The sequence below is a fragment of the Cupriavidus sp. L7L genome (assembly GCF_004353535.1).
GTDB lineage: Bacteria > Pseudomonadota > Gammaproteobacteria > Burkholderiales > Burkholderiaceae > Cupriavidus > Cupriavidus oxalaticus_A.
This window is the reverse complement of sequence record NZ_SMNY01000006.1, coordinates 57,434-113,881: the sequence shown is the minus strand read 5'-3', so window position 1 is coordinate 113,881 and position 56,448 is coordinate 57,434. Positions and strand designations below refer to the sequence as shown.

General features: G+C 67.9%; 52 protein-coding genes (2 of these 52 only partly in view). 25 read left to right on the top strand and 27 right to left on the bottom strand.

The window, feature by feature from the left end; all coding sequences use genetic code 11:
- The 4 genes from E1J61_RS06185 to E1J61_RS06170 form a co-directional block, all read right to left on the bottom strand.
- Positions 1-106, bottom strand: the 5' portion of a protein-coding gene (locus E1J61_RS06185; RefSeq protein WP_133093247.1) for a DUF2474 domain-containing protein. 23 nt of this gene lie to the left of the window's left edge; only the first 106 of its 129 coding nucleotides appear in the window; its start codon is at positions 104-106; the stop codon falls past the left edge of the window.
- A complete protein-coding gene (cydB, locus tag E1J61_RS06180; protein ID WP_133093246.1) occupies positions 106-1,113 on the bottom strand; it encodes a cytochrome d ubiquinol oxidase subunit II in 1,008 nt (335 codons plus the stop codon). The genes E1J61_RS06185 and cydB overlap by 1 nt, the downstream gene beginning before the upstream one ends.
- Positions 1,114-1,117: 4 nt before the next feature.
- Entirely contained in the window at positions 1,118-2,551 is a 1,434-nt protein-coding gene (locus E1J61_RS06175; protein WP_133093245.1) for a cytochrome ubiquinol oxidase subunit I, read from the bottom strand.
- 335 nt (positions 2,552-2,886) lie between these two features.
- Complete coding sequence (locus tag E1J61_RS06170; protein WP_133093244.1) at positions 2,887-3,822, bottom strand: LysR substrate-binding domain-containing protein; 936 nt, start codon at positions 3,820-3,822, stop codon at positions 2,887-2,889.
- Between the two features lie 143 nt (positions 3,823-3,965).
- Between E1J61_RS06170 and E1J61_RS06165 the strand changes: the two genes are divergently transcribed.
- The 10 genes from E1J61_RS06165 to alaC all read left to right on the top strand — a co-directional run bounded on the left by E1J61_RS06165 (position 3,966) and on the right by alaC (position 15,343).
- Positions 3,966-4,982 (top strand): tripartite tricarboxylate transporter substrate binding protein, encoded by a 1,017-nt coding sequence (locus E1J61_RS06165; RefSeq protein WP_133093243.1) that lies wholly within the window; start codon positions 3,966-3,968, stop codon positions 4,980-4,982.
- Positions 4,983-5,023: 41 nt separating this feature from the next.
- A complete protein-coding gene (locus E1J61_RS06160; RefSeq protein WP_133093242.1) occupies positions 5,024-6,547 on the top strand; it encodes a UxaA family hydrolase in 1,524 nt (507 codons plus the stop codon).
- Between the two features lie 35 nt (positions 6,548-6,582).
- Positions 6,583-8,058, top strand: coding sequence for an NAD-dependent succinate-semialdehyde dehydrogenase (locus tag E1J61_RS06155; RefSeq protein WP_133093241.1), 1,476 nt, complete (start codon positions 6,583-6,585; stop codon positions 8,056-8,058).
- Positions 8,059-8,095: 37 nt separating this feature from the next.
- Entirely contained in the window at positions 8,096-8,914 is an 819-nt protein-coding gene (gene hpaI, locus E1J61_RS06150; protein WP_133093240.1) for a 4-hydroxy-2-oxoheptanedioate aldolase, read from the top strand.
- A gap of 60 nt (positions 8,915-8,974) precedes the next feature.
- Complete coding sequence (locus tag E1J61_RS06145) at positions 8,975-10,372, top strand: FAD-binding oxidoreductase (RefSeq protein WP_133093336.1); 1,398 nt, start codon at positions 8,975-8,977, stop codon at positions 10,370-10,372.
- A 179-nt stretch (positions 10,373-10,551) separates the two neighbouring features.
- Positions 10,552-11,631 carry an MBL fold metallo-hydrolase gene (locus E1J61_RS06140; protein ID WP_133093239.1) on the top strand — a complete coding sequence of 360 codons (1,080 nt, stop codon included), beginning with the start codon at positions 10,552-10,554 and terminating at the stop codon, positions 11,629-11,631.
- 301 nt (positions 11,632-11,932) lie between these two features.
- Positions 11,933-12,631, top strand: coding sequence for a PadR family transcriptional regulator (locus E1J61_RS06135; protein ID WP_133093238.1), 699 nt, complete (start codon positions 11,933-11,935; stop codon positions 12,629-12,631).
- A 78-nt stretch (positions 12,632-12,709) separates the two neighbouring features.
- The gene (locus E1J61_RS06130) at positions 12,710-13,537 is read left to right on the top strand and encodes a siderophore-interacting protein (RefSeq protein ID WP_243736799.1); all 828 of its coding nucleotides are present in this window, start codon (positions 12,710-12,712) and stop codon (positions 13,535-13,537) included.
- A gap of 78 nt (positions 13,538-13,615) precedes the next feature.
- Entirely contained in the window at positions 13,616-14,008 is a 393-nt protein-coding gene (locus E1J61_RS06125; protein WP_133093236.1) for a hypothetical protein, read from the top strand.
- A 123-nt stretch (positions 14,009-14,131) separates the two neighbouring features.
- Positions 14,132-15,343, top strand: coding sequence for an alanine transaminase (gene alaC / locus E1J61_RS06120; RefSeq protein WP_133093235.1), 1,212 nt, complete (start codon positions 14,132-14,134; stop codon positions 15,341-15,343).
- 52 nt (positions 15,344-15,395) lie between these two features.
- Here alaC and E1J61_RS06115 read toward each other — a convergent pair whose 3' ends face one another.
- From E1J61_RS06115 to E1J61_RS06095, 5 genes are all read right to left on the bottom strand, one after another.
- Complete coding sequence (locus tag E1J61_RS06115; RefSeq protein WP_133093234.1) at positions 15,396-16,541, bottom strand: enoyl-CoA hydratase/isomerase family protein; 1,146 nt, start codon at positions 16,539-16,541, stop codon at positions 15,396-15,398.
- Positions 16,542-16,549: 8 nt separating this feature from the next.
- Positions 16,550-17,320, bottom strand: coding sequence for an enoyl-CoA hydratase (locus E1J61_RS06110; protein WP_133093233.1), 771 nt, complete (start codon positions 17,318-17,320; stop codon positions 16,550-16,552).
- Positions 17,317-18,222 carry a 3-hydroxyisobutyrate dehydrogenase gene (mmsB, locus tag E1J61_RS06105; protein ID WP_133093232.1) on the bottom strand — a complete coding sequence of 302 codons (906 nt, stop codon included), beginning with the start codon at positions 18,220-18,222 and terminating at the stop codon, positions 17,317-17,319. Before mmsB ends, E1J61_RS06110 begins: the two co-directional genes overlap by 4 nt.
- Positions 18,223-18,326: 104 nt before the next feature.
- Positions 18,327-19,850 (bottom strand): CoA-acylating methylmalonate-semialdehyde dehydrogenase, encoded by a 1,524-nt coding sequence (locus E1J61_RS06100; protein WP_133093231.1) that lies wholly within the window; start codon positions 19,848-19,850, stop codon positions 18,327-18,329.
- A gap of 42 nt (positions 19,851-19,892) precedes the next feature.
- On the bottom strand, positions 19,893-21,026 hold the full coding sequence (locus E1J61_RS06095; RefSeq protein WP_133093230.1) for an acyl-CoA dehydrogenase family protein: 1,134 nt from the start codon (positions 21,024-21,026) through the stop codon (positions 19,893-19,895).
- Between the two features lie 180 nt (positions 21,027-21,206).
- On the opposite strand from E1J61_RS06095, the gene E1J61_RS06090 reads away from it, so the two are divergent.
- Positions 21,207-22,223, top strand: a complete 1,017-nt coding sequence (locus E1J61_RS06090) for an AraC family transcriptional regulator (RefSeq protein WP_133093335.1) — start codon at positions 21,207-21,209, stop codon at positions 22,221-22,223.
- A 26-nt stretch (positions 22,224-22,249) separates the two neighbouring features.
- On the opposite strand, the gene E1J61_RS06085 is transcribed toward E1J61_RS06090, so the two are convergent.
- The 10 genes from E1J61_RS06085 to E1J61_RS06045 all read right to left on the bottom strand — a co-directional run bounded on the left by E1J61_RS06085 (position 22,250) and on the right by E1J61_RS06045 (position 32,859).
- Positions 22,250-23,467 carry a GGDEF domain-containing protein gene (locus E1J61_RS06085; RefSeq protein ID WP_133093229.1) on the bottom strand — a complete coding sequence of 406 codons (1,218 nt, stop codon included), beginning with the start codon at positions 23,465-23,467 and terminating at the stop codon, positions 22,250-22,252.
- A 162-nt stretch (positions 23,468-23,629) separates the two neighbouring features.
- The gene (locus tag E1J61_RS37340; protein ID WP_165971434.1) at positions 23,630-23,767 is read right to left on the bottom strand and encodes a hypothetical protein; all 138 of its coding nucleotides are present in this window, start codon (positions 23,765-23,767) and stop codon (positions 23,630-23,632) included.
- Between the two features lie 126 nt (positions 23,768-23,893).
- Positions 23,894-24,736 (bottom strand): S-formylglutathione hydrolase, encoded by an 843-nt coding sequence (fghA, locus tag E1J61_RS06080; protein ID WP_165971437.1) that lies wholly within the window; start codon positions 24,734-24,736, stop codon positions 23,894-23,896.
- Positions 24,737-24,758: 22 nt separating this feature from the next.
- Entirely contained in the window at positions 24,759-25,865 is a 1,107-nt protein-coding gene (locus tag E1J61_RS06075) for an S-(hydroxymethyl)glutathione dehydrogenase/class III alcohol dehydrogenase (protein ID WP_063240278.1), read from the bottom strand.
- Positions 25,866-26,000: 135 nt separating this feature from the next.
- Positions 26,001-27,365, bottom strand: a complete 1,365-nt coding sequence (locus E1J61_RS06070; RefSeq protein WP_133093227.1) for an NTP/NDP exchange transporter — start codon at positions 27,363-27,365, stop codon at positions 26,001-26,003.
- A 15-nt stretch (positions 27,366-27,380) separates the two neighbouring features.
- Positions 27,381-28,301, bottom strand: coding sequence for an aldo/keto reductase (locus tag E1J61_RS06065; protein ID WP_133093226.1), 921 nt, complete (start codon positions 28,299-28,301; stop codon positions 27,381-27,383).
- A gap of 153 nt (positions 28,302-28,454) precedes the next feature.
- Positions 28,455-29,816 (bottom strand): GntP family permease, encoded by a 1,362-nt coding sequence (locus tag E1J61_RS06060; RefSeq protein WP_133093225.1) that lies wholly within the window; start codon positions 29,814-29,816, stop codon positions 28,455-28,457.
- A gap of 229 nt (positions 29,817-30,045) precedes the next feature.
- Positions 30,046-30,438, bottom strand: a complete 393-nt coding sequence (locus tag E1J61_RS06055) for a RidA family protein (protein ID WP_063240271.1) — start codon at positions 30,436-30,438, stop codon at positions 30,046-30,048.
- Between the two features lie 58 nt (positions 30,439-30,496).
- Positions 30,497-31,951 (bottom strand): amidohydrolase family protein, encoded by a 1,455-nt coding sequence (locus E1J61_RS06050; RefSeq protein WP_133093224.1) that lies wholly within the window; start codon positions 31,949-31,951, stop codon positions 30,497-30,499.
- A gap of 2 nt (positions 31,952-31,953) precedes the next feature.
- Positions 31,954-32,859, bottom strand: coding sequence for a MurR/RpiR family transcriptional regulator (locus E1J61_RS06045; RefSeq protein WP_133093223.1), 906 nt, complete (start codon positions 32,857-32,859; stop codon positions 31,954-31,956).
- Between the two features lie 210 nt (positions 32,860-33,069).
- Between E1J61_RS06045 and E1J61_RS06040 the strand changes: the two genes are divergently transcribed.
- From E1J61_RS06040 to E1J61_RS06030, 3 genes are all read left to right on the top strand, one after another.
- Positions 33,070-34,338: an amino acid deaminase gene (locus E1J61_RS06040; protein WP_133093222.1), complete on the top strand. Its 1,269-nt coding sequence runs from the start codon at positions 33,070-33,072 to the stop codon at positions 34,336-34,338.
- A 13-nt stretch (positions 34,339-34,351) separates the two neighbouring features.
- On the top strand, positions 34,352-35,290 hold the full coding sequence (locus E1J61_RS06035) for a sugar kinase (RefSeq protein WP_133093221.1): 939 nt from the start codon (positions 34,352-34,354) through the stop codon (positions 35,288-35,290).
- A gap of 64 nt (positions 35,291-35,354) precedes the next feature.
- Positions 35,355-35,999, top strand: coding sequence for a bifunctional 4-hydroxy-2-oxoglutarate aldolase/2-dehydro-3-deoxy-phosphogluconate aldolase (locus E1J61_RS06030; RefSeq protein WP_133093220.1), 645 nt, complete (start codon positions 35,355-35,357; stop codon positions 35,997-35,999).
- A 90-nt stretch (positions 36,000-36,089) separates the two neighbouring features.
- Here the strand turns inward: E1J61_RS06030 and E1J61_RS06025 are convergent, their stop codons facing one another.
- From E1J61_RS06025 to E1J61_RS06015, 3 genes are all read right to left on the bottom strand, one after another.
- Positions 36,090-36,221, bottom strand: a complete 132-nt coding sequence (locus E1J61_RS06025; RefSeq protein ID WP_010814145.1) for an entericidin A/B family lipoprotein — start codon at positions 36,219-36,221, stop codon at positions 36,090-36,092.
- Positions 36,222-36,377: 156 nt separating this feature from the next.
- Complete coding sequence (locus E1J61_RS06020; protein ID WP_133093219.1) at positions 36,378-37,721, bottom strand: GGDEF domain-containing protein; 1,344 nt, start codon at positions 37,719-37,721, stop codon at positions 36,378-36,380.
- A gap of 280 nt (positions 37,722-38,001) precedes the next feature.
- Positions 38,002-39,318, bottom strand: coding sequence for a hemolysin family protein (locus tag E1J61_RS06015; RefSeq protein ID WP_133093218.1), 1,317 nt, complete (start codon positions 39,316-39,318; stop codon positions 38,002-38,004).
- 183 nt (positions 39,319-39,501) lie between these two features.
- Between E1J61_RS06015 and E1J61_RS06010 the strand changes: the two genes are divergently transcribed.
- The gene (locus tag E1J61_RS06010; RefSeq protein ID WP_133093217.1) at positions 39,502-40,425 is read left to right on the top strand and encodes a helix-turn-helix domain-containing protein; all 924 of its coding nucleotides are present in this window, start codon (positions 39,502-39,504) and stop codon (positions 40,423-40,425) included.
- On the opposite strand, the gene E1J61_RS06005 is transcribed toward E1J61_RS06010, so the two are convergent.
- Positions 40,400-40,948 (bottom strand): acyloxyacyl hydrolase, encoded by a 549-nt coding sequence (locus E1J61_RS06005; protein WP_240745788.1) that lies wholly within the window; start codon positions 40,946-40,948, stop codon positions 40,400-40,402. The two genes, E1J61_RS06010 and E1J61_RS06005, sit on opposite strands and share 26 nt — an antisense overlap.
- A 367-nt stretch (positions 40,949-41,315) precedes the next feature.
- On the opposite strand from E1J61_RS06005, the gene E1J61_RS06000 reads away from it, so the two are divergent.
- From E1J61_RS06000 to E1J61_RS05990, 3 genes are all read left to right on the top strand, one after another.
- The gene (locus tag E1J61_RS06000; RefSeq protein ID WP_133093215.1) at positions 41,316-41,879 is read left to right on the top strand and encodes a surface-adhesin E family protein; all 564 of its coding nucleotides are present in this window, start codon (positions 41,316-41,318) and stop codon (positions 41,877-41,879) included.
- Positions 41,880-42,048: 169 nt separating this feature from the next.
- Entirely contained in the window at positions 42,049-42,282 is a 234-nt protein-coding gene (locus E1J61_RS05995) for a hypothetical protein (protein WP_133093214.1), read from the top strand.
- Between the two features lie 351 nt (positions 42,283-42,633).
- Positions 42,634-44,355 (top strand): mechanosensitive ion channel family protein, encoded by a 1,722-nt coding sequence (locus tag E1J61_RS05990; protein ID WP_133093213.1) that lies wholly within the window; start codon positions 42,634-42,636, stop codon positions 44,353-44,355.
- A gap of 36 nt (positions 44,356-44,391) precedes the next feature.
- On the opposite strand, the gene E1J61_RS05985 is transcribed toward E1J61_RS05990, so the two are convergent.
- Positions 44,392-44,826 carry an RT0821/Lpp0805 family surface protein gene (locus E1J61_RS05985; RefSeq protein ID WP_133093212.1) on the bottom strand — a complete coding sequence of 145 codons (435 nt, stop codon included), beginning with the start codon at positions 44,824-44,826 and terminating at the stop codon, positions 44,392-44,394.
- 272 nt (positions 44,827-45,098) lie between these two features.
- Between E1J61_RS05985 and E1J61_RS05980 the strand changes: the two genes are divergently transcribed.
- The 3 genes from E1J61_RS05980 (at position 45,099) to mdoH (ending at position 50,052) form a co-directional block, all read left to right on the top strand.
- Positions 45,099-45,464: a hypothetical protein gene (locus tag E1J61_RS05980; RefSeq protein WP_133093211.1), complete on the top strand. Its 366-nt coding sequence runs from the start codon at positions 45,099-45,101 to the stop codon at positions 45,462-45,464.
- 401 nt (positions 45,465-45,865) lie between these two features.
- Entirely contained in the window at positions 45,866-47,461 is a 1,596-nt protein-coding gene (locus E1J61_RS05975) for a glucan biosynthesis protein G (RefSeq protein ID WP_133093210.1), read from the top strand.
- Positions 47,434-50,052 carry a glucans biosynthesis glucosyltransferase MdoH gene (gene mdoH, locus E1J61_RS05970; RefSeq protein ID WP_133093209.1) on the top strand — a complete coding sequence of 873 codons (2,619 nt, stop codon included), beginning with the start codon at positions 47,434-47,436 and terminating at the stop codon, positions 50,050-50,052. The genes E1J61_RS05975 and mdoH overlap by 28 nt, the downstream gene beginning before the upstream one ends.
- Positions 50,053-50,204: 152 nt before the next feature.
- On the opposite strand, the gene E1J61_RS05965 is transcribed toward mdoH, so the two are convergent.
- Positions 50,205-50,801, bottom strand: coding sequence for a hypothetical protein (locus tag E1J61_RS05965; protein ID WP_165971433.1), 597 nt, complete (start codon positions 50,799-50,801; stop codon positions 50,205-50,207).
- 395 nt (positions 50,802-51,196) lie between these two features.
- Between E1J61_RS05965 and E1J61_RS05960 the strand changes: the two genes are divergently transcribed.
- Positions 51,197-52,414, top strand: coding sequence for a Bcr/CflA family multidrug efflux MFS transporter (locus tag E1J61_RS05960; RefSeq protein WP_133093208.1), 1,218 nt, complete (start codon positions 51,197-51,199; stop codon positions 52,412-52,414).
- A 4-nt stretch (positions 52,415-52,418) separates the two neighbouring features.
- On the opposite strand, the gene E1J61_RS05955 is transcribed toward E1J61_RS05960, so the two are convergent.
- Entirely contained in the window at positions 52,419-53,261 is an 843-nt protein-coding gene (locus E1J61_RS05955; protein WP_133093207.1) for a mechanosensitive ion channel family protein, read from the bottom strand.
- A 172-nt stretch (positions 53,262-53,433) separates the two neighbouring features.
- Positions 53,434-54,636, bottom strand: coding sequence for an ammonium transporter (locus tag E1J61_RS05950; protein WP_133093206.1), 1,203 nt, complete (start codon positions 54,634-54,636; stop codon positions 53,434-53,436).
- Between the two features lie 493 nt (positions 54,637-55,129).
- On the opposite strand from E1J61_RS05950, the gene E1J61_RS05945 reads away from it, so the two are divergent.
- The 3 genes from E1J61_RS05945 to E1J61_RS05935 form a co-directional block, all read left to right on the top strand.
- A complete protein-coding gene (locus E1J61_RS05945; RefSeq protein ID WP_029047409.1) occupies positions 55,130-55,411 on the top strand; it encodes an HU family DNA-binding protein in 282 nt (93 codons plus the stop codon).
- 181 nt (positions 55,412-55,592) lie between these two features.
- On the top strand, positions 55,593-56,078 hold the full coding sequence (locus E1J61_RS05940) for an acyl-CoA thioesterase (protein ID WP_133093205.1): 486 nt from the start codon (positions 55,593-55,595) through the stop codon (positions 56,076-56,078).
- A 16-nt stretch (positions 56,079-56,094) separates the two neighbouring features.
- Positions 56,095-56,448, top strand: the 5' portion of a protein-coding gene (locus E1J61_RS05935) for a CreA family protein (protein ID WP_371702962.1). It continues 123 nt past the right edge of the window; 354 of the gene's 477 nt are visible here — the first part of the coding sequence; its start codon is at positions 56,095-56,097; its stop codon lies beyond the right edge, outside the window.

Here is a 56,448-nt window from a genome sequence, read left to right as displayed (position 1 = left end):
GCATGATGATGCGCAGCACCCAGGCGGCCACCCCCAGCGCCGCCACGCTCGCCAGCCAGATCAGCGCCAGCCAGCCCAGCCGGCGCAGCCACAACGGCGCGGCCATCAGTGATAGCCCTCGCCGTGGCGGACCTTGCCGCGGAACACGTAGTACGCCCACACCGTGTACATCAGGATGAAGGGGATGATGAACAGCGCCCCGACCAGCGCAAAGCCCTGGCTCTGCGGCGGCCCGGCAGCGTCCCAGATCGAGATCCCGGGCGGGATGATATTGGGCCAGACGCTGATCGCCAGGCCGCTGTAGCCCAGGAACACCAGCCCCAGCGCGTACAGGAACGGCGCCATGTTCGGCTCGCGGCGCAGCGCGCGCATCAGCATCAGCATGCACAGCGCCACCAGGATCGGCACCGGCGAGAACCAGAACAGGTTCGGCAGGCTGAACCAGCGCTCGGCGATTTCCGGGTGCGTCAGCGGCGTCCACAGGCTGATCACCGCGATCACCGCCAGCAGCAGCCACGCCAGCGCCCCGGCCAGCCTGATCATGCGCTGCTGCAGGTCGCCCTCTGTCTTCATGATCAGCCAGGTGCTGCCCAGCACCGTGTACGCCACCACCAGCCCGACGCCGCAGAACAGCGGGAAGGGCGCCAGCCAGTCCAGCGGGCCGCCGGCAAAGCGATGGCCTTCCATCCTGATGCCGTCGATGTAGGCGCCCAGCGCCACGCCCTGGAAGAAGCTGGCGGTGGCGGAGCCCAGGATAAAGGATGCGTCCCAGACCGGGCGTTCGCGGTCGTTGGCCTTGAAGCGGAACTCAAACGCCACGCCGCGGAAGATCAGGCCCAGCAGCATCAGCATCAGCGGCAGGTAGAGCGCGCTCAGCACGACCGAGTACGCCAGCGGGAACGCCGCCAGCAGCCCGGCGCCGCCCAGCACCAGCCAGGTTTCATTGCCGTCCCAGACCGGCGCCACCGTGTTCATCATCACGTCGCGGTCATGGCGGTCGGGAACGAACGGAAAGAGCATGCCGATGCCCAGGTCAAAGCCGTCCATCACCACATACATCATCACGCCGAAGAAGATGATGACGATCCAGAGAAGGGAGAGATCGATGCCCATGGTGTCAGCTCCGGGTGCGCACGGCGGGGTTGGGGGCAAGGACTTCGTCGTCGTCCACGGCGGAGAGCGGGCGGGCCGGCGTATGCTCGCGTCCCGGGCCGCCTTCCGGCCTTGGCGCTTCCATCACCGGCCCCTTGCGCACCAGCCGCATCATGTAGGCGATGCCGACGCCGAACACGAAGAAGTACGCGATCACGAAGATCCCCAGCGTCAGCGCCAGTTCGGGCACGCCGTGCGGCGAGACCGCGTCGGCGGTGCGCTGCAGCCCGTAGACCACCCACGGCTGGCGGCCCACCTCGGTGGTGTACCAGCCGGCCAGGATCGCAATCACGCCGGCCGGCCCCATCCATAGCGCCATATGCAGGAAGGCGCGGGCGCGGTACAGCCGTTCGCCCCGGCGCAGCAGCAGGCTCCAGGCGCCCAGCGCGATCATCAGCAGCCCCAGGCCCACCATCACGCGGAAAGACCAGAACAGGATGGTCGAGTTGGGCCGGTCCTCCGGGGCGAATTCCTTCAGTCCCTGGATCTGCCCATCCCAGGTGTGCGTGAGGATCAGGCTGCCCAGGCGCGGCACTTCGACCGCGAAGCGGGTTTCCTCGCGCTGCATGTCGGGCCAGCCGAACAGCAGCAGCGGCAGCCCTTCGTTGCCGTGGTTTTCCCAGTGGCCTTCGAGCGCGGCGATCTTGGCGGGCTGGTGCTTGAGCGTGTTCAGGCCATGCAGGTCGCCGATCACGGCCTGGATCGGCGCGACGATCAGCAGCATCCACATCGCCATCGACAGCATCTTGCGGATGGCCTGGTTGTCGCGGCCGCGCAGCAGGTGCCACGCCGCCGAGGCGCCGACGAACAGCGCCGTGGCCAGGAACGCCGCCACGCTCATATGCAGCAGGCGATAGGGGAAGGACGGGTTGAAGATGACCGCGAACCAGTCGGTGGGGACCACGCGGCCGTCGATGATCTCGAAGCCGGCCGGCGTCTGCATCCAGCTGTTCGACGCCAGGATCCACGTGGCGGAAATCAGCGTGCCCAGCGCCACCATCACGGTGGCAAAGAAATGCAGCCCGGGCCCGACGCGGTTCCAGCCGAACAGCATCACGCCGAGGAAGCCGGCCTCCAGGAAGAAGGCGGTCAGCACTTCATAGATCAGCAACGGCCCGGTGATGCTGCCGGCGAACTCGGAGAAGAAGCTCCAGTTGGTGCCGAACTGGTAAGCCATCACCAGCCCGGAGACGACTCCCATGCCGAAGTTGACGGCGAAGATCTTGGACCAGAAGTGGTAGAGGTCGCGGTAATGCGGGCGCTTGGTGCGCAGCCAGCAGCCTTCCAGCACCGCCAGGTAGGCAGCCAGGCCGATGGTGATCGCGGGAAAGATGATGTGGAAAGAAACGGTAAAGGCAAACTGGATGCGGGCGAGGTCAAGCGCGGTCAAACCAAACATAGTTGTTCTCCGTGGCGCTGGCCTGGCGCACGCCTGCGGACGGCGCGGCGCTGCGGGGGGCAGGCCGGCCAGTCGGCGGGGGCGCGCCGGGGGCGCGGGCCGTAGGCGCGTGCGGTAAGCGTAGTGTACGCCGCGTGCAGCGCGATGGGCAGCATGCCGGGCGAGTGACATTTCGCCGCAGTGGGCGGCGCGGGCACAACCCTGGGCCGACTGCCGGAGATCATCCTACCGATCGGTCCTCAGGAATAACAGCATCACCTCCACGAAAAAATACCGTATCAGTTTTGCGCGGTGCAGCAGGTGCCACTGCGGGTGCCGGCGCTGCTGGCGCGGGGCTAGGCCACTTCCGCGGCGGCCTGGCGCAGGCAGGCGAGCATCTGTTCCGCGCTGAGCGACGGCGCGCGTTCGCGCAGCGTGATGATGCCGACCGGCGGCAGTTCCACCGGCACATCGATCGACAGCACCTGCAGCCTGCCTTCAGCCTGCATGGCCCGCGCCACCGATTGCGCCATGAACCCGGCCGCGCCGCGCTGGCCGACGAAGGTCGCCAGCGCCAGGTAGGACGACGTCTCGATCACGTCCTGCGGCGGATGCAGCCCGTAGCGGTAGAACGCCTGCTCGATCTTCACCCGCAGCGATGCCCACGGCGGCGGCAGCACGCACGGCATCGCGGCCAGGTCGGCCCAGCCGGGGCGGGTCTTGCGCGCGAGCTTGTGGCCGCGCCTGACCACCACCACCATCGGCTCTTCGTACAAGGCCTCGGTCACCAGGTCGGGCGCCGCATAGCCTGGCTCCAGCCGGCCGACGATCAGGTCCAGTTCGCGCAGCCGCAGCTTGGGCAGCAGGTGCGTCAGGTCGCCTTCCTCCACCAGCACGGTGGCACGCGATTGGCGGTCCTTGAGCAGCCCCACCGCGCGCGCCAACAGCACAGGCAGGGCGGCGCCCATCGAGCCCACCAGCACGCGCCCCGACGCGCCGCTCTGCACCGCCGCGATCTCGTCGCGGGTCTGCTCGTACTGCGCCAGCACCGAGCGCGCGAAGCGCACCAGCGACTCGCCGGCGGGCGTGGGCTCGGTGCCGCGCGTCGAGCGCGTAAACAGCGTCAGCCCCAGCATCTTCTCGACTTCGGTCAGCACCCGCGACACCGCGGGCTGGCTCACCGACAGGAATTCCGCGGTGCGCCCGAGATGGCGGAATTCATCCAGCGCCACCAGCAATTGCAGATGGCGCAGCTTGATATTGGAGCGCAGCGCGCGATCGATTTTGACCATGGCCGCAGTCTACCTAACGAAAACGTTATGAAGCAATGCTGGTTTTTGATTGGATTGTTATGTACGGCGGCGACAGAATGCCTGGCATGACGACGCCGGGCCCGCACCGGTCGCCCATAATCAAAACACGGAGACACCCGCAAATGACCCAAGGACTCCCCATCGACCTGAAGCGCCGCAACCTGCTCATCGGCGCCGCCGCCGGCGTTGCTGCCGGTGCTGCCGGCGTGCTGCTGCCGGGCTCGCGCGCGCTGGCCTCCGCGTATCCAGAGCGTCCGATCACCTTTATCTGCCCGTGGCCGGTCGGCGGCACGGCAGACCAGTCGATGCGCGCGCTGTGCCAGGTGGCCGGCGGCATCCTCAAGCAATCGATCGTGGTGGAAAACCGCGCCGGCGCTTCCGGCATGATCGGCACCAAGGCGCTGGCGCGCGCCACGCCGGACGGGTACACCATTGGCCAGATCCCGATTTCGGTCACGCGCTTTGCCCAGCTCGGCATGCTGCAGCTGGACCCGCGCACCGAGCTGACCTACCTGGCGCGAACGTCGGGCCAGACCTTCGGAATCGCGGTGCCGACCAATTCGCGCTACAAGACGCTGCAGGACGTGGTCGCGGCGGCCAAGGCGAACCCGGGCACGGTCACCTATGCGCACGCTGGCATCGGCGGCGCGACTCATGTCGGCATGGAGCAGTTTGCGCTGGCCGCAGGCGTGCAGTTCAATGCGGTCGCCTACAAGGGCGGTGCCGCCGCGCTGCAGGACGTGCTGGCGGGCCAGGTGGAGCTACTGGCCGATTCCAGCTCGTGGGCGCCACATGTGGAAGCCGGCAAGCTGCGCCTGCTGGCGACCTGGGGCGAGCAGCGCGCATCGCGCTTCAAGGACACACCCACGCTGAAGGAACTCGGCTACAACGTGGTGGTGGAAGCGCCCAACGGCATCGGCGCGCCCAAGGGCCTGCCGCCCGCCATCGAAAAGACGCTGCGCGATGCGTTCCGCGCCGCGGTGGCGAGCAATGAATTCAAGCAGGTCGCAGCGCGGCTGGATGCGCCGCTGATGTACCTGGACGGTCCCGACTACAAGAAGTACGTGGCCAGCGTCTATGCGCAGGAAACCGAGCTGATCAAGCGCCTCAAGCTCAAGGAACTGCTGCAGCAAAGCTGAGCGCAGTTGCACCACCAGCCGTCCAACACAGCGAATCCCAAGTGAAGCCCAATCCCGTCATCCGCCTGCACGCCAACGACAACGTGCTGGTCGCCCGGCATGAACTGTCGCTGGGCCAGCAGCTTGTCGATCCCGCAGTGCGCGTGCGCGCGCAGGTGCCGGCCGGCCACAAGATCGCAGTGTGTGCCATTGCCGCCGGCACGCCGGTGCGCAAGTTCGACACCGTGATCGGCGTGGCCGCGCGCGATATCGTGCCCGGCGAGCACGTGCATTCGCACAACCTGACGCTGGTCGATTTCTACCGCGACCCCGCGTTCTGCCAGGACGTGCGGCCGATCGACTACGTGCCCGAGGCGCAGCGCGCCACGTTCAACGGCTTCGTGCGCGCCGATGGCCGCGTGGGCACGCGCAATTTCATCGGCATCCTGTCGTCGGTCAATTGCTCGTCGACGGTGATCCGGCAGATCGCCGCGCATTTCACGCCGGAACGGCTGGCGGCGTATCCCAATGTCGATGGCGTGGTCGCGTTTGCGCAGACCAGCGGCTGCGGCATGTCATCGCCGAGCGAGCATTTCGATGTGCTGCGGCGCACGCTGGCGGGCTATGCGCGCCATCCCAACCTGGCTGGCGTGCTGATCGTCGGGCTGGGCTGCGAGCGCAACCAGGTCACATCGCTGGTTGAATCGCAGGGCCTTGAGCCCGGACCCGCGGTGCACACGCTGGTGATGCAGGACACCGGCGGCACGCGCGCCACCATCGCGGCGGGCATCCGCGCGGTCGAGGCCATGCTGCCCGCAGCCAATGCCGCGGTGCGCCAGCCGGTGCCGGCCAGCCATCTCAAAATCGGCCTGGAGTGCGGCGGCTCGGACGGCTTCTCGGGTATCAGCGCCAACCCGGCGCTGGGCGCGGCCATGGACCTGCTGGTGCGCCATGGCGGCACCGCCATCCTGTCGGAAACGCCGGAGATCCACGGCGTCGAATTCATGCTGACGCGCCGCGCCGTCTCGCCGGAAGTCGGGCAGAAGCTGCTCGACCGGCTGGCCTGGTGGGAGCGCTACACCGCCGGCCAGAACGCGCAGTTCAACGGCGTGGTCGGCCACGGCAACCAGCAGGGCGGCCTGGCCAATATCTTCGAGAAGTCGCTGGGCTCGGCGATGAAGGGCGGCACCACGCCGCTGCAGGCGGTGTACGAGTATGCCGAGCCGATCGACCGGGCCGGCTTTGTCTTCATGGACTCGCCCGGCTATGACCCGGTCGCCGTGACCGGCCAGATTGCCAGCGGCGCCAACCTGATCTGCTTCACCACCGGCCGCGGCTCGATGTTCGGCTCCAAGCCCGCCCCGACGATCAAGCTCGCCTCCAACTCCGCCATGTACCAGCGGCTGGAAGAGGACATGGACATCAACTGCGGGCTGGTGCTCGACGGCGAACTGACCCTGCCCGAGATGGGCGAGCGCATCTTCCAACATATCCTGCGCGCCGCTTCCGGCGAGCCGACCAAGAGCGAGATGCTGGGTTTGGGCGACAACGAGTTCGTACCCTGGCACCTCGGCATCGTCAGCTGATTGCCGGCCGTTTCACCAATCTTTTCGGATTCCCGATGGCCCTGAACCTTGCCGAGCCCGCGCTGCTGCGCACCCAGAACCTGATTGACGACCAATGGCGCGATGCCGGCCTGGGCGCTCGCCTGTCCGTGTCCGATCCCGCCACCGGCGAGACCTTTGCCAGCGTGCCGGACAGCGATGCCGGCGATGCGCGCCTGGCGGTGGACGCGGCCGCCGCCGCATTCCCGGCATGGAGCCGGCGCACCGCGCGCGAGCGTGCGCAGCTGATCAAGCGCTGGCACGCGCTGATCCTGCAGCACCAGGAAGACCTGGCGCGCATCATCTCCACCGAGCAAGGCAAGCCGCTCAAGGAAGCACGCGGCGAAGTGCTGTACGGCGCCTCCTACGTCGAATGGTTCGCCGAGGAAGCGACCCGCATCTGCGGCGACATCGTCGCGGAAGCGGTGCCGGGCCGCAAGCTGCTGGTCCTCAAGGAGCCGGTAGGCGTGGTCGCCGCGATCACGCCGTGGAATTTCCCGCTGGCGATGATCGCCCGCAAGATCGCTCCCGCGCTGGCCGCCGGCTGCACCGTGGTAGCCAAGCCCGCGGAAGACACGCCGCTGACGGCGCTGGCGCTGGCATGGCTGGCACAGCAGGCCGGCATTCCGGCGGGCGTGCTCAACATGGTCAGCGCGTCGCGCGAGCATACGCCCGCCGTGGTCGATGCCTGGCTGGCCGACAGCCGCGTGCGCAAGGTCACCTTCACCGGCTCCACGCCGGTGGGCAAGCACCTGGCGCGCGAATCCGCTGCCACGCTGAAGAAGCTCTCGCTGGAACTCGGCGGCAATGCACCGTTCATTGTGTTCGAGGATGCCGACCTGAATGCCGCGGTCGATGGCCTGATGGCGTCCAAGTTCCGCAACGGCGGCCAGACCTGCGTCTGCCCGAACCGCGTCTATGTCCATGAGGCGGTCCATGACGACTTTGTCGAGCGGCTGGCGCAACGCGTCGACGCGCTCCATGTCGGCCCCGCAACGGAAGACGCCGCGCAGATCGGCCCGATGATCAATGCGCGCGCCGTCGACAAGATCGCCCGCCACGTCGACGACGCCGTCGCCCGCGGCGCGCGCGTGGTCACCGGCGGCAAGCGCGTGCGCACGGAAGACGGTCCGCATTACTACGCGCCGACGGTGCTGGTCGATGCCACGCCGGCAATGGAACTGTCGTGCGAAGAGACCTTCGGCCCGGTCGCACCGATCTTCCGTTTCCGCGACGAAGCCGAAGTGATCCGCGACGCCAACGATACACCGTTCGGGCTGGCCGCATATTTCTATTCCAACGATGTGCGACGCATCTGGCGCGTCGCACAGGCGCTGGAAACCGGCATGGTCGGCATCAACGAAGGCGCGATCGCCGCCGAGGCGGCGCCGTTCGGCGGCGTCAAGGAATCCGGCTACGGCCGCGAAGGCTCGCGCCACGGACTGGACGACTACATGCACACCAAGTACCTTTGCCAGGGCCAGCTCGGCTGAAGCGCCGGGCTCGTCAGATCGAACAGGAACAATCCCCATGCCCGCAGACAATCCCTTCAAGACCGCGCTGGCCGCGCGCCAGCCGCAGATCGGCCTGTGGCTGTCGATGGCCACGCCGTACCTGGCCGAGGTGTCGGCCACCGCCGGCTTTGACTGGCTGCTGATAGATGGCGAGCACGCGCCCAACGACCTGCAGACCACTTTGCAGGCGTTGCAAGCGGTAGGCGCCTATCCGTCGCAGCCGGTGGTGCGCGCCGTGTCCGGCGACGTGGCCCTGATCAAGCAACTGCTCGATATCGGCGCCAAGACGCTGCTGGTGCCGATGGTCGACACCGCCGAGCAGGCGCGCGCGCTGGTCAGCGCCACGCGCTACCCGCCGCAAGGTATCCGTGGCGTCGGCAGCGCGGTGGCGCGGGCTTCGCGCTGGAGTTCGCGCACCGATTACCTCGACGTGGCCGATGACGAAGTCTGCCTGCTGGTGCAGGCCGAGACCGTGACCGCGCTGCAGAACCTGGAAGCCATCTGCGCGGTGGACGGCGTCGACGGCGTCTTTATCGGCCCCGCCGACCTGGCCGCATCGATGGGCCATCGCGGCCGCCCGGGCCATCCCGAAGTGCAGGCCGCGATCGAAGGCGCGATGCGCACCATCATCGCCAGCGGCAAGGCCGCCGGCACGCTGACCTCCGATCCCGCGCTGGCGCGCCGCTACCTCGAACTGGGCTGCACCTTCGTGGCCACCGGCGTCGACGTGCTGGTCTATGCCAACGCCGCACGCAAGCTGGCGGCATCGTTCCGCGAGCAACCGGCCGACGCTGCCGCCCTTGCCGCCGACACCAGGCCCTCTGCCGCGTACTGACCCGCTCCAGGACAACACATGCAAGCCGTTCCCCAGACCCAGGAATCCACGCTGCGCGCAATGGAAGCCATCGTCGGCGCCAACGCCTGCCGCACCGGCGAAGCCGACACCCAGGCCTACGTCACCGACTACCGCGGCATCTACCGCGGCCAGGCGCAGGTGGTGGTGCTGCCGTCGTCGACCGAACAGGTCAGCCAGGTGCTGCAGTGGTGCCATGCCAACCGCGTGCCGGTCGTGCCGCAGGGCGGCAACACCTCGCTGATGGGCGGCGCCGTGCCCGACGACAGCGGCACCGCGGTGGTCGTCAACCTGAGCCGCATGAACCGCGTGCTGGAGGTCGACACCATCAACGACACCATGACCGTGCAGGCCGGCGTCACGCTAAGCGCCACACGCGGCGCGGCCGAAGCGCAAGGGCGCCTGTTCCCGCTGCGCATCGGTTCCGAAGGCTCGTGCCAGATCGGCGGCAACCTGTCGACCAATGCCGGCGGCACCGCGGTGCTGCGCTACGGCAATATGCGCGACCTCGTGCTCGGCATCGAGGCCGTGCTGCCCGACGGGCGCATCTTCTCGTCGCTGCGCGGCCTGCGCAAGGACAACACCGGCTACGACCTCAAGCAATTGTTCATCGGCGCGGAAGGCACGCTCGGCATCATCACCGGCGCGGTGCTCAAGCTAATGCCGCAGCCGCGCAGCACGGCGGTGGCCCTGGTCGCGGTCAAGGACCCGGCCGCCGCGGTGGCGCTGCTCGGCGAAGCCAAGCGCCTCTCCGGCCAGGCCGTCAGCGCCTTCGAGCTGATCTCGCGGCCCGCGCTGGAACTGGTGCTGGAATACCTCGGCAACGTCGCCGCGCCGCTGCAGGACCGCCATGACTGGATGGTGCTGGTCGAACTGACCTCCGGCACCGACGCCGAAAGCCTCAACGCCACGCTGATGGAAATCCTCGAGTCCGGCTTCAGCCAGGGGCTGGTGCTCGACGCCGCCGTTGCCTCCAGCCTGTCCGACATCCAGACCTTCTGGCGCATCCGCGAAGAGATCTCCGACGCGCAGACGCGCACCGGCGGCAGCATCAAGTGCGACGTCTCGGTGCCGCTGTCGCGCATCGCTGCGTTTGTGGAAGAGGCTTCGGCCAGGGTGCTGGAGCTGGTGCCGGATGCGCGCATGGTGATCTACGGGCATATGGGCGACGGCAATGTCCACTTCAACCCGCTGCGACCCAAAGACCAGGCGGCGAAGGATTTCCTGGCGCAGTGGTATGAGCCGGTGTCGACGCTGGTGGATGGCCTGGCTTATGCGGGGAACGGCTCGGTGTCGGCCGAGCATGGCATCGGCGTGGCCAAGCGGGACGACCTGGTGCGGTACAAGTCGCAGGTGGAACTGGAACTGATGTGGCAGGTGAAGCGGGCGCTGGATCCGATGAATCTACTGAATCCGGGGAAGGTGCTGCCGGCGCCCTGAACTGGCACTCCTGGCAGATTCTGGCGATTACGGCCCGTTCGACCGCAATGGGCCGGGCAGGGCGCACAGCCGCCGTGGCAAGAATCTGCCGTCTCGGCTAAGGTGAGGGGTATCCAGAACGCCGGAACAGGCGCATGCCGGGCCACCGGCACACGCCCGGCCCCCCCGCCGAGACCAATATGAGCGCCCCTGCCACCGATACCGCCGCCGCCAATCCCCTCAAGAAACCCGAACTGGACTATCCCTGCGGCGACGCGCCCGAACCCGGCCGCGCCAGCGAGATCGTCCCCGGCGTGTGCTGGCTGCGCATGCCGATGCCGCTCGGCCTGAACCATATCAACCTGTGGGCCATCCGCGATGGTGCCGGCTGGGCCGCGGTCGACTCCGGCCTGCAGACGCCCGAAACGGCGCAGGCGTGGCGCACGCTGTTTGGCGACGGCGGCGCGCTGGCCGATGGCCTGACGCGGCTCTTCGTCACCCACATGCATCCCGACCATATCGGCATGGCCGGCTGGCTCAGGCGCAAATTTGGCTGCCAGCTGTGGATGACCCGGATGGAATACCTGATGTGCCGCGTGCTGGCCGCCGATACCGGCCGCGCCGCACCCGACGACGCCATCGAGTTCTACCGCCGCGCCGGCTGGGACGACGACGCCATCGAGGTCTACCGGACCCGCTTCGGCGGCTTCGGCAAATTCGTCCACGCCTTGCCGGAGAGCTTCCGGCGCCTGGAAGACGGCGCCACCATCCGCATCGGCGACCACGATTGGACGGTCGTCGTCGGCACCGGCCATTCCCCCGAGCATGCCTGTCTCTATTGCCCCTCACTGAAGCTGCTCGTCTCCGGTGACCAGGTCCTGCCGCGGATCTCGTCCAATGTGTCGGTGTTTCCGACCGAGCCCGACGCCGATCCAATGGAAGACTGGCTGTCGTCGCTGGACAAGGTCAAGGCGGCCGTGCCGGACGATGTGCTGGTGCTGCCGGCCCACAATGAGCCATTCCGCGGGCTGCACGCCCGTATCGACTACCTGCGGGCGAGCCAGCTGCAGGCGCTGGACCGGCTGCGCGGGGCGCTGGCGGAGCCGAAGCGGGCGGTGGATGTGTTCGGCGAACTGTTTTCGCGGCCGATCACGGGGGCGGGCGGGTTGCTGGGGATGGCGACGGGGGAGAGCATCGCGCATCTGAACTATCTGCTGCATCGGGGGGAAGCGGTGCGTGAGCTGGGCGCGGACGGGTGCTATTGGTATCGGTTGGGGTAGTCGGCGGCGGTGTGCGTGGGTTCTCGTGCCCCGATGGTGTTGCTGACGTCCAACGACTCTCGACCCCACAGGTTGGCTGAGCGCGCAATCGTCTATTGGATGGCGGCAGGTGTCTGCCGCCATTCTTTTTGTAGATCGATTGGCTTAAAAACCGGGCTCCGGTGCTTGGCGGGCGGGATAGACAACCCCACTTGGTGCGGGTAACGCACGCATTCGGCGCAGGGGGTGGCGAGATCCGGGGTTGACTTTAGATCGTACGATATATATCTTACGATCTATCTTGCGATAGATCGGAGAGCCCATGCGCCACCATCATCACCACCAAAGGTACCCCGACGCGACTCATGGCTCGGTACGCCATGCATTCATGCGACTCGCTCCGCACCCCATGCGTCACGCCATGGGCCGAGGCGGCGCCGGCTTCTGGGGCAACCGTGACGACGACGGCTTCAGCGGCGGTGGCCCCGGCGGCTTCGACAACGAAGGCTGGCGCCGCGGCCGCAAGTTCAGCGCCGACGACCTGCAGTTGCTGCTGCTCAGCCTGCTCGAAGAAAAACCCAGCCACGGCTACGAGCTGATCAAGGCGCTCGAAACGCGCACCAACGGCTTCTACAAGCCGAGCCCCGGCGTGGTCTATCCCGCGTTGACCTACCTGGAAGAAGTCGGCTACGCCACCGTCGATACCGAAGGCAACAAGAAGCGCTACCAGTTGTCCGAAGCCGGCAAGCTGCACCTCGCTGCCAACCGCGAGCGTGTCGATGTGATGGTGGCCAAGCTGCGCCATGTGGCCCGCAAGATGGAGTGGATGCGCCGGGCCATGAGCGGCGAGCCGCAGCCGGAGCCGGAGCAGGGCGGCTGGCTGCCCGAGCTGATGCAGGCGCGTGGCGCGCTCAAGCGCGCCATGGTGATGCGCAGCGAAGCCGGCGCCGACGAGCAGCGCCGTATTGCCGCGATCCTGATGCGCGCTGTGGCAGAGATCGAAGCTGGCCCCCAGGCCTGAGCCATGGCGCTGACGCTGGCATCTGCCATCGGCACCCGGGCCCGGCAAACGCCGGGCCTGCAACCAAGGAATTCCTCTATGACTGCAAACGCTACTGAATCCAATCGCGATCTGTCCGTGCAGCGCGTGCGCCATCCACTGAAGATGCGCCTGCTGCAAGTGGTGCGCACCACGCAGGTCACGCCGCAATTGCTGCGCGTCACGCTGGGCGGCACCGAGCTTGAAGACTTTGTCTCGGCCTCGTTCGACGACCACGTCAAGGTCTTTTTCCCCGTGGATGGCGCCGACAAGCCGGTGCTGCCGCAGGTGGGCCCGGACGGCATCAGCTTTCCCGAAGGCCAGCCGCGTCCGGCCGCGCGCGACTACACGCCGCGCCGCTACGATGCGGCCGCGCAGGAGCTGGATATCGAGTTCGTGCTGCACGGCGACGGCCCTGCCTCGACGTGGGCGGCGCAGGCTCGGCCGGGCCAGTACCTGGGCGTGGGCGGGCCGCGCGGCTCGTTCGTGGTGCCGACGGGCTTCGACTGGCATCTGCTGATCGGCGACGATACGGCGCTGCCCGCAGTGGGCCGCCGGCTGGAAGAACTGGGCGCGGAGGCGCGCGCCATCGTAGTGATGGAAGTGGGCGATGCGACCGCGCAGATCGCGCTGCCGAGCCCGGCCAATGTCGAGGTGCACTGGCTGCATCGCGGCGATGCGCCCGAGGGCAGCCTGCTGGAAGGAGCGCTGCGCCAGGTCACGCTGCCGCAAGGCGAAGGCTATGTCTGGGCCGCGGGAGAGGCGGCGACGATGAAGGCGGTGCGCCAGTACCTGGTCGGCGAGCGCGGCATCGACAAGAAGCGCATCCGTGCATCGGCCTATTGGAAGCGTGGCGACGCCGCGGTGCACGAGACGCTGGACGACTGAGTCAGGGCGGCGGCACGGTGTACGCGGGCGCGGCGTTGCCATAAGATGGCAGGCAACGCCACCGCCGGGAGGACTGCCGTGCTGCCTGCATCCAAGCCGTCGCGCATCATCGCCGCCGCCGCGGCATCCGTTGCCATGCTTGCCGCCTGTGCGCCGGACGCCGTGCGCAGCCGCCAGGCCACCGACTTCAATGCCTATCTCGATTCGCTGCGGACTGCGTGCCCGAACATGATGGTCGGCACGAACAATATCAGCGAGTGGCTGCGCACCAGCGGCAGCCGCAGCGACGACGATTACGTCTACTGGCTGGACCAGACTTCGCGCCTGTACTACCAGCGCATCTCTGCCCAGCAGTACCGCGATTCGGTCAGTGCGGCGCTGGGCGGGCGCTCCGATTCTCCCGCGCTCGATTGCATCGTACGCCATCTGCCCGCCAACCGCCCGACCGGTCTGCCTGGCGGCAGGCTCTAGTCATCTGCACACACACCCGTTGTGCAACGGTGGCATCCCCGCTAACATGAGTCCCCAGGCAGCCGAAACAGCGGCTGCCGACGTCGCTCGGACGGTTCCGGGCGCTTACGTAAAGGACTCCACATGACTGCCGCTTCCTCCGGCAAGCGCCGCTTCGCGCGCATCGATCGTCTTCCCCCGTACGTTTTCAACATCACCGCCGAGCTGAAGATGGCCGCCCGCCGCCGTGGCGAGGACATCATCGACATGAGCATGGGCAACCCGGATGGCGCCACGCCGGCGCATATCGTGGCCAAGCTCACCGAGGCGGCGCAGCGGCCCGACACGCACGGCTATTCCACATCGAAGGGCATCCCGCGGCTGCGGCGCGCGATCTCGCACTGGTACCGCGAGCGCTATGACGTCGAGATCGATCCGGATACCGAGGCGATCGTCACCATCGGCTCCAAGGAAGGGCTGGCGCACCTGATGCTGGCCACGCTGGATCGCGGCGACACCGTGCTGGTGCCCGATCCCAGCTACCCGATCCATATCTACGGCGCGGTGATTGCAGGGGCGGATATCCGTTCGGTGCCGCTGGTGCCGGGCATCGATTTCTTTGCCGAGCTGGAACGCGCGATCCGGGGCAGCTATCCCAAGCCCAAGATGATCGTGCTGGGCTTTCCGTCGAACCCGACCGCGCAATGCGTCGAGCTTGATTTCTTCGAGCGCGTGATCGCGCTGGCGCGCAAGCACGATATCTTTGTCGTGCATGACCTGGCGTATGCGGACATCGTCTTCGATGGCTACCAGGCGCCTTCGATCATGCAGGTGCCGGGCGCCAAGGACATCGCGGTGGAGTTCTTCACGCTGTCCAAGAGCTACAACATGGCGGGCTGGCGCATCGGCTTCATGGTCGGCAACCCGGACCTGGTGGCGGCGCTGACGCGCATCAAGAGCTATCACGACTACGGCACCTTCACGCCGTTGCAGATCGCTGCGATCGCGGCGCTGGAAGGCGACCAGCAATGCGTGCATGAAATTGCCGCGCAATACCAGTCGCGCCGCGACGTGCTGGCGAAGGGGCTGATCGAGGCAGGGTGGCCGGTGGAGATCCCGAAGGCGTCGATGTATATCTGGGCGCGAATTCCCGAGCCATACCGCGCGCTGGGCTCGCTGGAGTTCGCCAAGCAGTTGCTGGCGAAGGCCAAGGTGTCGGTGTCACCGGGCATCGGCTTTGGCGACTACGGCGACGAGTACGTGCGTTTCGCGCTGATCGAAAACGAATCGCGCATCCGGCAGGCCGTGCGAGGCATCAAGGCGATGTTCCGCGCGGATGGGCTGATCAAGGCCTGATGTCGTGGCAACCTGCGCCGCGGGGTGCGGCGCAGGTGCTGGCTTGTTGCATTCAGGCCGGAAGGGCCAGCGGCAACGGTTGCTCGCCAGGCGCCCACCATGGCCGGAACAGTGCCTGCGCGTCATCCGGCGCCACCGCCTCATAGCTGGTGGTGCGCCAGCGCGGCGCGTTGTCCTTGTCGACGATCAGCGCGCGCACGCCTTCGATGAAATCCCCTTGCGAGAAGGTGTTGACCACCACTGCCAGCTCCATGCGGAAGCAGTCGGCGAGGTCCATGCGCCGGCCGCGCAGCAGCAGTTCGCGCGTGGCACACGCCGACAGCGGCGAGCGCGTACGCAGCACGTCGATGGTGCGCGTGGCCCAGGCGGTGTAGCGCGGGTCGTCCTGGCACGCCAGGCCGGCGAGGATTTCCGGCAATGTGGCATGCGCGGGGAAGTGGCGCAGCAGCGCGGGCAGCACCTGCAGCAGCGGTGCGTCGGCGGCGCTTGTCACGGGTTCGCGCACCAGCGCATGGCGCAGGTCGGCGAGCACGTCGCGGCCCCACGTAATGCCGGCCAATGTCTGCTCCAGCGTGGCCAGCGTGCCGCTGTCGACGGCGGCATCGGCCAGGCCGCACAGCAGCGCATCGGCGGCGCCGATGGTGACGCCGGTCAGGCCGAGATACAGCGCCAGCTGCACCGGCAGCTTCGACAGGAAATGGCTGGCACCGACATCCGGCACCAGCCCGATGCCGGTCTCCGGCATGGCCACGCGCGAGCGCTCGGTGACGATGCGCAGGTGCGCGGCCTGCGCCAGCCCCATGCCGCCGCCCATGACGACGCCGTCCATCAGCGCCACCAGCGGCTTGGGATAGCGGTGCAGGCGGTAGTCCAGCGTGTATTCGTCGATAAAGAAGCGCCGGTGCAGCGGTGTGCCGTCGCGGTAGCTGTCGTACAGGGCGCGGATATCGCCGCCGGCACAGAAGGCCTTGGGACCCGCGCCGCGCAGCACGACGGCGCGGATGGCGTCGTCCTGCGCCCAGGTTTCGAGCTGCGCGCCCAGCGCGACGATCATCGGGTACGACAGCGCATTGAGCTGGCGCGGCCGGTTCAGCGTGGCAATGCCGACGCCGTTGACGACGTCGAACAGGGCCTCAGGCTCGGCGGCATCCTGCGTGCCGGCATGGTGCGGCGAGTTGGCCGATTCGGTCAGGCGCATGCGGGCTCCTAGGCGTTGCGCCATTGCGGCGCGCGTTTCTCGAGGAAGGCGTTGACGCCTTCGCGCTGGTCGGCGCCGTCGAACAGGTCGACAAAGCGCTCGCGCTCAAGCGACAGCGCTGCCTGGCGCGGTACGCCCTGGCGCGCCAGGTGCACCAGCTGCTTGCTGTACGCGGCGGCGCGCGGGCTGACCTTGCAGGCGCGTTGCGCCATCTCCAGCGCAGTGGCCAGCGCCTGTCCGCGCGGCACCACTTGTTCGACCAGCCCGATGCGCAGCGCGGTGGCCGCGTCGATGCGTTCGTTGGTCAGGATCATGCGCTTGGCCCAGCCTTCGCCGACCAGCCATGGCAGCGTCTGCGTGCCGCAGCCGCACGGCAGCAGGCCCACGGCCGCTTCGGGCAGCGCCATCTGTGCGTGTTCCTCGGCGATGCGGATATCGCAGGCGAGCGCGCATTCCAGGCCGCCACCCATGGCGTAGCCGTTGATGGCGGCGATGACCACGGGGCGCGCGTTCTGCAGCGCTTCGAAGGCACTGCCGAACTGCTGCGCCATTGCGCGCGCATGGGTGCGGTCGCCGTCGGCGAAGCCGTTCAGGTCGGCGCCCGCGCTGAAGAACTTCTCTCCGGCTCCGGTCACGACAACGGCGCGGATCTCGGGGTTGGCATCGATCTTCGCCACGAGATCGCGCAGCTGCTGCAGGCCGTCGGCGGTAAACGCGTTGGCGGGCGGGCGGCTCAGCGTCAGCGTGGCGACGTGGCCATCGAGGGCGAATTCGATCATGGCTGGCGCTCCTTGTCGGTGGCGGACAGGTATTGGCGGATCACGCCCGAGAAATCGAGCTGGCCTTCGCCGGCGTGGCTCATGGCCTGGTAGACCTGCTGCGCCAGCGCGCCCAGGAACAGCGGCTGCTTCACGCTGCGCGCGGCATCGGCGGCCAGGCCCAGGTCCTTGAGCATCAGGTCGGCGCCGAAGCCGCCGCTGTAGCCACGGCCGGCCGGGGCGGTTCCGATCACGCCGGGCCAGGGGTTGCAGGTATCCGATGCCCAGCAGCGGCCGGTCGAGGTATTGACGATGCCGGCCAGCACGTTGGCGTCGATGCCCAGCTTCACGCCCAGCGCCATCGCCTCGGACACGCCGATCATCGAGATGCCGAGGATCAGGTTGTTGCAGATCTTGGCGACCTGCCCGGTGCCGGTGCCGCCGCAATGGACCAGGTTGCGGCCCATGCCGGCGAGCACCGGGCGCACCTGCGCGAACAGCGCTTCGGTGGCGCCGACCATGAAGGTCAGCGTGCCGGCCTGCGCGCCGACGGTGCCGCCGGAAACGGGAGCGTCGGCCAGTGCATTGCCCTGGGCCTGCGCGGCGGCGGCGAGCTCGCGCACGGTGGCCGGATCGATGGTGCTGGAATCGACCAGCGGCACGCCGGGGCGCACGCCGGCGAGCACGCCGTCTTCACCAAGGTAGGCGCTGCGCACGTGTGCGGCGGCGGGCAGCATGGTGATGACGAAGTCGGCTTCCGCGACGGCCTTGCGCGCGGTATCCGCGCTGGCGGCGCCTTCGGCGCACAGCGCGGCGACGGTGGCGGCATTGAGGTCGAATACGGTCAGGGTATGGCCGGCCTTGAGCAGGTTGCGCGCCATGGGCGCGCCCATGTTGCCCAGGCCGATGAAGGCGATATGCATGGGGTGTCTCCTTCAGCGAAGGTATTTGAACAACGTTTGTTTTCTCCCCTCTCCCGCTTGCGGGAGATGGGAGCAGACCGTCGGCCGTTGCGACGTGCCACGCCTCACTTCAAACTGATCGTCGTATTCACCCCGTCATTCACCGTCGCATCGTCAAACCACCGCGCCGTCACCGTCTTGGTCTGCGTATAGAACTGCACCACCTGCTTGCCGTACGGCCCCAGGTCGCCCAGCTTGGAGCCGCGCGAGCCGGTGAAGCTGAAGTAGGGCACCGGCACCGGGATCGGGATGTTGATGCCGACCTGGCCGACGTCGATCTCGCTCTGGAACTTGCGCGCGGCGGCGCCGCTCTGCGTGAACACGCCGGTGCCGTTGCCGAACGGGTTGCGGTTGACCAGCGCGATGGCGTCGTCCAGCGTCTCGACGCCGATCACCACCAGCACCGGCCCGAAGATTTCTTCCGTGTAGATCGTCATGTCGGTGCCGACCTCGGTGAAGATGGTCGGCCCGATGAAGTTGCCCTGCGGATAGCCCGGCACCTGCACGTTGCGGCCGTCGAGCACCAGCTTCGCGCCTTCGCGCTCGCCGGCGGCGATCAGGCCGAGGATGCGTTCCTTCGCTGCCACCGAGACCACCGGGCCGACATCGGTACCGGGCTCCACGCCGGCGCCGATCTTCAGGGTCCTGGCGCGCTCGACCAACTCAGGCACCCAGTCGCGCGCCGCGCCTACCAGCACCACCACGGAGGTGGCCATGCAACGCTGCCCCGCCGCGCCGAAGCCCGCGCCCGCCAGCGCGTTCAGGGTCTGTTCCTTGTGCGCGTCGGGCAGCACCACGGCGTGGTTCTTGGCGCCCATCATCGACTGCACGCGCTTGCCGTGCGCGCCGGCCAGGTTGTAGACGTGCGTGCCGACCGCGGTCGAGCCGACGAACGACACCGCCTTGATGTCCGGATGCGTGCACAGGGCATCGACCACATCCTTGGCACCGTGCACCACGTTCAGCACGCCCGCCGGCACGCCGGCTTCCAGCGCCAGCTTGACCAGTTCCATGGTCGACAGCGGGTCCTGTTCCGACGGCTTGAGCACGAAGGTGTTGCCGCAGACGATCGCCATCGGGAACATCCACAGCGGGATCATCGCCGGGAAGTTGAACGGCGTGATGCCGGCGCAGACGCCGATCGGCTGCTGCAGCGTGTAGGTGTCGACGGTGGAGGCGACGTTCTCGGCAAAGCCGCCTTGCTGCAGCGTGCCGATCGAGCAGGCGTGCTCGACCACTTCCAGGCCGCGGAAGATGTCGCCCTCGGCATCGGCCAGGGTCTTGCCCTGTTCGGCGGTCAGGATGGCGGCGATGCGCTTGCTGTGCTCGCGGATCAGCGCCTGGTAGCGCAGCATGATGCGCAGCCGCGCGCCGATGGGCGTGTGGCGCCACGTGGCAAAGGCGCGGTGCGCGGCGCCGACGGCGGCGGCGACTTCGCTGGCGGTGGCCAGCGGCACGCGCGCCAGCACTTCCTGGGTGGCGGGGTTGACCACCTGGCGGAACTCGGTGGCGGACGATTCCACCCATTCGCCGTTGATCAGCAGCGGTACGGTCGGCACGGCATTGTCGGTCTTGGGCACTGCGCTCATGGTTGTCTCCGGACGGTGTGGTTGTATGTGGTTGGCAAGGGATTACAGGCTGCGCGCGATCAGCATGCGCTGGATCTCGCTGGTGCCTTCGTAGATCTGGGTGATGCGGGCGTCGCGGTAGTGGCGCTCGACCGGGTAGTCTTCCAGGTAGCCATAGCCGCCGTGGATCTGCAGCGCCTTGGAGCAGACGCGCTCGGCCAGCTCGGATGCGTACAGCTTGGCTTGCGAGGCTTCGGACAGGCACGGCACGCCCTCGCTGCGCATGCGCGCGGCACGGTGCACCAGCAGCCGCGCGGCGTTCAGCTCGGTGGCCATGTCGGCCAGCATGTTGGCGATGGGCGGGTGCTCGCGCAGCGGGCGGCCGAACTGGATGCGCTCCGACGCATAGCGGCACGCAGCCTCGAACGCCGAGCGCGCGATGCCGATCGCCTGCGCCGCGATGCCGATGCGGCCGCCTTCGAGGTTGGACAGCGCGATGCGCAGCCCCTCGCCAGGCTCGCCCAGCAACGCGTCGTGCGGCACGGTGCAGTCTTCCAGCGTGATGGCGCAGGTGTCCGAGGCGCGGATGCCGAGCTTCTTCTCGGGCGCGTGGACGACAAAGCCCGGCGTGTCGGTGGGCACCAGGAAGGCCGAGATGCCTTTCTTGCCGCGCTCCGGCTCGGTCGAGGCAAACACTACGGCAACGCCGGCGCGCTGGCCGTTGGTGACGAACTGCTTGCTGCCGTTGAGCACCCAGCCATTGTCGGTATAGCGGGCGCGCGTGCGCAGGTTGTGGGCTTCGGAGCCGGCCTGCGGCTCGGTCAGGCAGAAGGCGCCGATCAGTTCGCCGCTGGCCAGCCGCGCCAGGTAGCGTTCCTTCTGCGCATCGGTGCCGTAGTGCAGGATCGGGCCGCAGCCGACCGAGTTGTGCACGCTCATCAGCGTGGCGCAGGCGGCGCAGCCCGCGGCGATTTCTTCGATGGCGAGCGCGTACGCGACATAGTCGGTGTAGGTGCCGCCCCAGTCCTCCGGCACGATCATGCCGAGCAGGCCCAGCGCGCCCATTTCGGCGACGACCTCTTCGGGCAGGCGGCCATCGCGGTCCCACTGGGCGGCGCCGGCGGCCAGGCGCTCGCTGGCAAAGGCGCGCGCGCTGTCGCGGATCATCTGTTGCTGTTCGGTGTAGTCGCTGTGCATGGCAGGTTGGCGTGGTGGTGTTCCGCGGGGGCTTTATGTAAAGCGCGTTGGCGCGGCGCCGCATCTGAGGCAGAATGCGCGCTCGGCGTCGTGGCCTGCAGGCAGTGTAGGAACGCCGCGGGCGGGCTCCTATGCCAAAATCCGCCAATCTTCATGAACTCGTTTGCCACCCGCCGGACCATGGAAAAAGGCAGCGTCGCGCTTTGTTTTGTCCACCATGCCATCGCCGGGCTGCAGGCGCGCGGGATCGACCCGGGGCCGGTGCTGCGCAGCGCCGGCATCGCGCCCGAATTGCTGGCAGTGCCGCAGGCCAGGGTGTCGGCGGCCAGCTACAGCGAACTGTGGCTGGGGGTCGCCGCCGCTCTGGACGACGAATTCTTCGGCCAGGATTCGCGCAGCATGAAGTGCGGCAGCTTTGCCATGCTGTGCCACGCGGTCTTCGGCAGCCGCACGCTTGGGCAGGGGCTGGAGCGCATTACGCGGTATTTCCGGCTGCTGCTGGACGATATCGGCGTGCGCCTGGACCGGCACGGGGACGAGGCCGCGCTGGTGCTGACCGCGCCCAACGCGGCGCTGGGGCGGCAGCCCGGCGTGTTCGCCAAGGAAACCATGCTGATCATGCTGCATGGCTTGATGAGCTGGCTGTTGCGCCGGCGCGTGCCGGTGCGGCTCGCGGCGTTCGACTACGCTGAGCCGCCTTACAGCGCCGAATACCGCGTGATGTACTCGCGCCAGCTTGCCTTTGACCAGCCGGCCACGGCGCTGGTGTTCGACGCCGCGCTGCTGGACCAGCCGGTGCGCCAGGACGAGCGCAGCCTGAAGGCTTTCCTGCGCGATGCGCCGCACAACGTGGTGGTGAAGTACTCCGACCGCAGCAGCGTCGGCGCGCGCGTGCGCAGGCTGCTGCGCAACCAGCGGCCCGAACTCTGGCCCACCTTCGAGGCGCTGGCGGTCAGCCTGAACCTGTCGGCTTCATCGCTGCGGCGCCGCCTGATGGAAGAGGGCGTGAGCTACCAGGACCTGAAGGACGGGCTGCGGCGCGACCTTGCCATCGAGGCGCTCAGCCATTCGGGCCGCCCGGTGGCGGATATCGCGGCGGAACTGGGGTTTGCCGAGCCGGGCGCGTTCCACCGGGCATTCAGGCGCTGGACCGGCTCGCGGCCCGGCGCTTACCGCCGCGTGGTGGAAGAGGATTGACGGGATTGACGGGGGATTGAAGCGACTCAGGCATCGAGCGCCTGCGCGGCCTCCGGTGCCGCCTGCGTAGCCGCGGCAGGCCCGCTGTGCGCCGCGATGCGGTTGCGCCCGCCCACCTTGGCGCGATACAGCGCCGCATCGGCACGCGCGCTCAGCTGCGCCAGCGTCAGGCCCGGATGCCAGCCGGCGGTGCCGCCGCTGACGGTATAGCGCACGGTGTGGCTGCCGCCGTCCGCCGCTGCCGTCGTGACCGCATGGCGCTGCACGCTGGCGCGGATGCGCTCGGCCACCGCGCCGGCGCCGGCCTCGCCGGTGGCGGGCAGCAGCACCATGAACTCTTCGCCGCCGAGACGGCCCAGCAGGTCGCCGGGCCGCAGTTGCGCCGCCACCAGCCGTGCGAACGCCTGCAGCACGGCATCGCCGGCCGCGTGGCCGTAGGTGTCGTTGACCGACTTGAAATGGTCGATGTCGACGATCAGCAGCGCGGGCGCCGGCTTGCCGCCGGCGGCGCGCGCCAGCTCGCGCTGGGCGCCTTCCTCGAACGCCTTGCGCGACAGCACGCCGGTCAGCGTATCGGTATTGGCGACCGCTTCGAGCCGGCGCACGATGGCGTCATGGATCATCAGCACCGCGCCCATGGTCATCGCGGGCATCACCAGCGCACCCAGGGTCAGGAACACCGTGTTGAGGAACATGGATTCCTGCAGGTAGGGATTGCCCAGCCACTGCAGCGCCGACAGCGTGCCGCGCACCGCATGGCCGGCGGCGAAAAACAGCGCGAAGCAGGCGGTCGTGATGAAGAACCGTGCCGATTGTCCGCGCGGGCGGCGGCGCAGCAAGGTCAGCGCGATCAGCGCGCACAGCACCGCATGGAAGACCGAGACAATGACTACGCGCGTGGTGAAGACGTCGACGGCATAGCGCCAGACGATCACGCCTGCAGTCGTCACCGCCGCCGCCGCCAGCAACCGCCGCCACGGCGGCACGCCGCCGCAGAAGCGCACGCTGCCGGCGTAGAACAGGGCCAGCGACCACGCCAGCGCGGCGTTGGCAACGCCAACCGACAACAAATCCGGGATCATGCCGCGCAGCGAGAACAGCACCAGCGCCCCGGTCGCGGTCAGGTTGGCATTGCACCATTCGCCTACACCCGGCAGCCCACAGCGGCGCAGCGACCACACGATGGCCAGCATCATGGCGCTGAGCGCGGTCGTGATGGTGAGTAGGGCGATCGGGACGGACATCGGACAGGGCTGGCTGCGGCGTGACGGTAATGCGCCGGTCCGGCGCGACCCGTAATGATACGGGGCGAGCAGGGCCAGCGGGCGCCGCCAGGGGCGCGCCGTCGTGCCGTCCGTGGGATGTGAGGTTGCCGCCGCCTGTGCCGGCGCTGTCGCGTCGCCTGGCTAGTCGGTTCGTCGTGGCGGTTCGTGCGGCTCGTCGGTGCGCAGCACCGGGTCATTGCGCAACAACCATCGCACCGCGATCAGCAGCGCTGCCAGGCAGCCGAGGATATAGCCGCCAAGGGAGACGACGTGGTTCATGATGTGACCCCATCTTGTTCCGGCTCTGAGGCCGGTCGAGCAGCAATTATGGGATCGGGCCCGGCACCGGGCATCCCCTGAATGGGGGCCGGTGCGGGGCTGTGGGTGCGCTTGAGCGCTCAGGCGCTAGAGCTGCCCGGCGTGGTGCCGGATATGGTCGGCGATGAAGGTCGTGATGAAGTAATAGCCGTGGTCGTAGCCGCTGTGCCGGCGCAGCGTCAGCGGCTGGCCCGCCGCCTGGCAGGCGGCCTCGAATGCGTCGGGGTGCAGCTGGGTCTGCAGGAACTGGTCGTCCAGGCCCTGGTCGACCAGGATGCCGGCCGGGAACGGCGCGCCTTGCTGGCGCAGCATCAGCTCGGTGGCGTCGTACTGCGTCCATGCCCCACGGTCGATGCCGAGATAGCCGGTGAAGGCCTTCTCGCCCCACGGGCAGCGCATCGGCGCGGCGATCGGCGCGAATGCCGACACCGAGCGGAAGCGCCCGGGGTGGCGCTGCGCCAGCACCAGCGCGCCGTGGCCGCCCATCGAATGCCCGAAGATCCCCACGCGCGACGCCTCGCCCGGCAGCGCGGTGGTGACCAGGTCGAACAGTTCCTCGGCGACATAGCTTTCCATGCGCCAGTGCCGGCTCCAGGGCGCCTCGGTGGCGTCGACGTAGAAGCCCGCGCCCACGCCGAAGTCCCACGCATCGGCCTCGCCCGGCACGCCCGCGCCGCGCGGGCTGGTGTCGGGCGCGACCAGCATCAGGCCGTGCTCGGCGGCAAAGCGCTGCGCGCCGGCCTTGACCATGAAGGTTTCTTCTGTGCAGGTCAGGCCGGCCAGGTAGAACAGCACCGGCACCTTGGCGCCGCCCTGCGCCTGCGGCGGCAGGAACACCGAAAAGCGCATCGGCAGCCCGATCGCCGCCGAATCATGGCGGTAGAAGCGCTGCACGCCGCCATGGCAGCCGTGTTGCGAGATCAGTTCCAACAGTTCCATGTCGGCGCCGTCCTCAGTACAGCACCACCGAGCGGATCGACTCGCCGCGCTTCATCAGGTCGAAGCCTTCGTTGATGCGCTCCAGCGGCAGCGTGTGCGTGATCAGGTCGTCGATATTGAGCTTGCCTTCCATGTACCAGTCGACGATCTTGGGCACGTCGGTGCGGCCGCGCGCGCCGCCGAAGGCCGAGCCTTTCCACTCGCGCCCGGTCACCAGCTGGAACGGGCGCGTCGAGATCTCGGCGCCAGCCTCGGCCACGCCGATGATGATCGACTTGCCCCAGCCCTTGTGGCAGCACTCCAGCGCCTGGCGCATGACCTGCGTATTGCCGATGCATTCGAACGAGTAGTCCGCCCCGCCGTCGGTCAGCTGGATGATGTGGTCGACCACGTTCTCGACCTGCTTCGGGTTGATGAAATGCGTCATGCCAAACTTGCGCGCCATGGCTTCGCGCGCCGGGTTCAGGTCCACGCCGATGATCTTGTCGGCGCCGACCATCTTGGCCGCCTGGATCACGTTCAGGCCGATGCCGCCGAGGCCGAACACGACCACGTTGGCGCCGGCTTCCACCTTGGCGGTGAACAGCACCGCGCCCACGCCGGTGGTCACGCCGCAGCCGATGTAGCAGACCTTGTCGAACGGCGCATCGGGGCGGATCTTTGCCAGCGCGATCTCCGGCACCACGATGTGGTTGGCGAAGGTCGACGTGCCCATGTAGTGGAAGATCGGCTTGCCGTCGAGCGAGAAGCGCGAGGTGCCGTCCGGCATCAGCCCCTTGCCCTGCGTGGCGCGGATCGCCTGGCACAGGTTGGTCTTGCGCGACAGGCAGAACTTGCACTGGCGGCATTCCGGCGTGTACAGCGGAATCACGTGGTCGCCGGGCTTGAGCGAGGTCACGCCGGGGCCGACGTCGGTGACGATGCCGGCGCCTTCATGGCCCAGGATCGCCGGGAAAATGCCTTCGGGATCGGCGCCGGACAGCGTGTAGTAGTCGGTATGGCAGATGCCGGTGGCCTTCACTTCCACCAGCACTTCCCCGGCGCGCGGGCCGTCCAGGTCCACGTCTTCGATGGTCAGCGGGGCGCCGGCTTTCCAGGCGATGGCGGCTTTGGTCTTCATGGGGTCCTCCGGGGAAAAGATGTACGGATGGGCTCGGCGGCGGGCAAAGACACCGGCAACGCAGGCCCGAGCGCAAGAGCAAGACTATACGACCATCCGGTGACACCAGGCCAGTGCCAGGTCCTGAAGCAGGGATCAGCGCGAAGTCGTGGTCGCGCCTTCGGCCCCGGCGTGGCGGCTCGCCTCCCGCGGCGCCAGCTCGGTCTCGTGCCGCCGCCCCAGCCACCATCCCAGTGCTGCCCATGCCAGCGCCAGCCCGGCACCCGCCAGGGCGACCGTGGCGGGATGGCCGGAAATCGTATCGATGGCGGTCTTGACCCATGCGCTGACCGCATCGCCGGCGCGATAGACCGCGGTGTCGATCACGTTCTTGGCCTTGTACTTGGTCTCGGGATCGACCACCGTGAACAGCATCTCGCGCCCGGGCCGCAGCAGCGCATACTCGCCCACGCGCCGCAGGATCATCACGCCCGCCAGCACGCCGAAGGTTGGCGCCAGCGCCAGCACCACGAAGCCCGCCGCGACCGCCAGCGGCACCGCGGTCAGCAGCAGCGTGACGCCGTAGCGCCGCGCCATGCGGCCGGTGAAGAACAGCTGGACCAGGATGGTCAGTGCCTGGACCGTGGCGTCGAGCGCGCTGAAGACCTGGGTTTGCCGGGTGCGCTCGGGGAAGGCCTCGGCCACCAGCCGCGCCTGCTCGAAATACAGGAAGGTGCTGGCCGTGGCCAGCAGGATCACGAACAGCCCGATGCCGAGCAGGTAGCGCGAACGCAGCAACAACGCCAGCCCCGCCCACAGGCCGCCGCCGACCGGGTTGGCGGGATCGCTGGCGGCATCCGCGGGCACTTCATGGCCCGCGCCGGCTCGGCGGCGCCAGCCGAACAGCCAGCCAACCCCCGGGAGCGTCGCGGCGAGCAGCGCCGCGGACAACAGCATCAGCCCCGTCAGCCCGATCCGCGGCACCAGCCAGCCGCCCAGCACCGGCCCGGCCAGCCCGCCCGCGCTGGCGCCCGCGGCCAGCAGCGCGAACAGCCGCCGCGCCTGCTCCGGCCGGAACACGTCGGCCATCAGGCTCCACGCCACGGACACCACGAACAGGTTGAACACCGACAGCCACACGTAGAAGACGCGCGCCAGCCAGACATCGTCCGGCCACGCGCGCGTGGCGAAGGCAAAGGCGAGCAGGTTGGCGATAAAGAACGCGTAGACCCACGGCACGAAGCGCCGCCGCGGCAGCCGCGCGCACACCGCGCCGTACACCGGGATCGCCGCCAGCATGACGACGAAGGTCGCGGTGAACAGCCATTGCAGGTTCTTCACGCCGCCGGCAATGCCCATGGTCTCGCGCACCGGGCGCAGCATGAAATAGCTGGCGAACAGGCAGAAGAAGAACAGGAAGGCGGCCACCACCGCGCCGGCCTCGCCGGGGCGGATGCCGAAGCCGCGCCGCAGCCGTGCCAGGCCGCCGCCGGCGGATGCGTCGCGATCGGGTTCGTCCATGCGGCCCGTCGCGCCTCAGGCCAGCAGCGCGGCGATGCGCTCGCGCTGGCCCGGATCGGGCATGCGCCCAAGCGCGGCGCCGAGGTTATCGGCCATATTGCGCGGCTTGGAGGTGGCGGGGATGGCGGCGGTCACCGCCGGATGGCTGACGATGAATTTCAGGAACAGCTGGCCCCACGAGCCGCAGTCGATGTCTCCGGCCCACTGCGGCAGCGGCCGGTCCTTGACCACGCGGAACAGGCGGCCGTCCTGGTACGGGCGGTTGACCAGCACCGCGACGCCGCGCTCCTGGCACAGCGGCAGCAGCACGCGCTCGGCATTGCGCTCGGCCACCGAGTAATTGACCTGGACGAAATCGACGCGCTCGTTGCGCACGATCCGCTCCAGCGCCTCGTGCGCGTCGTCGCGATAATGGGTGATGCCCAGGTAGCGGATGCGGCCCTGTTCCTTCAGCTCCCGCAGGAAGCGCAGGTTGCCTTGCCAGTCGATCAGGTTGTGCACTTGCAGCAGGTCGACCTTGTCCACGCGCAGGTCGGCCAGCGAGCGCCCCCACTGCGCCTGCGCCGGGGCGCCGGACTGGGCCGAGATCTTGGTCGCCAGGAACACGCGCTGCCGGGCGTTGGCCGCGCGCAGCAGGTCGCCGGTCACTGCCTCGGCGTTGCCATAGCTGGGCGCGGTGTCGATGACCGAGCCTTCGGTGCGCAACAGCATCGCCATGACTTCGGCGAGCGGCTTGCGTTCGGTGGCTTCGCTGCTGACGTTGAAGGTGTCGGCCGTGCCCATGCCCACGACGGGCAGGGCCTCGGTGGTGCCGGGGATGTTGCGGCGCATCGGGACGGCAACGGTGGCGGCCCCGGCGGATAGAGGGGCGATGGCGGCGGCGCTGGCGGTCAGCCCGGCGGCCAGGGCCAGGAATGAGCGGCGGTCGATTGGCATGGAAGCGCTTCGGGACGGGTCATACACTGGTTGACCTTAGGCGCTGGCCGGAGCCTTGTAAACCGTTGCTTCAGTGCGTTATCCGGCACGCCGCGCAGCGCGGGCACCGCCGCGCGCACCCTGCGGACAGGTGCGCGGTACGGCTTTCGCGCTTCAGACCACCGTGGCCAGGCCCAGCGTCAGCAGCAGCGCCACCACCGAGATGATGGTCTCGCACACCGACCAGGTCTGGAAGGTCTGCGTCACGGTCATGTTGAAGTACTCCTTGACCAGCCAGAAGCCGCCGTCGTTCACGTGCGACAGGATCAGCGAGCCGGCGCCGGTGGTCAGCACCAGCAGTTCGGGCCGGGTGCCCGGCACGCTGGCGGCGATCGGCGCGACGATGCCGGCGGCGGTGGTCATGGCGACCGTGGCCGAGCCGGTGGCGATGCGGATCATCACCGCGACCAGCCAGCCCAGCACCAGCACCGACACCTGCGCGCTGGTGGCGACATCGACGATGGCGGTGGAGATCCCCGAGTCGCGCAGGATGCGGCCGAAGCCGCCGCCGGCGCCGACCACCAGCGTGATGATGGCGGTGGGCGCCACGCACTCGTTGGTGAACTTCAGGATGGTTTCGCGGTTGAAGCCGCGCGCCTTGCCGAAGGTGTAGAAGCTCACCAGCGCGGCGATCAGCAGCGCCATCACCGAGTTGCCGATCAGCTTGAGGAAGTCGTTGGCAAAGGTCTTGGGCGTGGTGAAGACGTCGGCCCAGCTGCCAATCAGCATCAGCATCACCGGCAGCAGAATGGTGAACACCGTGATGCCGAAGCCCGGCAGTTCGTGCGATTCCTTGACGCGCTCATCCTCTTCGGTGAACTGGTCGGCCAGCGGGTTGACCTCGGGCAGCTTGACATAGCGGTCCATCAGCTTCGCAAACAACGGCCCGGCGATGGCAGCCGTGGGAATGCCCACGATCAGCGCGTACATGATGGTCTTGCCGATGTCCGCGCCGTACGCGGTCACGGCCAGCAGCGCGGCCGGATGCGGCGGGATCAGGCCGTGCACCACCGACAGGCCGGCAACCATCGGGATGCCGACCACCACCATCGACGTGCCGGTGCGCTTGGCCACGTTGAAGGCAATCGGCACCAGCAGCACGAAGCCGACCTCGAAGAACACCGGCAGGCCGACGATAAAGGCGATGGTCGCCATGGCCCAGTGCACGTTCTTGGCGCCGAAGAAATCGATCAGCGTGTTGGCGATGCGTTCCGCGCCGCCCGACTCGGCCATCATCTTGCCTAGCATGGTGCCCAGGCCCACCACCAGCGCGATATGGCCGAGGGTGCCGCCGACACCGGCTTCGAATGACTTGACGATGTCGCCCATCGGCATGCCCACGGCAAAGCCGAGCAGCACCGAGACGACAACGAGGGTAATGAAGGGGTTGAGCTTGTAGCGCGCGATCAGCACCACCAGTGCGATCACGGCGATCAGCGCATACACCAAGAGCGTGGTTCCGGTGACGGGACCCATATTGTCTCCTTGTGTGGAATAAAGGCCGCTTGTGGCGGCAGCAGAGGTTTAGGCTTGTTGTTTTCTTCCCTCTCCCGCTTGCGGGAGAGGGGTTGGGGGAGAGGGCGGGCGCGTGGCAAGCACCGTGGCGGCTCACTTCGTGGTGACGCCGGCCCTCTCCCCCGCGCGGGTCCCGCGCGGGAGAGGGGAGCAAACAGTCGGGAAGCAGTTAATCAACCAGGCAGCAGGCTCAGGCCGCCGGCTTCTTGTACGCGATGCAGTCCACTTCGACCTTGCAGTCCACCACCATGCTCGACTGCACGCAGGCGCGTGCCGGCGGGTTGGCGCCGAAGTATTCCTTGAAGATCTTGTTGAACGAGGCGAAGTCGCGCGCATCGTCCAGCCACACGCCGCAGCGGACCACGTGCTCGGGGCCGTAGCCGGCCTCGGCCAGGATCGCCAGCACGTTCTTGATGGCCTGGTGGGTCTGCGGCACGATGCCGCCGTCGATCAGTTCGCCGCCGACCATCGGCACCTGGCCGGAAACGTAGAGCCAGCCGTCGGCCGCCACTGCGCGCGCAAAGGGCATGTGCGCGCCGCCCTGGCCGGTGCCGCCTTCCACGCCGAATCGTTTGATGTCCATGGGTACTCCTGGAATTTGTTGCCGGGAAAAAATTGAAAGAAAAGGGAGAGGGAGCGAATCAGTCGGCGCCGCGCGCCAGGAAGCGTCCTGCGCGGATGCCGGTCGGCTGCCGCTGCTGCCATGACAGCTCGCCATTGACCCAGACCGCGGCAATGCCTTCGGCGGGCTGCATCGGGTCGGTGAAGCTGGCGACGTCGCGGATGGTCGCGGCGTCGAACAGCACCAGGTCGGCCCAGTAGCCTTCGCGCACGAAGCCGCGGCCATGCAGGCCGAAGCGCTCGGCGGACAGGCCGGTCATCTTGTTCACGGCGACGGTGAGCGGGAACAGCTCGCGGTCGCGCGCATAGTGGCCCAGCACGCGCGGGAACGCCCCCCACAGGCGCGGATGCGGCAGCGGGTCGTTGGGCAGGCCGTCCGAGCCGACCACGGTGGCGGGGTGGCTCAGGATGCGGTCGACGTCTGCATCTTCCATGCAGTGGTAGACGGCGCCGGCGGGCATCAGCCGGCGCGCGGCCTCGTGCAGGTCGACCTGCCATTCGGCGGCGATATCGGCCAGCAGCCGGCCGCCCATCTCGGGCGCGCCTTCGGACCACGTCACCATGATGTCGAAGTCGCTGGTGACCTGCTTCAGGTCCAGCGTCGACGAGCTGGCGGTATAGGGATAGCAGTCGCAGCCCACGGGCTGCCAGCGCTGCGCGCCGTCGAGTGCGTCGAGCACTTCGGTGCTGCGGCCCCAGTTGTCCACGCCCGCGCATTTCAGGTGCGAGATCACCACCGGCACGCGCGCATGGCGGCCGATGCGGAAGGCTTCGTCCATGGCGTCGAGGATCTCGGCGAACTCGCTGCGCAGGTGCGTGGCGTAGAGCGCGCCGGCATGGGCCAGCGGCTCGGCCAGCGCCAGCACTTCCTCGGTCGGCGCGTTGAAGGCATTGGCGTAGGCAAGTCCGGTGGACAGGCCCAGCGCGCCGTGCTGCAGCGACTCTTCCAGCTGCGCGCGCATGGCCGCGATTTCCGCGGGCGTGGCGGCGCGGTCGAGCCGGTCCATATGGTTGCTGCGCAGCGCGGTATGGCCCACCAGCGCGGCGACGTTGATCGCGGGCTGCGCGGCATCGACGGCGTCGACGTAGGCCTTGAAGCTGGGGTAGCGGAACGCGTCGGCATGGCCGAGCAGGTTCATCGGGTCGGGCGGCTCGCCGGAGAGCGTCACCGGCGCGGCGCTGATGCCGCAGTTGCCGACGATCACGGTGGTCACGCCCTGCGACAGCTTGGGCGTCATCTCGGGCTGGCGCACCACGTTGGTATCGTCGTGCGTATGCACGTCGATAAAGCCCGGTGCCAGCACCAGGCCGTGGCCTTCGACCACGTGCGCGGCGGCATCGGGATCGATCGCGCCGCCTTCATCGATGCGGGCAATGCGGCCGTCGCGCAGCGCCACGTCGGCCAGGCGCGCGGCGGCGCCGGAGCCGTCGATCAGCGTGACAAGGCGGATCAGGGTATCGAACAGGTGTGGCATGGTCAGTCTCCCAGCGGCTGGCGGCTGTCCGGGCCCAGGGTGGGGCCGCTCTCACCGCGGTGGCTGTCCAGCACGTACTTGAGCCGGCGCAGGCGCTCCTTGCTCAGGTCCTGCTGCAGCAGCGCACACTGGGTGGCCAGCACGTCCAGCACCATCAGCATCGCGTAGCGGGACGCCGACGGCTTGAAAATGAAATCCGTCTCCAGCGTGCGCACCGGCAGCAGCACGTCGGCGCGTGCGGCCAGCGGCGAGCCCAGCGCGGTCACCGCGACCAGCTTTGCGCCGTATTCGCGCGCGATCTCGCAGCTGGCCAGCATTTCCGGCACGCGCCCGCTGGCCGAGAACGCCAGCACCACGTCGTCGCGGCTCAGCGTGGCCGCCACCATCTTCTGCAGCAGGCCGTCCTGGTAGCTGGCCACCGGCTGGCCCAGCCGCGCCAGGCGGTGGCGCGCCTCGTCGGCCATGAACGACGAGCCGCCACCCATGCCAAAAGCGTAGACCATGCGTGCGCCCAGCAACAGGCGCGCGGCGTCTTCGATGCGCTGCGCGTCCAGCAGGCCGCGGTTGACTTCGAGCGCGGTCAGGATGTCGGCATGGATGCTGTCGGCCAGCGTTGCCGGGGCTTCGGCAGCTGCATCGGCGCCGCCGGGTTGCAGGAAACGCGCACCCACCGCGGTGGCCTGTGCCAGCCGCAGCTTCAGGTCGCGCACGTCGCGGCAGCCGATGGCCTTGGCGAAGCGGGTCACGCTGGCCTCGCTGACGCCGGCCTTGCGCGCGAGTTCGTTGATGCTCGCGGCAGCGGCGCCGGCCAGGTCTTCCAGCACCACCTGCGCGACCTTCTGCTCGGCCAGGCGCAGCGCGGGGCCGCGCTCGGCGATGCGGGTCAGGATGTCGAAGGGCGCGGTCATGGTTGGGTGGCTGGGGGCAGGGCCGTGAGGCAAAGTGACGCAGGCGGCGGACGCTGTCCGCAAGGGCTATAACAGTGACGGGCGCGAGCTTGGGCGTTGTCTCTGCGGTTCCCTGTGTGCTGTCAGCGTGTTACTTTATAACAAGGATGAAATATCTTATTTTCAGGGCTATCATTACGTCAATCAGATTTTTTCAGGGTGATGGCAAGCATGCGTGAAATAAAGTATCAGGCCGGCGTGATCGATCCGCTCAACAAGGCACTGGGGCGGCTGGAGGCCCCGCTGGCCCCGGACGCCGCCCGCACCGGCTGGAGCCTGCTGCAGGAAGAACTGAGCCTGCCGGCCGCGGTGCTTTACGAAGACCGGCTTGCGCACAACCTGGAATGGATGCGCCGCTTCATGGGCGAGTACGGCGTGCAGCTTGCGCCGCACGGCAAAACCACCATGGCACCCAAGCTGTTCGCGCGCCAGCTTGGCGCCGGCGCGTGGGGCATCACGCTGGCAACCGCGCACCAGACCGCCGCGGCGCATGCGCACGGCGTCAAGCGGGTGCTGATGGCCAACCAGCTGGTGGGCCGCCGCAACATGGAAATCATTGCGGACCTGCTGCGCGACGATCCGGGCTTCGAGTTCTTCGCGCTGGTGGACTCCGCCGCGCTGGTCGACCAGCTCGGAAAGTTCTTCAAGGAGCGCGGCCAGACGCTGCAGGTGCTGCTGGAGCTGGGCGTGGCGGGCGGGCGCACCGGCGTGCGCGACGACGCGCAGCAACAGGCCGTGCTCGACGCGCTGGCGCGCTGGCCGCAGGCGCTGTCGCTGGCGGGTGTCGAGATCTATGAAGGCGTGCTGAAGGAAGAGGCCGATATCCGCGCCTTCCTGCAGCGCACCGTGGCAGTGACGCGGCAGCTGGCGCAGCAGGGCCGCTTCGGCCGCAGCCCGGTGGTGATGTCGGGCGCGGGCTCGGCCTGGTATGACGTGGTTGCCGAGGAATTCGCGCGCACCGACATCGGCACGCCGATCGACATCGTGCTGCGTCCCGGCTGCTACCTGACCCATGACGTGGGCATCTATCGCGCCGCGCAGCAGCGCATCCTGGCCAGCAACCCGGTCGCGCAGAAGATGCGCGAGGGCCTGCTGCCGGCGCTGCAGCTATGGGCCTACGTGCAGTCGATCCCCGAGCCGGACCGCGTCATCATCGGCATGGGCAAGCGCGATGCTGCCTTCGATGCCGGCATGCCGATTCCCGCGCAGCTGTACCGCCCGGGCAGCGAGGCGCCGGTCGACGTGCCCGCGCACTGGGAAGTGACCGGCATGATGGACCAGCACGCCTACCTGCAAATCAAGCCGGGCGACGACATCCAGGTCGGCGACATGATCGCCTTCGATATCTCGCACCCTTGCCTGACCTTCGACAAGTGGCGCCATATCCCGGTGCTGGATCGCGACCTGCGCGTGATCGACATCGTGCAAACCTTCTTCTGAGGCGGACCGCCCCATGAGCATCGATATCCTGGCCTACGGCGAACCGCTGGTGGAGTTCAACCAGCAGCGCGACGATCCCGACCGCTACCTGCAGGGCTTTGGCGGCGATACCTCCAACTTCTGCATCGCCGCGGCGCGGCAGGGCGCCAGCACCGGCTATATCAGCGCGGTGGGCGCCGATACCTTCGGCGAGCGCCTGCGCGCGCTGTGGACGCAGGAGCGGGTCGATACGCGCCACGTCCACGTGGACCCGTCCGCGCCGACCGGCGTCTACTTTGTCTCGCACGACAACCACGGCCACCGCTTCGACTACCTGCGCGAAGGTTCCGCCGCCAGCCGCTACCAGCATGAGCAACTGCCGCTGGGCGCGATCGCCGCGGCGCGCTACCTGCACCTGTCGGGCATCAGCCTGGCCATCAGCACCAGCGCCTGCGATGCGGGCCTGGCGGCGATGGAGCATGCGCGCAAGGCCGGCACCAAAGTCACGCTCGACACCAACCTGCGCCTGCGGCTGTGGTCGCTGGCGCGCGCGCGCGGCATCATGCGCGAAGCGTTCGCGCTGACCGACGTGTGCCTGCCCAGCTGGGACGACATCACCGTGCTGACGGGGCTGGACGACCGCGATGCCATCGTCGATCACCTGCTCGGCTGCGGCATCGGCCTGGTGGCGCTCAAGCTGGGCGAGGAGGGCGCTTACGTGGCCACGCCCGAGTCGCGCACGCTGGTGGCGCCGTATCCGGTCAAGCCGGTCGATGCCACCGGTGCCGGCGATTGCTTTGGCGGCAGCTTCGTCGCGCGCCTGGCGGCGGGCGCCGACCCGTTCGAGGCCGCGCGCTACGCCAACGTGGCCGCGGCGCTGTCCACCACCGGCTATGGCGCGGTGGCGCCGATCCCCGATGCGCAGACCGTGATGGCCCGGCTGGCCGAATCGGTTTCGGTGATTGGCGGCTGAGCGGCGGCTATGCCGGCTGCATTCCCTGACTTTGCTTTCCTGAACCCTTTATCCCGAGACCGACATGCAAAACCAGACTTCCCCGCTGCTCCCCCTGCTGGCCGATGTGCCGGTGATCCCCGTGCTGGAATTCCATTCGGTGGATGAGGCCCTGCACGTCAGCGAGGCGCTGGTCACCGGCGGCCTGCCGCTGCTTGAGATCACGCTGCGCACGCCGGTCGCGCTGGAAGCCATCAAGGCCGTGGCCGCCGCGCTGCCGCAGGCGTACGTGGGCGCCGGCACGGTCCTGACGGTCGAGCAGCTGCATGCCGTGCGCGATGCCGGCGCCAAATTTGCCGTGTCGCCCGGCCTGACCCCGTCGCTGGCGCAGGGCGCGCAGGGCGCGGGGATCTCGCTGTTGCCGGGCGTGGCCACGGCCAGCGAGGCCATGCTGGCGCTGGAGGCCGGCTTCACCTTCCTGAAGTTCTTCCCGGCGCAGGCGGCCGGCGGGGTGCCGATGCTCAAGTCGCTGGGCGGACCGCTGCCGCAGTTGCGCTTCTGCCCGACCGGCGGCATCGATGCCGCGCTGGCGCCGACCTACCTGGCCTTGCCCAACGTGGTGTGCGTGGGCGGGTCGTGGGTGGTGCCCAAGGACGCGGTTGCCGGCAAGGACTGGGGCCGCATCCGTTCGCTGGCCGAGCAGGCACGCGCGCTGCGCAGCAAGGGCTGAGCGCAATGCAAAAACGGCACGCCGCGGGGCGTGCCGTTTTTGCTGCAGACGCGGCCAGGCCGCGTCATTGCGCGGTTGTGGCGGTCCGGCTTACTTGTGCCGGTCCGCCGAGCTTTCCAGCTTCTGGCCGCCGCGCTGAATGTCTTGTCCGAGTCCTGCCATCGTGTTGCAGCCAGCCAACAGGGTGGCAAACAGAACGCACCAGATCCAACCTTTCTTCACGCCGGGCTCCTTTCCATTAGGTTGAGGGTTTGAGGCAGATTTTACCGCCGCTGTCAGCGCGGTTGATATCTGGTATGTGCCAATTTGTAAATCGTGCAATCGGTACAACAGCTGGTACAACAGCTTGCGCCGCTGGCGCCGCCCGGCTTGACCGCTTCAGCCTGCCGGCGCCAGCAGCTCGCGGGTGCGCTGCTCGATAGCCGCGTGGGTCTGCATCAGCCAGGCCGCCGGGAAAGGTTGCGCCAGCAGGTAGCCCTGCACGCTGTGGCAGCCCCAGGCGCGCACCGCCTCGAGTTGCTGCCGGCTTTCCACGCCCTTGGCGCAAACCGCCGCGCCGGCGCGGCGCGCCATGACGCAGGCGCCGTGCAGCCGCTCGGCCAGGCCCGGGCTGCCGCCGCGCGCGCCGCCATGGCCCAGCCGGCGTACATCGAGCGAGACGCTATCGGGCCGCAGCGCCTTCAGGGCAAGCCGGCTGCCGGGGCTGTCGTCGAAATCGCCCAGCGCCAGCTGTACCCCCAGGCGGCGCAAGTCGGCAAGGCGCTCGAGGATGCCGGCGTCCTGGGGCGCCGCGCTGGCAGGCAGCTCGATGCACAGGCGCTCCGCGGCGATGCCGCCGGTGTCGATGGCCTGCGCCAGCGCATCGACCATCTCCGGGCGGTGCAGCTGCGCGCTTGAGGCCAGCAGCGTAAATTGCAGCGGCGCCAGCGCTTCGGCGCTGCGCACCAGCGGCAGCACACTGTCGAGCAGCCAGGCGCCAATGCGTCCGACCAGCCCGAGCGTTTCCGCCGCCGGCAGGAAGTCCTGCGGCGCCACCCGCCCCAGCACGGGGTTGTGCCAGCGCAGGCGCACGGTATAGCCGCTGACACGGGCGCTGGCAAAGTTGGCGCGCGGCTGCAGCTGCAGGCTCAGTTCGCCACGCTCCAGCGCCTCGGGCAGGGCGGCCAGCAGCGGCGCGGCGGGCGGGGCGGCGGGCTTGTCGCCGCGCGCGAGGCCGTCGCCGCCCTGGCGGACGACGCGCAGCATGGCATCGAAGGCCTGCTGCACGCTGCGCTCGGCGGGGATGTCTGGATGGTCGGTGGCTACGCCGATGCTGCAGGAGATAAACAGCTCGAAGCCGTCCAGCAGGAACGGACGGGACAGGTCGGCGGCAATGCGTTCGGCAATCGGCCCGGCATCCGCGCAGCCGGCCGGGAGCGCCGTGACCGCGCCCAGGTCAGACGCGGCCACCCAGTGCATGACCGCCCGCTGCGGCAGCAGTGCTGCAATGCGCTCCTGCACCAACGCCTGCAGGCTGGCCGCGCGGCGCGGGCCAAGGGTCTCGCACGCGCTGGCAAAGCGGTCGAGCCGGATCGCCAGCACGGCGGCCGGCGGCGCGCCGTCGGCACGGCGCGCGGCCAGCGCGGACAGCAGTCCGGCCGGCCGCGCCGGGACGTTCGCATCGGACGGCGCCTGTGCGCCGCCCGATGGCGTCCCGCCGGGATCGTCGGCATCTGGATGCATGAATCGTGTTGCGGGAGGCGGCCTGCCTGTGCCGGCAAGGCGGCGCTGTCCCGCGTCTCCCCGTTGTCAGTGTTCCACGTCTGGCAGGACCGCTGGCGCGGGCCGGCTGCTCTCGTCAGGCGTGACCGCGCACGCCTGCTGCAGCCGCAACGGGCCGCAGGGCCAGATCATAAGCCAAGCCGGGCGGCAGAACCTTGCAAGTTGCGCCAGGTTGCGGACTATGCACCTACCGTTTGGCGGGAATCAAGGCGGCGCTAGCGCGCTGAATACGCGCTCGGCATCAGCCGGTGGTTTCTTCTTCCGGGCCGTCCTCGGGTGGCAGGCGCGAGGCCAGCACCTTGTCGATGCGCTTGCCGTCCATGTCGACAATCTCGAAGCGCCAGTCGCCCCAGTCAACGCGGTCGGCGATCTGCGGCAGCCGTCCGAGCAGCAGCAGCAGCATGCCCGACAGCGTGTGGTAGCGTTCCTTTTCTTCTTCCGGCACCTGGCGCAGCCCGATGCGGTCCTTCAGTTCGGGGATCGGGATCAGGCCGTCGAGCAGCCAGGAGCCATCGTCGCGCTGCACCGCCCATTCCTCGCCGGCGGCCTCGGCCTTGAACTCGCCGGTGATGGCTTCGATCAGGTCCTGCAGCGTCACCAGGCCCAGCACCTCGCCGTATTCGTCGATGACAAAGGCCACCTGGCCGCCAGAGGAGCGGAAGTTTTCCAGCAACTCCATCCCGGTCACGCTTTCGGGCACGAACACCGCCGGCTGCATCACTGCCATCAGGTCGGCCTCTTCGCCGCGCAGGCGGCGCGCCAGCAGCTGGCGCGCGCTGACCACGCCGACGATGTCATGCATGCCGCCGCGCACCGCCGGGAAGCGGGAGTGGTCGGATTCCTCGATACGGCGCAGGTTTTCTTCCAGCGGTGCGTCCACGTCCAGGTAGATGACGTCGCCGCGCGGCACCATCAGCGAAGCCAGCTGGCGGTCGTCGAGGCGGAACACGTTGCGCACCATGGTGTGCTCGTGCTGCTCGATCACGCCGGCCTCGGAGCCTTCGACCAGCAGGGCGTGGATTTCTTCCTCGGTCACGCCCGGGCCGCTGTCGGTCTTGGTGCCGAGCAGGCGCAGCACCAGCCGGGTGGAGCTCGACAGCAGCTTGACGAAGGGGGTGGACGCCACCGCGAGCCAGGAGATCGGGCGCGCCACCAGGCGCGCGATCGCTTCGGGGGCCATCTGGCCCAGGCGCTTGGGCACCAGCTCGCCCAGCACGATGGAAAAGTAGGTCAGGCCCGCCACCACGATCGCGGAGGCGACGTAGCCGGCGGTGGACTCTGACATGCCAACACTGCTGTGCAGCCAGTCGCCGAAGGGCTGCGCCAGCGTCGATTCGCCGACCACGCCGTTGAGCACGCCGATCGACGTGATGCCGATCTGCACCGTCGACAGGAAGCGCGTGGGATCCTCGCCGAGCTTGACGGCTTCGATCGCGCCCCGGTCGCCGTTCTCGATCTGCCGCTGCAGGCGCGCCTTGCGCGCGGTGACCAGCGCGATCTCGGACATCGCGAATACGCCGTTCAGCAAGATCAGCGCCAGTAATATGGCAATTTCCATCAAAGTGCGCGCCCTTTGCGCGCCGGGAGTTCAAAGAGGGCAAGCATACCATTCGGACTGTTGCAGGAAGTCGTCACTGTGATGCCTGCGTCGCAGCGGCGGCAAGGCAATCACCGACAGGGAATTGCTGCTATTACCTGGCAGGTAGTCGCTCCCAGCGCCAGGCCATGCTGTAATAAGTGCATGGAAACGCTGACCCCCGCCTCCGAAACCACTCTCGACTTTCCCGGCCTGCTGCGCTACTGGCGCGGCAAGCGCGGCTACAGCCAGCTGGCGCTGTCGCTGGCCGCCGGGGTGTCGCAGCGCCACATCTCCTTCCTGGAGTCCGGGCGCGCCCGCCCCAGCCGCGAAATGGTGCTGGCGCTGGCCGAGCGACTCGGCGTGCCGCTGCGCCAGCGCAACCGCATGCTGCTGGCGGGCGGCTTCGCCCCGGCCTACAGCGAGCATGCGCTGGCCTCGCCGCCGTTGCAGATGGTGCAGCAGGCGATCGCGTTGATCCTGTCCAAGCAGGAGCCGTACCCGGCCGTGGTGCTGGACCGGTTCTGGAACCTGGTCGACGCTAACCAGGCTTACCGGCGCATGCTCGATACGCTGCTCGACGGACGCGCGCCCGCGTCGCTGGAGGACGAAGGCGGGCGGGGCGGCGGGCATGGCGGCGGTCCGCGCCGGGTCAACCTGATGCTGTCGGTGTTCGATCCACAGGGATTGTGGCCGGTGATCGAGAACGCGCGCCAGGTCGGACGCTACCTGCTGCGGCGCGTCTGGCAGGAGTTGCAGAGCCAGGCCCACGACCAGACCGCGCGCGAGATCTTCCGGCGCATCGCCGCGTGGCATCCCGACATGGTCGGCCCCGGCGGCGCACTGCTCCCCGATGACGACGGCGCCGAAGGACCGCCGCCGCCGGTGCTGCCGGTCGTGCTGCATGCGGGCGCGTTCCGTGCGTCGCTGTTCTCGACGCTGACCACGCTTGGCATTCCGCAGGACATCACGCTGCAGGAGCTGCGCATCGAGTCCTTCTTCCCCGCCGATGAAGCCACGCGCGCCCTGTTTGAAACGCTGGGCGCCGCGCAGCCAGCGGCGCTCAGAAGCGGTAGCGCAGATAGATGACGTGGAAGCTGGTGCCAGGATTGGGCTCCTTGATGCCGGCATTGGACAGGTGCTGGAAGCGGTAGCCCGCGGTAAAGCGCCGGTCCGAGCCGAAGGTCACGCCCAGGCCCGCGTATTCCGAGAACTGGAACGCCGTGGAAATGACATGGTCGTCCGAGGTGCGCGTTCCCGTCAGCAAGCGCGGACCGACCGACAGTTCGAGGAACGGCGCCCACGCGTGCTTCCACCAGCCGATGCGGACCACCGGCGAGGCGCCGAACTCCCACAGGTCATGCGGATTGTTGTCGCTGCTGCTGTTCCAGCGCGCGATATTGACTTCCCATTGGAGGTCGATCAGCCAGCCCTGCGGATTGCCCCACGCAAAGCCTGAATCCCACAGCATGGCCATTTCGACCTTCTGCACGTGATGGGTCTCGTCGAAGCCGTAGCCCAGCTGCACGGCCGGCGCGGCGTGGGCGGTGCCGAGGCAAAGGGGGAGGGCCAGCAGGCTCGCCGCGGCGGTGTGTCGGACGACTAGCGGCATTGAGCGTGCGGCAAAGCGACGCTGCCGGTGCCCCCGACGACCGGTACGCGCTGTGGGCGCGGGAGCGAGATCGCAACAACTTGCATGGCGGTCCTGACAGGCTTCTTGGTCTTGTCGTGGCATGGGAAGCAAGGCTTGGGATGCTGCATTGCTGTCGGACCTCGCATGGGGCGGCGCCGCAACGGGCGTCGCCACGCATGGCCGGCCTCCATACCCTATTTGTAGTACACGAGTTAGCACATTGCTGGCCCGGAGGGCGGGGCGACGACATTTGCGTGCGTGTGCGCAACCGGTGCATAGCGGCCACATCGTGCCTTTCGTGTGCGACAATGCGGCTCGCTTTTCCCGTCTATACGAGGGCAATTCAATGATGTTCCGTGTTTTTGGGCATGCGGCCGCGCTGGCGGGCTGCATGTTCGGCCTGGCCGTCCCGGCCGCTCATGCCGAAGGCAGCGCCATGCCGGCCCAGCGTCCGGCCGCGGCCGCCGGCCTTTACGAGTGCCAGGCGCCGGACGCCGGCACCGTGTTCCGCTCCACGCCCAGGGAAGGCTGCCGTCTGGTGGCAGCGCCCGACCCTGGTGCACCCGACCCGCAGCGCTGGTTGCCGCTGATGGGGGCCAACGGCGTGGTCTCGTACTTCGACCAGTCGGCGACCCGGCGCCAGGGCACGCAGGTCGGTGTCGTGCTGATGCGCAATTCACCGTCGGGGGTGATCCGCACCGCCAACGGCGAACCGATCCGCTCGTCGCTCAAGCGCATGGTGCTCGACTGTGCCACGTCGATGTTCGCGGTGGTCGAGCAGACGCTGTACAGCAAGCGCTACGCGCGCGGCAATTCGCTCTATACGATCCGCGCGCCGCAGTACGGCACCTTCCAGCCTGCCGGCCCCGGCACGATCGCGGGTGAACTGCTGCGCAGGCTGTGCCGCTGAGTTGAGGCGCTGAGTTGAGCCGGACCCCGCCGGCGGCGCCGATGCTCCTGTCAGGGTTTGTCCCGGTCAACCGCGTGCAAACCGTCCTCGTTGATGCAAATGACCCGGCGCGAATCGCGTGCCGGTCATTGCAGGCATTCCTACACGCAGGGCTCACGAGGAGACCGTAATGAAGAAGTGGATCGTCATGCTGTCGCTGGCAATGTTCGGTGCGGGCGCGATGGCGCAGGCAACGCCGGCCACTCCGGCAACCCCCGCCACGCCGGCGGCACCGGCTGCCGACAAGGCTGCGCCGGCCAAGGCCGACGGCAAGCAGAAGGCCAAGGCCAAGAAGACCAGCGCCAAGAAAAGCAAGAGCCACGCTCCCTCTACCAAGGACCCGATGACGAAGAAAGGCGCCTGAGCGCGCTGCCGATGGCGGCGGGCGCCCGGTGCCCGGTTCCCCGGCAAGCGGGGAAGCGGCCGGCGTCCGTGCCGCCATGCCGCTGCGCTGCGATGGCGTGGCACGACGGCGGGGCCATGTCCACATGACCCTGCCGCGTGAGCAACAGCCCTGTGGCACGCCATGCCGTGCCTTCCGGGGGGAAAGGCAGGGTCGTTGCGGCGGATCGAGACAGGAGGCTACGGCCTCCTTTTTTTCGTTCCTGCGCGACGGCTTTGCGTGCGCAGCTGTGCACGCTATGCTAGCGGGCATCGTGCCGGCCTGGCCTGCGGTGCCGGGCCGGCGCAATGCAACCCTCGGACAGGAGCGTCTATGGCAGCGCTTGCAGCTTGGTGGCGGCGAATCGCAATCCTGTGGACGCTGGCGCTGCTGTGCCTGCCGGCATGGGCGGCCACGCTGGCACCGGCAACGGCACCAGTCCCGATCGCCGTGCCCAGCGGCGAAGTCGCGGAACTGCGGCTGATGGACCGTCCCATCGCCACGCTGCGCGCAGCCATCGGCGGCGCGACGCCGGCCATGCGCGTAGCGCGCGCCCAGCAGTTGTTCGACGGTCTCACCGAAGCCGAACTGGCCCAGCCGCTCGGGCAGCTCAGCGGCACCCTTGGCGACGCGCCGATGATCGCGTTCCGGCTCGGCGACCGGTTGCTGTTCGCCCTGGCCATGCAAGACCTTTCCCCGGAAGACAACCTCACGCTGGAAGCTGCCGGCGCGCAGGCCGCGGCGGCGCTGCGCCAGGCCATTGCCGCGCGGCGCGCGCACCTGCACTGGCCCAACCTGTTCCGCGGCGGGGCGCTGAGCCTGCTCGGCCTGGGCGTGCTGGCCGCGCTGGCCTGGGGCGTCGCGCGCGCCAGCGTGACGCTGCGCGCGCGCCTGCGCTCGGCATTGCAGCGCCACGTGGCGCAGCACCTCGAACGCCGGGCCGGGCAGTTCGACTGGACCGGCGCGCTCTACCAGCTGGTTGCGCGCCTGGTGCAGATCGTTGCCGTCGGCGTGGTGCTGGTGCTGGCCTTTGCCTGGCTGGAGTTCGCGCTCGAACAGTTTCCGCTGACGCAGCCGATGGGCGACCGCATGGGCGCGTTCATCCTCCACCTGCTGTCAGGCATTGCCGTGTCGATGGTTGGGGCGGTGCCAGGGCTGGTGACGGTAGTGGTGATCCTGCTGATCACGCGCGCGGTGCAGCGGCTGGTATCGAATATCTTCAAGGCGGTGCAGAAGGGCCAGGTCTCGGTGCCCGGGCTGCATGCCGAGACCGCCGGCGCCACGCGGCGCCTGGCCGCGGCGTTGATCTGGGCGCTGGGCTTCACCTTCGCCTACCCCTATATCCCGGGCTCGGAAAGCGATGTGTTCAAGGGCTTGTCGGTGCTGCTCGGCTTTATGGTGACGCTGGGCTCGGCTAACGTGGTCAACCAGCTGATGAGCGGCATGGTGGTGGTGTACTCGCGCGCGCTGCGGCGCGGGGACATGGTATGCATCGGCGACACCGTCGGCACGGTGGCCTCGCTCGACGCGCTGTCGGTCAAGGTCATCAACCTGCGCAACGAGGAGGTGACGCTGCCGAATGCGGTGGTGGTCGGCAGCGCGATCCACAACTACACCCGGCACGGCAGCGTGCGCGATACCGGCACGAAAGAGGTCTGGCAGGCCGCGATGATTTCGACCTCGGTCACCATCGGCTACGACACGCCGTGGCGGCAGGTCCATGCCATGCTGCTGGCCGCGGCCGCGCAGGCCGAGCACGTGGCGGCGTCGCCGACGCCGTTCGTGCTGCAGCGTGGCTTGTCGGACTTCTATGTCGAATACGAACTGTTTGCCGCGCTGGATGACCCGCGCAACCGCTTCTATGCGCTATCCGCGCTGCACGCGGCGATCCAGGACCAGTTCAACACGCACGGCGTGCAGATCATGTCGCCGCACTTCATGGCGCAGCCGGAGCAGACTGTCTACGTGCCTGAAGCAAAATGGTTCGAGCGGCCGGGTAGCGCGCAGATCGATCCGGCTGCGCGGCCGCAGCGGGCGCCGTCGCGCGCCGCATGAGCGTGGCCTAAGCACTGCGCGCGCGGGCTGCCTGCTTCAGCCGTCGACGTGGCGGGCCTTCCATTGCCCGCTGGGCTGCTTGCAGAACCAGCCTTTCCAGTGCTCCTGCGAACTGCCGCGCTTGAGTTCCGACTCCAGCCGCCGGCACTGCTGGCCCTTGTCGGTCTTGCTTTCAACAGGGGTGATGGTGCCATCCACCTGCTGGCGCCGGCCGCTGGCCGGATAGGTCCACGTCACCGACTGGCCGTCGGCGGTATCGTTCAGCGCCTTGCGCACCGATTGCGACAGCGAGGCACCTTCCTTCTCGTTGAGCGTGCCGATGATGGAACCGCTCAGGTAGTTGTCGAAGTACGCGTGGGCCGGCGCGGCCACGGCCAGCAGCAGCGTGGAGCCGAGCACGCCGGCGATGGCGGCGCGGATGGCGGCGCGGGTGGCCGGGCGGGCAGTGCGGTCTGTTTGCCGAGGCAGCATGACGATTCCTTTGGCTTCATGTTGGCGTGCCGCGAGCCGACGGAAGGCATTGCGCGGGCAAGCCGGATGGGTCGTTTGGGTGGCATTGTAAGCGCAATGCAGGGCTGGCGACGACCACTTTGCCGCATTGCGGCGGCGCCGGCGCGGTTGACACCGGCGTAGCGCTGACCTAGCGTTGATTGCTGCCCCAACGCTTGCCATCCCCTGTTCCGCAGCGGCTGTCAGCGGTGCGCACCGCAAAGGCAAGCGCCTTTCCCCCGAGAGGAGATTCCATGAAGCTGCGCTATCTCATCATTGGCCTGGCCGGTGCCTGTGCCTTCGGCACACTGCACGCCCAGACCGGCAAGGCCGACAAGTTCAATCCCTACACCGACGGCGCCAAGCAGGACAAGTTCAGCACGTACACCGATGGGGCCAAGCAGGACAAGTTCAGCACGTACACCGATGGCGCAAAAAGCGACAACGTGACTTCGCTCAACCCCGGGGCGCGGCCTGACCAGATGGAGCCGATCGAGGGCGGGGCGCAGAAGTTCGATTCATACAGCCAGGGCGGGATGAAGAGCGGCAAGTTCGATACCTATTCCGAAGGCGCCAAGAGCGGCAAGTTCGATCCCTACAGCGAAGGCGCTAAAAAGTAACACCGTATTAAAAGTGTCGAGCGCGGGGTGACGGCCGGCACCCCGGCCGATCACGCTGGTCCGGAGGTCCGGCGAGCTTTGCGCTCGCCGGCGCTTGAGCCGGTGTGACCTGAACGCCCGCAAAGCCTTGCCCGGAGCGGCTTTCGGGCAACCCCATCAACATTTTGTTTCAAACCTTGCGTGGTCGAAACGTGACTTTGGCGTCTCGAATTGTTATGGTTTATTGCGCATCGCAACAAACCGGACACAGTGCCTCGCGGGCGCCGAGACCCGTGTTCGGGCCACGCCATATTGGACCCGGCCCGCCTCTTGCTGTGTCGTGCCTTGCGGCGCCGCCTGCAAGGCTCTTCGCCCCGACCGCCGATGCCGGTCACTCCGTTTTAACTGTTCCCCTGGCATACATGTCACAGATCGCCACGCCACGCTTGTCCGCAATATTTTCCGCGCCCGCCCCCGGGCCGGCCCGTCGCCGCAGCGCGCGCGCCGGGGTACGGATCGCGGCATGGCTGGGCGGCAGCATCCTGGCACTGTGCGCCATGACGGCGCAGGCGTTCGATTTCGATACCGTCGCCGCGCGCGCCAAGCAACTGGCAGCATCGCCATACAAGGCCCCGCTGCAGAACCTGCCGCGCGAACTGCGCGAACTGTCCTACGAGCGCTACCGCGAGATCGAGTACAAGCCCGAGCGTTTCGCCTGGCGCGGCACGCGCTCGCCGTTCGAGCTGTCGTTCTTCCATGAGGGCATGGTGTTCGACCAGCCGGTGCGCATCCATGAAGTGGTGGGCAACAGCGTGCGTGAATTCCGCTTCGATCCCGCCGCGTTCAACTACGGACCCCACAAGGTCGACGCCGCCAAGCTCAAGGGGCTTGGCTTCGCCGGCTTCCGCATCCTGTATCCGCTGAACCAGGGCAAGCGCAAGGACGAACTGGCGTCGTTCCTTGGTGCCAGCTATTTCCGTGCGCTCGGCAAGGACCAGTGGTATGGCCTCTCGGCGCGTGGCCTGGCGGTGGACACCGCGCTCAATTCCGGCGAGGAATTCCCGCGCTTCGTCGAATACTGGATCGAGCGGCCTGGCCCCAATGCCAAGGAGCTCATCGTCTATGCACTGATGGATTCGCGCCGCATGAGCGGCGCCTACCGCTTCACCATCAAGCCGGGCGCCGAGACCGCGATGGAGGTCAAGTCGCGGCTGTTCCTGCGCGAGAACGTGACCAAGCTGGGCCTGGCGCCGCTGACCAGCATGTATCTGTTCGGCGAGAACCAGCCGTCGCCGGTGCAGGATTTCCGCCCCGAGGTGCATGACTCGGACGGCCTGTCGATCCACCTGGGTACCGGCGAATGGGTCTGGCGCCCGCTGGTCAATCCCAAGCGCCTGCTGGTGACGTCTTTCGCGGCGACCAACCCGCAGGGCTTCGGGCTGATGCAGCGCGACCGCAGCTTCAACAGCTACCAGGAACTGGGCGCATGGTATGAACGCCGCCCGAGCGGCTGGGTGCAGCCGCGCGGCAACTGGGGCTCGGGCCGGGTCGAGCTGGTGCAGATCCCGACGCCGGACGAGACCAACGACAACATCGTCGCGTACTGGGTGCCGGACAACCCGCCCAAGCCGAAGCAGGCCTTCGACTACGAGTACCGGTTGCTGTGGCAGAAGGACGGCGAACAGCTGCCGCCGCTGTCATGGGTGAGCCAGACCCGGCTGGGCCGGGGCCAGTCGGCCAGCAAGGAGGACACGAGCTTTTCGCTGGTGGTGGACTTTGAAGGCCCGGGCTTCCGCAGGCTGCCCGCTGACGTTCGCATCGACCCGGTGGTTTCGGCCGATGCCAACGGTGAACTGCTGAAGACGTCGGTACAGCGCAATGAAGCGACCGGCGGCTGGCGCATGACCATGGTGATGCGCCGCAAGGATGAAACCAAGCCGGTAGAGTTGCGCGGCTATCTTCGCAACGGCAATACAACCCTATCCGAGACGTGGAGCTACATCTTACCCCCAGGCTAAAGCAGCGACCGGCCCAGGCAGCGGCATGCGAGCGCTATGTCGACCGCCTGCCCGTATCGCCTGAAATCCGCAGCGAACTGCTGGCCGACATGCCCGCCGCGGCCGCGGCGCCGGTGGCATCGCTGGCACCGGTCAGCACGGTCTTGCCGGTCGGCGGCGATGGCCGCGACGGCCGCGACGCGCAGGAAGCGATCTCGCGCCTGCAGTCGCGCCTTGCCGCCAAGGACGCGCCCGCCGCGCAGGGCGGCGGCGCCTACGCGTCGGTCGGCCGCCGTTTCACCATCGCCTACGGCAACCCTCAGGTTGGCGGCGAGCCGCTGCTGCAGCGCCGCGACGATGGCACCGTCAAGGTCGACACCGGCCCCGAGCCGGAGCGCAGCTCGATGGTGCCGCGCCAGTGGCCGCCGCATATCGTCACCGGCTGGCTGCGCAATGCCTGGCGCCGCATGCTGGGCCGCCCGCCCGTGCCCGAGACCTGGGACACGCTGCACGACGGCCCCGATGCCGAAGGCATGTGGCATCCGGCCGGCTCGCACCGGCGCTGGGTCCTGCTGGGCCTGGTCCTGATCCAGACCGTGCTGGCCACCTACTTCATGACCAGCGTGCTGCCATACCACGGGGCCGATCCGCTCGAGATCGCGATCCTGGGCCTGTTCGCCATCCTGTTCTCCTGGGTGTCGGCGGGCTTCTGGACCGCGATGATGGGCTTCCTGGTGCTGGCCAAGGGCGGCGACCGGCATCTGATCTCGCGCTCCGCCGCACCCGAAGGGCCGCTCGCGCCCGAGGCGCGCACCGCGATCATCATGCCGATCTGCAACGAGGACGTGACGCGGGTGTTCGCGGGCTTGCGCGCGACCTATGAATCGCTGGCACGCACTAGCCACCTGTCCAATTTCGATTTCATCGTGCTGTCCGACAGCGGCAATCCGGACCTGCGCACCGCCGAGCACGATGCGTGGATGGAACTGTGCCGCGCGGTCGGCGGCTTCGGCCGCATCTTCTATCGCTGGCGCCGCCACCGCGTCAAGCGCAAGACCGGCAACGTCGCCGACTTTTGCCGCCGCTGGGGCAGCAAGTATCGCTACATGGTGGTGCTCGATGCCGACAGCGTGATGAGCGGCGAATGCCTGGCCACGCTGGTGCGGCTGATGGAGGCCAACCCCGGTGCCGGCATCATCCAGACCGCGCCGCTGGCCGTGGGCCGCGAGACGCTGTATGCGCGCGTGCAGCAGTTCGCCACGCGCGTGTACGGGCCGCTGTTCACCGCGGGCCTGCATTACTGGCAGCTGGGCGAATCGCACTACTGGGGCCATAACGCCATCATCCGCGTCAAGCCGTTCATCGAGCATTGCGCGCTGGCGCCGCTGCCGGGCCGCGGTCCGCTGTCCGGCGAAATCCTGTCGCACGACTTCGTCGAAGCCGCGCTGATGCGCCGTGCCGGCTGGGGCGTGTGGATCGCGTACGACCTCGAGGGCTCGTACGAAGAACTGCCGCCGAACCTGCTCGACGAAGTCAAGCGCGACCGCCGCTGGTGCCAGGGCAACCTGATGAATTTCCGGCTGTGGCTCAAGCAGGGCTTCCACGTGGTGCACCGCGCGGTGTTCCTGACCGGCATCATGGCCTACCTGTCGGCGCCGCTGTGGCTGTTGTTCCTGCTGCTGTCCACGGCGATGCTGGCCAAGCATGCGCTGGTGCCGCCGGAGTATTTCACGCAGCAGTACCAGCTGTTCCCGACCTGGCCCGAGTGGCACCCGGAGAAGGCGCTGGCGCTGTTCTCGGCGACCGCCACGCTGCTGTTCCTGCCCAAGCTCGCCAGCGTGGTGCTGCTGATGAAGCAGGCGCGGCGCTACGGCGGCGCGGTGCAGCTCTTTGCCAGCATGCTGGTCGAGGTGCTGCTGTCAGCGCTGCTGGCGCCTACGCGGATGCTGTTCCATACCAAGTTTGTGATTGCCGCCTACAGCGGCTGGGGCATCTCGTGGAAATCGCCGCCGCGCGAAGACGCCGAGACCACCTGGGGCGAGGCGTTCCGCCGTCACGGCTGGCACACCGCGCTGGGGTTTGCGTGGGGCGGTCTGGTCTACTGGCTGAACCCGTCGTACGTGCTGTGGCTGCTGCCGATCGTCGGGTCGCTGGCAATGTCGATCCCGTTGTCGGTGATGCTGTCGCGCGTGTCGCTGGGCCGTGCCTCGCGCAATGCGGGCCTGTTCATGATCCCGGAAGAAACGCTGGTGCCGCGCGAGATCGTCGAGACGCAGCAGCATGTCGAGAACGCCGCGGACACGCCTGACTTTGTCGATGCGGTGGTGGACCCGGTCACCAATGCGCTGATGTGCGCGACCGCGACGGCGCGGCCGGTGCAGCCCGAAGCGGCACGCCGGCGCCACGAAACGCTGGTCGAGCATGCGCTGACCCATGGTCCGCGTGCGCTGACACCGGCGCAGAAGCACCTGCTGCTGGGCAACCCGTTCGCGCTGGCCCGGCTGCATGAGCTGGTGTGGGGTTCGCCGCTGGCCGATGCCGGCTGGAAAGATACGCGCATGCTGGTGCGCAGGGCGGCCAACGTGCTGCCATTGCGGCCGCGCGCGGCGTGACGCCGATTGCCTGCTGACCAAGAAATGGCCTGCTGATGCGGGCCATTTTTTTGCTGGCGACGGTACCGGCACCGACCACCGCCAACCGGCACCCATCGGCATTACCGTGGTGTCATTTGCAATCGATTCTTGTTTCCTGGCGGGTTGCGGCTTCAGCGCAGCGCCGACGTGCAGATCGGCGCATTGATGTAGACATCGCCGATGCGGCGCTCTCCGCGGTCCTTGCGGGTCATGTAGCGGAACATCAGGCTGACGCCGAGCTTGGTCAGGATTTCCACGTCGCGGTTGGCGCAGATATTGCGCTGCAGCGGCGCGGCATAGTTGACCTCGAAGCTGGCGAGATCCAGCATCGGCCCGCGGTAATTAGTCAGTTCCAGCTGGAACAGCACGTGCTTGCCGGGCACCGACTGGCAGCGGCGCAGCCGCGTTTCGCCGTCGATTTCGATCGGCAGGGCATCGTTGAGCTGGCGGCAGGCGCGCGCCAGCACGTTGTCGGGGCGCGTGGTATTGCGCAACAGTTCGGGCACGCCGGCGGCCCCGGTATTCTGGCCCGTGGCCGCCCCCTTGAGCATGCGCGACAGGGGTTCGGCTTCGTCGACCGCGGCAGCCGGCGCCGACGCCGCGGCGGCATTGCGCGCCGGCACCGGCACCGGTGCCGCATGCAGCGCCAGCGGCAACAGCAGCGCGGCCACCCATGCAGGGGTGGCCAGGCCAGGCGAAGCGGAAATCGGCGTGTGTCGTGTTCTCATGCAGGCTAACGTTGCCGGGAGCGGTACTGTCGTCCGTCTCTGCGAGGCCGGCCGCGCATGTCACGCGACACTCACGCCGACAGGCTGGCATTGTACCCTTCACCTTGCCAGGCGTGAAAGGCACGCCACGCCTGCCATCATGGCGTCAGTGCACATTCCGGTCAGATGCTCGCTTGATTCCACCATCTGGCAAGTTTGCCAATCCTGCCAACTTCATCGAACCCGACCTTGGCAGGGCAATATTCCTGAACGAGTGCTTCAAACCTGTGCAACCCGCTGCGGCATCGCTTTCGTTATGTTGTGCAACAATTGCCCCTTTCCAACGGCTTGCAGCCGCGCCCCGGCATCGCCCGCGGCGGTGATCGCCACGCAACCGCATGCACCGGATTTCTTCCATGTCCCGTTCCCCGAGCGCTGCCTCGACCGCGCGCTTTCCCGCCTGGCTTTTGATATGCGGCTCGCTGATGGCGATCGCGCCGCTGTCGATCGACATGTACCTGCCGAGCTTTCCCGCGCTGGCGGGCGACCTTGGCGTCGATATCGGCCAGGTACAGCTGACCCTCGGCACGTTCCTGGTCGGCCTTGCCGTGGGGCAGGCGTTCTACGGGCCGTTCAGCGACCGCTTTGGCCGCAAGCCGCCGCTGTATCTGGGACTGGGGCTCTATGTGGTTGCGGCGATCGGATGCGCACTGGCGCGCAATGCCGAGACGCTGATGCTGTGGCGCTTCCTGCAGGCGCTGGGCGGCTGCGCCGGCATGGTGATGGCGCGCGCCGTGATCCGCGACCGGCTCGAGGCCCATGAATCGGCGCGCGCGTTTTCGTCGCTGATGCTGGTGATGGGGCTGGCGCCGATCCTCGCGCCGGTCATCGGCGGCGCGATCCTTACGGCGGCCGGCTGGCGCACGATCTTCTGGGTGCTGGCGGCGGCCGGCCTGGCCATCCTGTTGCTGGTGCACTGGCGCATGGAGGAGTCGCTGGACCGGCGCCAGGCGGCGCCGCTGCGGCTTGGCACCGTGGCCAGGAGCTACGGCGAGCTGCTGCGCGACCGTGAATTCGTCGGCTACTCGATGTCGGCCGGTTTCGGGTCGGCGGGGATGTTCGCGTATATCTCGGGTTCGCCGTTCGTGCTGATCGAGCTGCACGGCATTGCGCCGTCGCACTATGGTTTCGTGTTCGGCGCCAATGCGCTGGGCCTGATCGTCATGTCGCAGCTCAACAGCCGGCTGGTGCACGGTCGCACGCTCGACCAGGTCCTGGGACGGGCGCTGCTGGCGCCTTGCGCCGCGGGCGCGGTGCTGGCCGTGGCGGCGCTGGCCGGGCTGGCGACGCTGCCGGTGCTGCTGGCGGCATTCTTCGTCTTTATCGGTGCGCTGGGCTGCGTCACGCCCAATGCTTCGGCGCTGGCGCTGGCGCACCAGGGGCATCGCGCCGGCACGGCTTCGGCACTGATGGGTACGCTGCAGTTTTCGCTGGGCACGCTCGGCGGCGCGGCCGTGAGCGTGTGGCGCGACGGCACCGCGCTGCCGCTGGCCGTGGTGATGGCGCTATGCGGCGCTGGCGCGGTGTTGATGCGTTACTACGGCAGCTCCGGCGCTGGCCGGGCGGCTGCCTGACGAATCAGGCGGCCTGCTGCAAGGCGGCGGCCTGCTGTACGATCACCATGTGTGCCGGCATGGGCGCGGCATAGCCGGCCTGGCCGAAGCACTCGCGGATGATGCGGTTGGTGTCGAAGTACACCTGCCAGTAATGGTCGTTGTGGCAATGCGGGCGTACCGCCAGCACCGGCCCGACCAGCGTGAATTCCAGGATCTCCACGTCGACCGCGGGTTCCGGCAGCACGTTCGGGATCTGCGCGATGCGCGACTTGAGCAGCGCCGCCGCATCGGCCACGTCGGTGCTGCCCGCCAGCTGGGCCTTCAGTTCCACGCGCCGGTACGGATTGGCGGTGAAGTTCTGGATGGTATCGCTGAAGATCTTGTTATTGCCGATCACGGTCTGCACGTTGTCCGGCGTATCGAGCGACGTGGCGAACAGCCCGATCTCGCGCACCGTGCCGGTGACGCCGCCAATGGTAACGAAGTCACCCACCTTGAACGGCCGCAGCACCACCAGGAACGCGCCGGCCGCGAAATTCGACATCAGTCCCGACCATGCCATGCCAATGGCCACACCGGCGGCGGCAATCAGCGCGGCGAAGGTGGTGGTCTGGATGCCGAAGTAGCCGAGGATGCCGATCACCAGCACCACATTCAGCGTGACCGTGACGATCGAACCCACATAGCGCAGCAGCGTCGGGTCGACCTTCTGCTTGCCGAGCGCGTTCTGCACCATCCGTACGACAAAATGGATCAGCCATCGGCCGATGACCCAGAACGCTAGGGCTGCCAGGATCTTGACCCCGAACTGCGTGGCATAGGCGACCACCAGGGTCTTGAGGTTGTCGAAAGTCGTGGCATCCATCGGCGTGTCCTCTCGGTTTGGGTGAGTGGTGCAGCCCTGCGCGCTGACGCGGCGCAATACGTGGGCACGGCAATTATTGGAATGCCGTGCCTCGAAGTGCAAGCAAATAATTGTCAAGGCAAGCGGGCCGGCAGGCCAGCTTGCCCAGGCGCTGCCGGGCGGCGCAACCGCCTTACCAGTTGGTTTCGCGCTCCGGCGTGGCGGAGATGCGGTGCAGCGTCAGGTCCGCGCCGTTGAACTCGCCTTCGGCATCGAGCCGGATGCCGACCAGCTTCTTGAGCGCGCCGTATACCAGCGTGCCACCCGCCAGCGCCACCACGATCCCCAGCACCGTGCCGATCAGCTGCGCGCCGAGCGACACGCCGCCCAGCCCGCCCAGTGCCCTGGCCCCGAAAATGCCCGCGGCGATGCCGCCCCAGGCGCCGCACAGCCCGTGCAGCGGCCAGACGCCCAGCACATCGTCGATATGCCACCTGTTCTGCGCCAGCGTAAACATATAGACGAAGAGGGCGCCCGCAACTCCGCCCGTGATCAGTGCGCCCAGCGGGTGCATCAGGTCCGAACCGGCGCATACCGCCACCAGCCCGGCCAGCGGGCCGTTGTAGGCAAAGCCGGGATCATTGCGCCCGGCGGCCCACGCCGCCAGCGTGCCACCGGCCATCGCCATCAGCGAATTGATTGCAACCAGGCCGCTGATCTTGTCGACGGTCTGCGCGCTCATCACGTTGAAGCCGAACCAGCCCACTGCCAGGATCCACGCACCCAGCGCCAGGAACGGGATATTGGAAGGCGGATGGGCGCTGATGCGCCCGTCCTTCTGGTAGCGCCCCCGCCGCGCGCCGAGCAGCAGCACCGCCGGCAGCGCGATCCAGCCGCCCAGCGCATGCACGACCACCGAGCCGGCAAAGTCATGGAACGGCGCGCCGGCAACCTGTGTGATCCAGTCCTGCACCCCGTAGCGCTGGTTCCACGCAATGCCTTCGAAGAAGGGATAGACAAAACCGACCAGAACGAAGGTCGCGACCAGTTGCGGATTGAAGCGCGAACGTTCGGCAATACCGCCCGAGATAATCGCCGGAATGGCGGCGGCAAAAGTCGCCAGGAAAAAGAACTTGACCAGGTCGTAACCGCTTTTCTGGGCCAGCGTTTCTGCCCCGGACATGAATTGCACGCCGTAGGCAATGGTGTAACCGATAAAGAAATAGGCAATCGTGGAAACTGCGAAATCCACCAGAATCTTTACCAGTGCATTGACCTGGTTTTTCTTGCGCACCGTGCCTAGCTCGAGGAAAGCAAAGCCGGCGTGCATGGCCAGCACCATGATGGCGCCAAGCAGGATAAACATGGCGTCGGTGCCGGTCTTCCAGTTGTCCATAGTGACCTCATGCTCAAAATGGGCGCATGGGTATGCAAAAAGCATTCCAGTTGCGGCTGCATCCTGGTGCCGGCTGCACCGGAGTGGGCGGAATCCGCACCGGAATGCCGCGCGCAGGGAACCGGGCCCGCAGGACGTCGGAGCCGGGCGCCGGCCGCCGTGCCTGATATGCGCCAGAATGGCGCTTCACCGGCATGTTCGGCTGACCCGTTTTGGTGCGACGCCCCAATTCCGGGCATTTGCCGGGTCCGGGCCCGTGACAGCGTTGCCTTGCGGCGCAACGCCGCAGCCAGCCAAAGCGGGCCCATGACAAGCGCGAAAAGAGCGGGAAATTGCCCGCTAACCGGCCTCAAGCAAGGATTTGCGGGTTTTTTCGTTGCATTGGTGCCACTGGGGATTGCTCAACGCACAAGGGGCAGATTAGACTGCGCCGATCGATGTTTTGCCGCCAGGCAAGCACATCGGTCACGACGACCAACAAGGGAAATCAGCCATGAATAAAGGTGAACTGGTATCGGCCATCGCCACGGAAGCAGAACTGAGCAACGCCGCCGCTGAGCGCGCGCTCAACGCAGCGCTGGACAGCATCAAGAAGGCAGTGGCAAAGGGTGATTCGGTCACGCTCGTAGGTTTTGGCAGCTTCAGCGCCGGCAAGCGCGCCGCGCGCACCGGACGCAATCCACGCACCGGCGAAACCATCAAGATCCCGGCCGCCAAGACGGTCAAGTTTTCCGCCGGACAGGGTTTCAAGGACGCGGTGAACAAGAAGAAGTAAGCAGTTTGTGTCCACAGCGTGAAAGAGCGGCCAGGCAGGCCGCTTTTTTGTTTTGCGCGCCGTGCGCGATGACCGGCAACGGCGGGGCCGATCCGGGTTAAACTGCCGGCGCCTGGATGCCGCCAGCCGGCCCGGGCGACCGCCCCCGCAATCCGCGCCCCCGATCCGAACTCCCCGCATCATGAACGACCTGTCCCACCAGCTTTCCATGACCGTGCTGATGACGCCGGACATGGCCAATTTCTCCGGCAACGTCCACGGCGGCACCATCCTGAAGTACCTGGACATGGTCGCGTATGCCTGCGCCAGCCGCTATGCGGGCCGCTACGTGGTGACGCTGTCGGTTGACCAGGTGGTGTTCCGCCAGCCCATCCACGTGGGCGAGCTGGTGACCTTCCTGGCCTCGGTCAACTTTACCGGCCGCAGCTCGATGGAAATCGGCATCAAGGTCGTGACCGAGAATATCCGCAGCAAGCTGGTGCGCCACACCAACAGCTGCTACTTCACCATGGTGGCGGTCGACGACAACGGCGCCCCGGCGGAAGTGCCGCCGCTTGAGCCGCGCGATGAAGTCGAGCGCCAGCGCTTTGCCGCCGCCCAGCAGCGCCGTGCACTGCGCCAGGAAATGGAAAAGCGCCACGGCGACATCAAGTCGTCGGTGACCTGACACGTTGCCATCCACCATGATGAAGCGATCCTGCACGATCCTGGCCCTGGCCGCCTGCGCGGCGGCCACGGGCGGCGCGCATGCCGAGGAGATCGGCAGCGTCAGCACCAATTTCCGCGTGACCGGCTCCGACAAGGTCGTCATCGAAGCCTATGACGACCCGCAGGTCGAGGGCATCACCTGCTACGTGTCGCGGGCCCGCACCGGCGGCATCAAGGGCCAGCTGGGCATGGCGGAAGACCCGCCGGAAGCCTCGATCGCGTGCCGGCAGGTGGGGACCATCGCCTTCAAGGGGCCGCTGAAGCAGCAGGACAACGTCTTTTCCGAGCGCATGTCGGTGCTGTTCAAGACCCTGCATGTGGTGCGCGCG

Excerpts from the sequence above, each read along its gene's own strand:
- E1J61_RS06110 (WP_133093233.1), bottom strand. The coding sequence starts at position 17,320 with ATGATCGAATTCGCCCTCGATGGCCACGTCGCCACGCTGACGCTGAGC.
- E1J61_RS06085 (WP_133093229.1), bottom strand. The coding sequence starts at position 23,467 with ATGTCCGTCCCGATCGCCCTACTCACCATCACGACCGCGCTCAGCGCC.
- cydB (WP_133093246.1), bottom strand. The coding sequence starts at position 1,113 with ATGGGCATCGATCTCTCCCTTCTCTGGATCGTCATCATCTTCTTCGGC.
- E1J61_RS05995 (WP_133093214.1), top strand. The coding sequence starts at position 42,049 with ATGAAGAAGTGGATCGTCATGCTGTCGCTGGCAATGTTCGGTGCGGGC.
- alaC (WP_133093235.1), top strand. The coding sequence starts at position 14,132 with ATGACTGCCGCTTCCTCCGGCAAGCGCCGCTTCGCGCGCATCGATCGT.
- E1J61_RS06115 (WP_133093234.1), bottom strand. The coding sequence starts at position 16,541 with ATGCGCCTGACCGAATCGGCCAACTCGCCGCACCATGCCGGCACGCAG.
- E1J61_RS06140 (WP_133093239.1), top strand. The coding sequence starts at position 10,552 with ATGAGCGCCCCTGCCACCGATACCGCCGCCGCCAATCCCCTCAAGAAA.
- E1J61_RS05955 (WP_133093207.1), bottom strand. The coding sequence starts at position 53,261 with ATGGATGCCACGACTTTCGACAACCTCAAGACCCTGGTGGTCGCCTAT.
- E1J61_RS05975 (WP_133093210.1), top strand. The coding sequence starts at position 45,866 with ATGTCACAGATCGCCACGCCACGCTTGTCCGCAATATTTTCCGCGCCC.
- E1J61_RS06050 (WP_133093224.1), bottom strand. The coding sequence starts at position 31,951 with ATGCCACACCTGTTCGATACCCTGATCCGCCTTGTCACGCTGATCGAC.
- E1J61_RS06045 (WP_133093223.1), bottom strand. The coding sequence starts at position 32,859 with ATGACCGCGCCCTTCGACATCCTGACCCGCATCGCCGAGCGCGGCCCC.
- E1J61_RS06005 (WP_240745788.1), bottom strand. The coding sequence starts at position 40,948 with ATGCCGCTAGTCGTCCGACACACCGCCGCGGCGAGCCTGCTGGCCCTC.
- E1J61_RS06155 (WP_133093241.1), top strand. The coding sequence starts at position 6,583 with ATGGCCCTGAACCTTGCCGAGCCCGCGCTGCTGCGCACCCAGAACCTG.
- E1J61_RS06095 (WP_133093230.1), bottom strand. The coding sequence starts at position 21,026 with ATGCACAGCGACTACACCGAACAGCAACAGATGATCCGCGACAGCGCG.
- E1J61_RS06090 (WP_133093335.1), top strand. The coding sequence starts at position 21,207 with ATGGAAAAAGGCAGCGTCGCGCTTTGTTTTGTCCACCATGCCATCGCC.
- E1J61_RS06000 (WP_133093215.1), top strand. The coding sequence starts at position 41,316 with ATGATGTTCCGTGTTTTTGGGCATGCGGCCGCGCTGGCGGGCTGCATG.
- E1J61_RS06175 (WP_133093245.1), bottom strand. The coding sequence starts at position 2,551 with ATGTTTGGTTTGACCGCGCTTGACCTCGCCCGCATCCAGTTTGCCTTT.
- E1J61_RS06145 (WP_133093336.1), top strand. The coding sequence starts at position 8,975 with ATGGAAGCCATCGTCGGCGCCAACGCCTGCCGCACCGGCGAAGCCGAC.
- E1J61_RS06015 (WP_133093218.1), bottom strand. The coding sequence starts at position 39,318 with ATGGAAATTGCCATATTACTGGCGCTGATCTTGCTGAACGGCGTATTC.
- E1J61_RS06010 (WP_133093217.1), top strand. The coding sequence starts at position 39,502 with ATGGAAACGCTGACCCCCGCCTCCGAAACCACTCTCGACTTTCCCGGC.
- E1J61_RS05945 (WP_029047409.1), top strand. The coding sequence starts at position 55,130 with ATGAATAAAGGTGAACTGGTATCGGCCATCGCCACGGAAGCAGAACTG.
- E1J61_RS06070 (WP_133093227.1), bottom strand. The coding sequence starts at position 27,365 with ATGGACGAACCCGATCGCGACGCATCCGCCGGCGGCGGCCTGGCACGG.
- E1J61_RS06170 (WP_133093244.1), bottom strand. The coding sequence starts at position 3,822 with ATGGTCAAAATCGATCGCGCGCTGCGCTCCAATATCAAGCTGCGCCAT.
- mmsB (WP_133093232.1), bottom strand. The coding sequence starts at position 18,222 with ATGCATATCGCCTTCATCGGCCTGGGCAACATGGGCGCGCCCATGGCG.
- E1J61_RS06020 (WP_133093219.1), bottom strand. The coding sequence starts at position 37,721 with ATGCATCCAGATGCCGACGATCCCGGCGGGACGCCATCGGGCGGCGCA.
- E1J61_RS37340 (WP_165971434.1), bottom strand. The coding sequence starts at position 23,767 with ATGAACCACGTCGTCTCCCTTGGCGGCTATATCCTCGGCTGCCTGGCA.
- hpaI (WP_133093240.1), top strand. The coding sequence starts at position 8,096 with ATGCCCGCAGACAATCCCTTCAAGACCGCGCTGGCCGCGCGCCAGCCG.
- E1J61_RS06035 (WP_133093221.1), top strand. The coding sequence starts at position 34,352 with ATGAGCATCGATATCCTGGCCTACGGCGAACCGCTGGTGGAGTTCAAC.
- E1J61_RS06065 (WP_133093226.1), bottom strand. The coding sequence starts at position 28,301 with ATGCCAATCGACCGCCGCTCATTCCTGGCCCTGGCCGCCGGGCTGACC.
- E1J61_RS05985 (WP_133093212.1), bottom strand. The coding sequence starts at position 44,826 with ATGCTGCCTCGGCAAACAGACCGCACTGCCCGCCCGGCCACCCGCGCC.
- E1J61_RS06165 (WP_133093243.1), top strand. The coding sequence starts at position 3,966 with ATGACCCAAGGACTCCCCATCGACCTGAAGCGCCGCAACCTGCTCATC.
- E1J61_RS06030 (WP_133093220.1), top strand. The coding sequence starts at position 35,355 with ATGCAAAACCAGACTTCCCCGCTGCTCCCCCTGCTGGCCGATGTGCCG.
- E1J61_RS06100 (WP_133093231.1), bottom strand. The coding sequence starts at position 19,850 with ATGAGCGCAGTGCCCAAGACCGACAATGCCGTGCCGACCGTACCGCTG.
- E1J61_RS06060 (WP_133093225.1), bottom strand. The coding sequence starts at position 29,816 with ATGGGTCCCGTCACCGGAACCACGCTCTTGGTGTATGCGCTGATCGCC.
- E1J61_RS06055 (WP_063240271.1), bottom strand. The coding sequence starts at position 30,438 with ATGGACATCAAACGATTCGGCGTGGAAGGCGGCACCGGCCAGGGCGGC.
- E1J61_RS05990 (WP_133093213.1), top strand. The coding sequence starts at position 42,634 with ATGGCAGCGCTTGCAGCTTGGTGGCGGCGAATCGCAATCCTGTGGACG.
- E1J61_RS06075 (WP_063240278.1), bottom strand. The coding sequence starts at position 25,865 with ATGAAGACCAAAGCCGCCATCGCCTGGAAAGCCGGCGCCCCGCTGACC.
- E1J61_RS05980 (WP_133093211.1), top strand. The coding sequence starts at position 45,099 with ATGAAGCTGCGCTATCTCATCATTGGCCTGGCCGGTGCCTGTGCCTTC.
- E1J61_RS06040 (WP_133093222.1), top strand. The coding sequence starts at position 33,070 with ATGCGTGAAATAAAGTATCAGGCCGGCGTGATCGATCCGCTCAACAAG.
- E1J61_RS05965 (WP_165971433.1), bottom strand. The coding sequence starts at position 50,801 with ATGAGAACACGACACACGCCGATTTCCGCTTCGCCTGGCCTGGCCACC.
- E1J61_RS06130 (WP_243736799.1), top strand. The coding sequence starts at position 12,710 with ATGACTGCAAACGCTACTGAATCCAATCGCGATCTGTCCGTGCAGCGC.
- E1J61_RS05950 (WP_133093206.1), bottom strand. The coding sequence starts at position 54,636 with ATGGACAACTGGAAGACCGGCACCGACGCCATGTTTATCCTGCTTGGC.
- E1J61_RS05960 (WP_133093208.1), top strand. The coding sequence starts at position 51,197 with ATGTCCCGTTCCCCGAGCGCTGCCTCGACCGCGCGCTTTCCCGCCTGG.
- E1J61_RS06135 (WP_133093238.1), top strand. The coding sequence starts at position 11,933 with ATGCGCCACCATCATCACCACCAAAGGTACCCCGACGCGACTCATGGC.
- E1J61_RS05940 (WP_133093205.1), top strand. The coding sequence starts at position 55,593 with ATGAACGACCTGTCCCACCAGCTTTCCATGACCGTGCTGATGACGCCG.